The sequence below is a fragment of the Rubrivivax sp. JA1026 genome (genome assembly GCF_011065555.1).
In the GTDB taxonomy this organism is placed as follows: domain Bacteria; phylum Pseudomonadota; class Gammaproteobacteria; order Burkholderiales; family Burkholderiaceae_C; genus Rubrivivax; species Rubrivivax benzoatilyticus.
Map to the genome: position 1 here is coordinate 565,865 of NZ_JAALCQ010000002.1, position 54,126 is coordinate 619,990.

At 71.9% G+C, this 54,126-nt stretch carries 49 protein-coding genes, 1 pseudogene and 1 riboswitch (1 of these 51 running past the window's edge); of the genes and pseudogenes, 27 read left to right on the forward strand and 23 right to left on the reverse strand.

Annotated elements, in window-relative coordinates; translation table 11 throughout:
• The 5 genes from G5B56_RS06220 to G5B56_RS06240 form a co-directional block, all read left to right on the forward strand.
• Positions 1–928, forward strand: partial view of a 5-(carboxyamino)imidazole ribonucleotide synthase gene (locus G5B56_RS06220; RefSeq protein WP_164962650.1) — the 3' portion only. The gene continues 233 nt to the left of window position 1, outside the view; 928 of the gene's 1,161 nt are visible here — the last part of the coding sequence; its start codon lies off the left edge, out of view; the stop codon is at positions 926–928.
• Positions 929–936: 8 nt separating this feature from the next.
• Positions 937–1,908, forward strand: a complete 972-nt coding sequence (locus G5B56_RS06225) for an L-threonylcarbamoyladenylate synthase (protein ID WP_009856482.1) — start codon at positions 937–939, stop codon at positions 1,906–1,908.
• Positions 1,909–1,943: 35 nt separating this feature from the next.
• Complete coding sequence (locus tag G5B56_RS06230; protein WP_164962651.1) at positions 1,944–2,909, forward strand: SGNH/GDSL hydrolase family protein; 966 nt, start codon at positions 1,944–1,946, stop codon at positions 2,907–2,909.
• A gap of 136 nt (positions 2,910–3,045) precedes the next feature.
• Positions 3,046–4,206: an SGNH/GDSL hydrolase family protein gene (locus G5B56_RS06235; RefSeq protein WP_230765830.1), complete on the forward strand. Its 1,161-nt coding sequence runs from the start codon at positions 3,046–3,048 to the stop codon at positions 4,204–4,206.
• A 34-nt stretch (positions 4,207–4,240) separates the two neighbouring features.
• Positions 4,241–4,888, forward strand: coding sequence for an OmpW family protein (locus G5B56_RS06240; protein ID WP_009856485.1), 648 nt, complete (start codon positions 4,241–4,243; stop codon positions 4,886–4,888).
• A gap of 71 nt (positions 4,889–4,959) precedes the next feature.
• Here the strand turns inward: G5B56_RS06240 and G5B56_RS06245 are convergent, their stop codons facing one another.
• Together G5B56_RS06245 and dacB are read right to left on the reverse strand one after the other, a co-directional pair.
• The gene (locus G5B56_RS06245) at positions 4,960–5,250 is read right to left on the reverse strand and encodes a SemiSWEET transporter (protein WP_037290234.1); all 291 of its coding nucleotides are present in this window, start codon (positions 5,248–5,250) and stop codon (positions 4,960–4,962) included.
• A complete protein-coding gene (gene dacB, locus G5B56_RS06250; protein WP_009856487.1) occupies positions 5,247–6,668 on the reverse strand; it encodes a D-alanyl-D-alanine carboxypeptidase/D-alanyl-D-alanine-endopeptidase in 1,422 nt (473 codons plus the stop codon). The genes G5B56_RS06245 and dacB overlap by 4 nt, the downstream gene beginning before the upstream one ends.
• Positions 6,669–6,699: 31 nt before the next feature.
• On the opposite strand from dacB, the gene tsaB reads away from it, so the two are divergent.
• From tsaB to G5B56_RS06265, 3 genes are read left to right on the forward strand one after another with little or no spacing between them, the layout of a single operon-like run.
• Complete coding sequence (gene tsaB / locus G5B56_RS06255; protein ID WP_164962653.1) at positions 6,700–7,485, forward strand: tRNA (adenosine(37)-N6)-threonylcarbamoyltransferase complex dimerization subunit type 1 TsaB; 786 nt, start codon at positions 6,700–6,702, stop codon at positions 7,483–7,485.
• 20 nt (positions 7,486–7,505) lie between these two features.
• Entirely contained in the window at positions 7,506–7,952 is a 447-nt protein-coding gene (gene rimI / locus G5B56_RS06260; RefSeq protein ID WP_029718604.1) for a ribosomal protein S18-alanine N-acetyltransferase, read from the forward strand.
• Positions 7,942–8,847 carry a uracil-DNA glycosylase family protein gene (locus tag G5B56_RS06265; protein WP_164962654.1) on the forward strand — a complete coding sequence of 302 codons (906 nt, stop codon included), beginning with the start codon at positions 7,942–7,944 and terminating at the stop codon, positions 8,845–8,847. Before rimI ends, G5B56_RS06265 begins: the two co-directional genes overlap by 11 nt.
• A 163-nt stretch (positions 8,848–9,010) precedes the next feature.
• On the opposite strand, the gene glmU is transcribed toward G5B56_RS06265, so the two are convergent.
• Positions 9,011–10,384, reverse strand: coding sequence for a bifunctional UDP-N-acetylglucosamine diphosphorylase/glucosamine-1-phosphate N-acetyltransferase GlmU (gene glmU, locus G5B56_RS06270; protein ID WP_164962655.1), 1,374 nt, complete (start codon positions 10,382–10,384; stop codon positions 9,011–9,013).
• Positions 10,385–10,397: 13 nt separating this feature from the next.
• On the opposite strand from glmU, the gene G5B56_RS06275 reads away from it, so the two are divergent.
• Positions 10,398–11,270: a DUF6279 family lipoprotein gene (locus tag G5B56_RS06275; RefSeq protein WP_164962656.1), complete on the forward strand. Its 873-nt coding sequence runs from the start codon at positions 10,398–10,400 to the stop codon at positions 11,268–11,270.
• An 81-nt stretch (positions 11,271–11,351) separates the two neighbouring features.
• Here G5B56_RS06275 and G5B56_RS06280 read toward each other — a convergent pair whose 3' ends face one another.
• Genes G5B56_RS06280 through G5B56_RS06295 form a run of 4 tightly spaced genes read right to left on the reverse strand, consistent with a single transcriptional unit; the run spans position 11,352 to position 14,097 of the window.
• Positions 11,352–11,963, reverse strand: a complete 612-nt coding sequence (locus G5B56_RS06280) for a DUF4136 domain-containing protein (protein ID WP_009858779.1) — start codon at positions 11,961–11,963, stop codon at positions 11,352–11,354.
• Positions 11,960–12,895 (reverse strand): tRNA 2-thiocytidine(32) synthetase TtcA, encoded by a 936-nt coding sequence (ttcA, locus tag G5B56_RS06285; RefSeq protein ID WP_029718607.1) that lies wholly within the window; start codon positions 12,893–12,895, stop codon positions 11,960–11,962. The genes G5B56_RS06280 and ttcA overlap by 4 nt, the downstream gene beginning before the upstream one ends.
• Entirely contained in the window at positions 12,892–13,284 is a 393-nt protein-coding gene (locus tag G5B56_RS06290) for a dihydroneopterin aldolase (protein ID WP_009858777.1), read from the reverse strand. Before G5B56_RS06290 ends, ttcA begins: the two co-directional genes overlap by 4 nt.
• Positions 13,285–13,293: 9 nt before the next feature.
• Positions 13,294–14,097 carry an SDR family oxidoreductase gene (locus tag G5B56_RS06295; RefSeq protein ID WP_164962657.1) on the reverse strand — a complete coding sequence of 268 codons (804 nt, stop codon included), beginning with the start codon at positions 14,095–14,097 and terminating at the stop codon, positions 13,294–13,296.
• Positions 14,098–14,115: 18 nt separating this feature from the next.
• Between G5B56_RS06295 and G5B56_RS06300 the strand changes: the two genes are divergently transcribed.
• Together G5B56_RS06300 and G5B56_RS06305 are read left to right on the forward strand one after the other, a co-directional pair.
• The gene (locus G5B56_RS06300; RefSeq protein ID WP_164962658.1) at positions 14,116–15,201 is read left to right on the forward strand and encodes a class I SAM-dependent methyltransferase; all 1,086 of its coding nucleotides are present in this window, start codon (positions 14,116–14,118) and stop codon (positions 15,199–15,201) included.
• Positions 15,202–15,206: 5 nt separating this feature from the next.
• Entirely contained in the window at positions 15,207–15,398 is a 192-nt protein-coding gene (locus G5B56_RS06305; protein ID WP_009858774.1) for a DUF2905 domain-containing protein, read from the forward strand.
• 17 nt (positions 15,399–15,415) lie between these two features.
• On the opposite strand, the gene G5B56_RS06310 is transcribed toward G5B56_RS06305, so the two are convergent.
• From G5B56_RS06310 to G5B56_RS06330, 5 genes are read right to left on the reverse strand one after another with little or no spacing between them, the layout of a single operon-like run.
• The gene (locus tag G5B56_RS06310; RefSeq protein ID WP_164962659.1) at positions 15,416–16,642 is read right to left on the reverse strand and encodes a multifunctional CCA addition/repair protein; all 1,227 of its coding nucleotides are present in this window, start codon (positions 16,640–16,642) and stop codon (positions 15,416–15,418) included.
• Positions 16,639–17,322, reverse strand: a complete 684-nt coding sequence (locus tag G5B56_RS06315; RefSeq protein WP_164962660.1) for a glutathione S-transferase family protein — start codon at positions 17,320–17,322, stop codon at positions 16,639–16,641. The genes G5B56_RS06310 and G5B56_RS06315 overlap by 4 nt, the downstream gene beginning before the upstream one ends.
• A gap of 26 nt (positions 17,323–17,348) precedes the next feature.
• Positions 17,349–18,305, reverse strand: a complete 957-nt coding sequence (locus G5B56_RS06320; RefSeq protein ID WP_009858771.1) for a complex I NDUFA9 subunit family protein — start codon at positions 18,303–18,305, stop codon at positions 17,349–17,351.
• Positions 18,306–18,308: 3 nt separating this feature from the next.
• Positions 18,309–20,336, reverse strand: coding sequence for a transglycosylase SLT domain-containing protein (locus G5B56_RS06325; RefSeq protein WP_164962661.1), 2,028 nt, complete (start codon positions 20,334–20,336; stop codon positions 18,309–18,311).
• Between the two features lie 47 nt (positions 20,337–20,383).
• Entirely contained in the window at positions 20,384–21,313 is a 930-nt protein-coding gene (locus tag G5B56_RS06330; protein WP_009858769.1) for a LysR substrate-binding domain-containing protein, read from the reverse strand.
• Between the two features lie 96 nt (positions 21,314–21,409).
• Here G5B56_RS06330 and G5B56_RS06335 point away from each other — a divergent pair, with 96 nt between their 5' ends.
• The 3 genes from G5B56_RS06335 to G5B56_RS06345 all read left to right on the forward strand — a co-directional run bounded on the left by G5B56_RS06335 (position 21,410) and on the right by G5B56_RS06345 (position 25,192).
• Entirely contained in the window at positions 21,410–21,751 is a 342-nt protein-coding gene (locus G5B56_RS06335) for a DUF2917 domain-containing protein (protein ID WP_164962662.1), read from the forward strand.
• Positions 21,752–21,849: 98 nt separating this feature from the next.
• Positions 21,850–22,449, forward strand: coding sequence for a 5-formyltetrahydrofolate cyclo-ligase (locus G5B56_RS06340; RefSeq protein WP_164962663.1), 600 nt, complete (start codon positions 21,850–21,852; stop codon positions 22,447–22,449).
• Between the two features lie 73 nt (positions 22,450–22,522).
• The gene (locus G5B56_RS06345) at positions 22,523–25,192 is read left to right on the forward strand and encodes a S8 family serine peptidase (protein WP_164962664.1); all 2,670 of its coding nucleotides are present in this window, start codon (positions 22,523–22,525) and stop codon (positions 25,190–25,192) included.
• A 43-nt stretch (positions 25,193–25,235) separates the two neighbouring features.
• Here G5B56_RS06345 and G5B56_RS06350 read toward each other — a convergent pair whose 3' ends face one another.
• The 4 genes from G5B56_RS06350 to ppk2 all read right to left on the reverse strand — a co-directional run bounded on the left by G5B56_RS06350 (position 25,236) and on the right by ppk2 (position 29,778).
• Positions 25,236–25,838, reverse strand: coding sequence for an OmpW family protein (locus G5B56_RS06350; RefSeq protein ID WP_009858765.1), 603 nt, complete (start codon positions 25,836–25,838; stop codon positions 25,236–25,238).
• A gap of 140 nt (positions 25,839–25,978) precedes the next feature.
• The gene (metF, locus tag G5B56_RS06355; RefSeq protein WP_009858764.1) at positions 25,979–26,821 is read right to left on the reverse strand and encodes a methylenetetrahydrofolate reductase [NAD(P)H]; all 843 of its coding nucleotides are present in this window, start codon (positions 26,819–26,821) and stop codon (positions 25,979–25,981) included.
• 130 nt (positions 26,822–26,951) lie between these two features.
• Positions 26,952–28,388, reverse strand: a complete 1,437-nt coding sequence (gene ahcY / locus G5B56_RS06360; RefSeq protein WP_009858763.1) for an adenosylhomocysteinase — start codon at positions 28,386–28,388, stop codon at positions 26,952–26,954.
• An 85-nt stretch (positions 28,389–28,473) separates the two neighbouring features.
• Positions 28,474–28,554: riboswitch (S-adenosyl-L-homocysteine riboswitch) on the reverse strand.
• Positions 28,555–28,614: 60 nt separating this feature from the next.
• Positions 28,615–29,778 (reverse strand): polyphosphate kinase 2, encoded by a 1,164-nt coding sequence (gene ppk2, locus G5B56_RS06365; RefSeq protein WP_009858762.1) that lies wholly within the window; start codon positions 29,776–29,778, stop codon positions 28,615–28,617.
• A gap of 30 nt (positions 29,779–29,808) precedes the next feature.
• On the opposite strand from ppk2, the gene G5B56_RS06370 reads away from it, so the two are divergent.
• Positions 29,809–30,633: an HAD-IIB family hydrolase gene (locus tag G5B56_RS06370; RefSeq protein WP_164962665.1), complete on the forward strand. Its 825-nt coding sequence runs from the start codon at positions 29,809–29,811 to the stop codon at positions 30,631–30,633.
• On the opposite strand, the gene G5B56_RS06375 is transcribed toward G5B56_RS06370, so the two are convergent.
• Positions 30,634–31,131: a hypothetical protein gene (locus G5B56_RS06375; protein ID WP_009858760.1), complete on the reverse strand. Its 498-nt coding sequence runs from the start codon at positions 31,129–31,131 to the stop codon at positions 30,634–30,636.
• Positions 31,132–31,269: 138 nt separating this feature from the next.
• On the opposite strand from G5B56_RS06375, the gene purT reads away from it, so the two are divergent.
• Entirely contained in the window at positions 31,270–32,475 is a 1,206-nt protein-coding gene (gene purT, locus G5B56_RS06380; RefSeq protein WP_164962666.1) for a formate-dependent phosphoribosylglycinamide formyltransferase, read from the forward strand.
• Positions 32,476–32,615: 140 nt separating this feature from the next.
• Here the strand turns inward: purT and metK are convergent, their stop codons facing one another.
• On the reverse strand, positions 32,616–33,797 hold the full coding sequence (metK, locus tag G5B56_RS06385; protein WP_009858758.1) for a methionine adenosyltransferase: 1,182 nt from the start codon (positions 33,795–33,797) through the stop codon (positions 32,616–32,618).
• Between the two features lie 213 nt (positions 33,798–34,010).
• On the opposite strand from metK, the gene G5B56_RS06390 reads away from it, so the two are divergent.
• From G5B56_RS06390 to G5B56_RS06415, 6 genes are all read left to right on the forward strand, one after another.
• Positions 34,011–34,865: a lysophospholipid acyltransferase family protein gene (locus tag G5B56_RS06390; protein WP_164962667.1), complete on the forward strand. Its 855-nt coding sequence runs from the start codon at positions 34,011–34,013 to the stop codon at positions 34,863–34,865.
• Positions 34,862–35,752 (forward strand): lysophospholipid acyltransferase family protein, encoded by an 891-nt coding sequence (locus tag G5B56_RS06395; RefSeq protein ID WP_164962668.1) that lies wholly within the window; start codon positions 34,862–34,864, stop codon positions 35,750–35,752. Before G5B56_RS06390 ends, G5B56_RS06395 begins: the two co-directional genes overlap by 4 nt.
• Positions 35,753–35,759: 7 nt before the next feature.
• Positions 35,760–36,605, forward strand: coding sequence for a diaminopimelate epimerase (gene dapF / locus G5B56_RS06400; RefSeq protein WP_164962669.1), 846 nt, complete (start codon positions 35,760–35,762; stop codon positions 36,603–36,605).
• Positions 36,602–37,267, forward strand: a complete 666-nt coding sequence (locus G5B56_RS06405; protein WP_009858754.1) for a DUF484 family protein — start codon at positions 36,602–36,604, stop codon at positions 37,265–37,267. Before dapF ends, G5B56_RS06405 begins: the two co-directional genes overlap by 4 nt.
• 8 nt (positions 37,268–37,275) lie before the next feature.
• Positions 37,276–38,217, forward strand: coding sequence for a tyrosine recombinase XerC (locus G5B56_RS06410; protein WP_164962670.1), 942 nt, complete (start codon positions 37,276–37,278; stop codon positions 38,215–38,217).
• A gap of 211 nt (positions 38,218–38,428) precedes the next feature.
• The gene (locus G5B56_RS06415) at positions 38,429–39,610 is read left to right on the forward strand and encodes a class I SAM-dependent rRNA methyltransferase (RefSeq protein WP_164962671.1); all 1,182 of its coding nucleotides are present in this window, start codon (positions 38,429–38,431) and stop codon (positions 39,608–39,610) included.
• Positions 39,611–39,779: 169 nt separating this feature from the next.
• Here the strand turns inward: G5B56_RS06415 and G5B56_RS06420 are convergent, their stop codons facing one another.
• Both G5B56_RS06420 and G5B56_RS06425 read right to left on the reverse strand, forming a co-directional pair.
• Positions 39,780–40,742, reverse strand: a complete 963-nt coding sequence (locus G5B56_RS06420; protein ID WP_164962672.1) for a YcjF family protein — start codon at positions 40,740–40,742, stop codon at positions 39,780–39,782.
• A gap of 76 nt (positions 40,743–40,818) precedes the next feature.
• Positions 40,819–41,292, reverse strand: a complete 474-nt coding sequence (locus G5B56_RS06425; RefSeq protein ID WP_009858750.1) for an Lrp/AsnC family transcriptional regulator — start codon at positions 41,290–41,292, stop codon at positions 40,819–40,821.
• Positions 41,293–41,446: 154 nt separating this feature from the next.
• Between G5B56_RS06425 and glmS the strand changes: the two genes are divergently transcribed.
• Complete coding sequence (gene glmS, locus G5B56_RS06430; protein WP_164962673.1) at positions 41,447–43,297, forward strand: glutamine--fructose-6-phosphate transaminase (isomerizing); 1,851 nt, start codon at positions 41,447–41,449, stop codon at positions 43,295–43,297.
• A gap of 474 nt (positions 43,298–43,771) precedes the next feature.
• Here glmS and G5B56_RS06435 read toward each other — a convergent pair whose 3' ends face one another.
• The 3 genes from G5B56_RS06435 to G5B56_RS06445 all read right to left on the reverse strand — a co-directional run bounded on the left by G5B56_RS06435 (position 43,772) and on the right by G5B56_RS06445 (position 49,825).
• Positions 43,772–47,227, reverse strand: a complete 3,456-nt coding sequence (locus G5B56_RS06435; protein ID WP_164962674.1) for a response regulator — start codon at positions 47,225–47,227, stop codon at positions 43,772–43,774.
• A gap of 94 nt (positions 47,228–47,321) precedes the next feature.
• A complete protein-coding gene (locus tag G5B56_RS06440) occupies positions 47,322–48,692 on the reverse strand; it encodes a tryptophanase (RefSeq protein ID WP_164962675.1) in 1,371 nt (456 codons plus the stop codon).
• Positions 48,693–48,874: 182 nt separating this feature from the next.
• Positions 48,875–49,825 (reverse strand): LysR family transcriptional regulator, encoded by a 951-nt coding sequence (locus G5B56_RS06445; RefSeq protein ID WP_164962676.1) that lies wholly within the window; start codon positions 49,823–49,825, stop codon positions 48,875–48,877.
• A gap of 133 nt (positions 49,826–49,958) precedes the next feature.
• Between G5B56_RS06445 and G5B56_RS06450 the strand changes: the two genes are divergently transcribed.
• The 4 genes and pseudogenes from G5B56_RS06450 to G5B56_RS06465 form a co-directional block, all read left to right on the forward strand.
• A complete protein-coding gene (locus G5B56_RS06450) occupies positions 49,959–50,888 on the forward strand; it encodes a dihydrodipicolinate synthase family protein (RefSeq protein WP_009858725.1) in 930 nt (309 codons plus the stop codon).
• 188 nt (positions 50,889–51,076) lie between these two features.
• A complete protein-coding gene (locus G5B56_RS06455) occupies positions 51,077–52,210 on the forward strand; it encodes a porin (RefSeq protein ID WP_164962677.1) in 1,134 nt (377 codons plus the stop codon).
• 11 nt (positions 52,211–52,221) lie between these two features.
• Entirely contained in the window at positions 52,222–53,676 is a 1,455-nt protein-coding gene (locus tag G5B56_RS06460) for an MFS transporter (RefSeq protein WP_009858723.1), read from the forward strand.
• A 141-nt stretch (positions 53,677–53,817) separates the two neighbouring features.
• Positions 53,818–54,126: pseudogene (locus G5B56_RS06465) on the forward strand (formate acetyltransferase); the annotation flags it as partial.

A 54,126-nucleotide genomic window follows, 5' to 3' on the forward strand; every position in this document is an offset into this window, starting at 1 on the left:
GAACGTGCCGGCCGATTCGCTGCGCACGCTGGCGGCACGGGTGCCGGTCGCGCCGGCTGCCGCCGCGGTCGAGATCTGCCAGGACCGCGCCGCCGAGAAGCGCCACTTCCAGCGCTCCGGCGTGCCCTGCGCGCCGTTCGCGACGATCGAGCATGAGGCCGACCTCGCCGCCGCCGCCGCGCTGCTGCCCGGCATCCTGAAGACCGCGCGCCTGGGTTACGACGGCAAGGGCCAGGCCTCGGTCGCGACGGCCGAGGAACTGGCCGCCGCCTGGCAGCGCCTGGGCCGTGCCGCCTGCGTGCTCGAGAAGCGCCTGCCGCTGGCGCTGGAGCTCAGCGTCATCGTCGCGCGCGGGCGCGACGGCGCGCTGGTGCACCTGCCGGTGCAGCAGAACCTGCACCGCGACGGCATCCTCGCCGTCACCCAGGTGCCGGCGCCGGGCGTGTCGCCCGAACTCGCCGCCCAGGCCGTCGACTGCGCCGGCCGGCTGGCGGCGTCGATGGACTACGTCGGCGTGCTCTGCGTCGAGTTCTTCGTGCTCGCCGACGGCCGCCTGGTCGCCAACGAGATGGCGCCGCGGCCGCACAACTCGGGCCACTACAGCCTGGACGCCTGCGACGTCTCGCAGTTCGAGCTGCAGCTGCGCACGCTGGCCGGGCTGCCGCTGGCTGCGCCGCGCCTGCATTCGGCGGCGGTGATGCTGAACCTGCTCGGCGACCTGTGGTTCCCCGATGGCACGGCCGAGCCGCGCACGCCCGACTGGGCCGGCGTGCTGGCGCTGCCCGGCGTCGCGCTGCACCTGTACGGCAAGACCGACGCGCGCCGCGGCCGCAAGATGGGCCACCTGACCGTCACCGCGGCCGACGCCGAGAGCGCCCGCGCGACGGCGCTCCGGGTCTGCGAGTGCCTGGGCCTGCCGGCCTTCTGAGGACGACGATGCCGATCCTCGACGGAACCAAGCCCGCTTCGATCACCAGCGCCGCCGAACGCTTGCGCGACGGCGGTCTGGTCGCCTTCCCGACCGAGACCGTCTACGGCCTGGGGGCCCGCGCCGACCGCGACGTCGCCACCGCCGCGGTGTTCGCGGTCAAGGGCCGCCCGGACGACCACCCGCTGATCGTGCACGTCGCCGACGCGGCCGCGGTCACCGAGTTCGCCGAGCCGCCGGGGCCGGTGGCCCAGGCGCTGATGGCGCGCTTCTGGCCCGGGCCGCTGACGCTGATCCTGCGCCGCCGCGAAGGCCGCGGCGAGGCCGCCGCCGGCGGCCAGGACACGATCGGGCTGCGTCTGCCTTCGCATCCGGTGGCCCTGGCGCTGCTGCGCGAGGCCGCGCGCCTGGGCGTGCCCGGCGTCGCGGCGCCGAGTGCCAACCGCTTCGGCCGCGTCAGTCCGACGACCGCCGCGCACGTGGTCGGCGAGTTCGGCGACGGTCTGCTGATCGTCGACGGCGGGGCCTGCGAGGTCGGCATCGAGTCGGCGATCGTCGACTGCTCGGGCGAACGTCCGGCGCTGCTGCGTCCGGGCGCGCTCGACCGGCGCGAGATCGAGGCCGTGATCGGCGCGCCGCTGGCCGCGGCCGGCGCCGATTCGCCGCGCGCGTCGGGCACGCTCGAGTCGCATTACGCGCCGGCGGCCCGGATCCGGCTGCTGGACACGGCGTCACTGATGGCCGTCCTGCGGAAACCGGTGCCAGCGGGCGTCGCGGTATATTCCCGCGTCGTTCCGCCGCCGGGTTCCAGCGTGCAGCACCGGCCGATGCCGGCCGATCCCGCAGCCGCCGCGCACGAACTGTTCGCGGCCCTGCGCGGCTTCGATGCCGGTGGCGCGTCGCTCGTCTGGGTCGAGCAGCCGCCGGCGGGTCCCGAGTGGGACGGCGTGCGCGACCGTCTGACGCGCGCCGCCGCCTGACCCAAGCACCTAGCCGCTTCCGTTTCGGAGTCCTCATGTCCCTCTTCCTGAATCGCGGCCGCCTCCTGCGTCGCGTGATCGGTGGCGTCGCCATCGCGGCAGCGCTCGTGGCCTGTGGCGGCGGCACCTCGCAGTACGACGCCTTCGACCCGGGCCGGGTGATCGTCTTCGGCGACGAGAACAGCCTGCTGACCTCCGGCGGCAAGCGCTGGAGCATCAACAGCGTCACTGTCGACAGCACGACCTCGGTCGAGACCTTCTCGTGCACCGGCAACCCGATCTGGGTGCAGCGCCTGGCGGGCAACTACGGTTTCGTCTTCGAGCAGTGCGACCCCGAGAACGGCAACGTCAAGGCCTTCTTCCGCGCCACCGAGAACGCGCGTGTCGCCGACCTGCAGGCGCAGATCGACGCCCAGGTGGGCGACGGCGGCTTCCGCGACAAGGATCTGGTGGCGGTGATGGTCGGCGCCAACGACATCCTCGACCTGTACCGGGCCTATCCGACGCGCAGCATGTCCGACCTGAAGGACGACGCGGCCGCCCGCGGCAAGGCCCTGGCGCGCCAGGTCAACAAGATCGTCGACCTGGGCGGCAAGGTCATCCTGTCGAACCTGCCCGACATGGGCCTGTCGCCCTACGCGCTGGCCGAGAAGGCCGCCAACACCGACGTCGACCGCGCGGCCTTCATCTCCGCGCTCGTGCAGTCCTTCAACGTCTCGCTGGGCACCAACATCCTGATCGACGGCCGCTACATCGGCCTGGTCCAGGCCGACACCCGGATCCAGGTGATGAAGAAGTCGCCGGGCAGCTTCAACCTGAGCAACGTGAAGGATGCGGCCTGCCTGACGACCGCCGAGTTGCCGGATTGCAACAATCGGACGCTGGTCGAAGGGGCCACCAGCAGCTCCCACCTGTGGGCCGATGCCTGGCACCTGGGGCCGCGTGGCCACTACGAAATCGGCCGCATGGCGATCGATCGCGCCGAGAACAACCCGTTCTGAGCCGTCGCGGCCGCAGGCCGCTGCCCGGGTTTCCTCTTCGCAGAGTCGGCCCGAGCCCGCTTATAGTCGCCTCGCCAAAATAGAACGAACGTTCGTGACGGGCGTTCGAATACATCAGGAAAGCGGGGCAGACATGATGAAGATGCGCAGAGGCGTGCTCGCGGCCGCCGTCAGCGCGGCATTGCTGGCGGCATGCGGCGGCGGCAATCCCGATCCGGCCAGTGACGGCCCTTCCGGCGCACCGACGACGCTCGGTTCGTTCACCGCGGTCGTCTCGTTCGGCGACAGCCTGAGCGACGTCGGCACCTATGCGCCGAAGACCGGCCCGCTGGGCGGCAAGTTCACGACCAACCTGGCCGGCACCGACGGCTACATCTGGGTCGAGCATGTCGCCGACGCGCTGGGGCTGGCGGTCACGCCGGCGATGACCGGCTTCGCCGGCCTGCCGAGCACCGACTGCCCGGCCGCGAACAACACCTGCACCGGCTTCGCCCAGGGCGGCTCGCGTGTCACCAACCCGGTCGGCATCGGCCGCGACGGCGGCGCGCTGACCGTCCCCGTCGTCACGCAGATCGACAACTACCTCGCCAGCGAACGTTTCGGCCACACGTTCAAGGACACCGACCTGATCCTGATCTGGGCCGGCAACAACGACGCCTTCGTGCAGCTGAACACCTTCGCCACGACGGTGCAGGCGATCCAGGCGCAGGTCATCGCCGGCGAGATCAGCGCCGAGCGCGGCAACAAGCTGATGTACGACGCGCAGAGCGCCGCCCAGGAGGGCGTGAAGGAAGCCGCGCTCGAGCTGGCCGGCTACGTGAAGACCAAGATCCTCGCCAACGGCGGCAAGTACGTCGCGATCGGCAACCTGCCGAACTCGGCGCTGACGCCCAGGTTCCAGGCCTACCCGGCGAGCATCCAGGGCGTGCTGAAGACCATCACCGAGACCTTCAACTTCTGGCTCAAGGCCGGTCTCGACGGCCAGCCGGTGCAGATCCTCGACATGGCCGCCATCGGCGCCTCGGTCTACGCCAACCCCGGCAGCTGGAACATCACGACGCCGGCCTGCAGCGTCCAGAAGATCTCCGGCTACACCTCGGGGGCCATCACCGACGGCTCCTCGCTGTTCTGCAACGCGACGCCCGGCTTCCCGTACAACGGCCTCGTCGACGGGGCCGATCCGTCCACGTGGTTCTTCGCCGACGGCGTGCACCCGAGCACCGGGGGCCACGCGTACTACGCCCGCCAGGTCCTGGCCCAGCTGAGATCGTTCGGCTGGATCGCCGCGGACGACTGACGACGACGCGAACGCCACGACAAGGAATCACGACATGAACAAGACGATTCGCGCGCTGGCGGTGCTGGCGCTCGCGGCCGGTGCCGCGGGCCTGGCCCAGGCCCAGGACTACAAGCTCAACGTCCTCAAGGCCGGCATCACGCGCTACGACACGCATTCCCAGACCAACGGCGTGACCGGCCTGGGCGTGCCGCCCGGCGCCGACGCCAACACGACCGACGCGACGACGGCGGTCTTCATCTACGAGCGCATGGTGTCGCCGAACATCGGCGTCGAACTCGTGCTCGGCATCCCGCCGAAGATCGAGGGTTACGCCGACGGCTCGGTGGACTACCTCGGCAAGGTGGTCGAGGCGCGCTCGGTGGCGCCGACGCTGCTGTTCAACTACCACTTCGGCGCGCCGGCGGACAAGTTCCGCCCGTACGTCGGCCTGGGCATCAACTACACCCACTTCGCCAAGCGCAAGTCGCCCTACGGCTGGAAGATCCACATGGAAGACTCGTGGGGTCCGGCGGCCGAAGCCGGCTTCTCCTACAAGCTCGACCAGGACTGGGGCGTGTTCGCCAGCGTCGCGGTCATCAAGGTCAAGAGCGAGCTGGTCGGCGAAGGCGCCGCGGTCATCAAGACCACGGTGAACTACCGCCCGGTGGTCTTCACCGGCGGCGTCAGCTACAGCTTCTGATCGCCCGGCGGGGCGCGCCGCGCCCCTGCTGCACGAGGCCCGCCGGCAGCGCCCGCGGGCCTCGTGTCGTTTCAGGCGCCGCCGTCGCGGCGTGTGCGGCGCTGCCGGCGCTCGATCGTGATCTTGAGCGTCAGGATCGTCGCCGCCAGCGCCAGCGTCGCGGCGTTGGCGACGATGATCGGCCACTCGCCGAGCGCGATGCCGTAGGCCAGCCACAGCGCCACGCCGGTGGTGAACACGCCGTACATGCCCAGCGAGATGCCGCTGACGTCGCGTGTGCGCAGCGTCAGCAGCGCCTGCGGCACGAAGGCCGCGGTGGTCAGCGTGGCGGCGAGGTAGCCGATGGCGTCGGCCAGCGTCATGGTGCGGCGGCCGCGCCGGCGTCGCGTGCGGTCCATTGCAGCAGGGCCTCGAAGGCCGGGCGTGCGGCAGCGGCGTTGGGGTGCTGCAGCAGCGCGACGAAGGCGTAGCGCCGGCCGCTGTCGGCGAGCACGTAGCCGGCCAGCGCCGCGACGTCGCGCAGCGAGCCGGTCTTCAGGTGCGCGCGGCCCGGCGTCAGCGCCTTGGCGCGGCGCATCGTGCCGTCGATGCCGGCCACCGGCAGCGAGGCGACGAACTCCGGCATCGCCGGGCTGGCGTAGCCGCGCTCCAGCAGCCGCGCCAGCAGTCCGGCGCTGAGCCGGGTCGTGCGCGACAGCCCCGAGCCGTTGTCGATGACGGTGCCCGGCGGCAGCGGGCCGAGCGCCTGGTCCAGCCATTCGGCGAGGGCGCTGCGTGCGCCGGCGGCGTCGGCCGGCAGGTCGGGGCGGCGCTGCAGCGCCAGCGTGCGCGTGATCTGCTCGGCCATCGTGTTCTGGCTGAGCTTGTTCATGTCGCGCAGCAGGTCGGCCAGCGGCGGCGAGCGCAGCTCGAAGCTCGGCGCGGTGTCGCGTGGTGCGCTGCCGGCGCGTGCACGACCGGCCAGGCGACCGCCGGCCTCGGCCCACAGCGCTTCCAGCAGCCGCGCGTCGTAGCTCGCCGGGTCGGGGTCGGCGACGTACCAGGCCAACTCGCCGCAGGCCGCCGGGTAGCGGCCGGCAAAGCGCACCGCCGGGCCGAAACTCGCGCCCAGCGCCGTGCGCCAGTCGCTGCACGGGGCGGCCGACAGCGGCACCGTGGCCTGCACCGGGGTGCGGGCCAGCGGCGGGTCGGCGATGACGCGCGCGACGCCGGCGCCCGGGTCGGGCACGAAGGTGTAGCCGACGGTGCGAAAGCTCGCCAGCAGCGCCGCCGGCTGCACGTTGTACGGCCGGGTGGCGTCGCCGTCGAAGTCGCCAGGCGCCGCCTCGGGGGCGACGAAGGCCGAGCCGTCGAGCACGATGTCGCCGCGGATCTCCAGCACGCCCATCTGGCGCACGCGGCGCAGCGCGGCGCGCAGCCGGTCGGCGCTGAGCTGCGGGTCGCCGCGGCCCTGGAGGACGAGCGAGCCGTCGAGCACGCCGTCGCGGATCTCGCCCTGCAGCCAGACCGGCGTGGTCCAGGTCCAGCCGGTGCCCAGGCGTTCCAGCGCCGCCAGCGTCGTCACCAGCTTGGTCACCGAGGCCGGGTTCAGCGGCAGCTCGGGCTGCCAGGCCAGGCGCGTCGGGCCGGCCGGCAGCTCGCGCACGACGACGGCCAGCGCCGAGGCCGGCACGCCGGCGCGCTCGAGCGCCGCACGTGCCTCGGCGGGCAGCGCCTGCGCCCGCGCGGCCAGCGCGGCGACCGCGAGCGCGAGGCAGGCGAGGGCACGCGGCAGGGTCATCCGGCGATGATCGCACGGCTAAACTCGCCCGATGCCCGATCCGTCCCTCCCGCCCGGCAGCGTGGCCGCGGCGAGCCCCGAGACGGCGCGTCTGCTCGCCTTCGACACCTCCACCGAACGCATGGCCGTCGCGCTCGCCGCGCCGCACGGCGCCTGGACCGCCGACGAAGCCGGCGGCGCGCTGGCGTCCGCGGCGCTGCTGCCCACCGTGCAGGCGCTGCTCGCGCGCGCCGGGCTGGTGCTGGCCGAGGTCGACGCCATCGCCTTCGGCCGCGGCCCCGGCGCCTTCACCGGCCTGCGCACCAGCTGCGCCGTCGCCCAGGGCCTGGCGTTCGGCATCGGCTGTCCGGTGCTGCCGGTCGACAGCCTGCTGATCGTTGCCGAGGACGCGCGTGTGCAGCTTGCCCCCGAGGCGGCCGAGTTCGAGGTCGACGTCGCGATGGACGCGCGCATGGACGAGGTCTACGCCGCACGCTGGCGCTGGGCCGACGGCCGCTGGCACGAGCTCGTCGCGCCGGCGCTGTACACGCTGGAGGCATTCGCCGCGATGGCCGCCGGCAGTGGCGGCGTGGTGGCCGGCAGCGCGATCGCCGCCTTCGGCGAGCGCCTGGGCCTGGCGCCCGGGCGCGCCGTGGTCGCCGCCGAGCACGACCGTCCCGCGGCGCTGCTGCGCCTGGCGCGCGCCGCCTGGGCGGCCGGCGAGGGTGTCGACGCGGCGCTGGCGCTGCCGCTGTACCTGCGCGACAAGGTCGCGCTGACGACGCGTGAACGCGAGGCGGTGCGCGCCGCGAAGGACGCCGCGGAGGCTTCGCGTTGAGTGCCGCGACGCTGCGCGCGATGAGCTTGTCCGACCTCGACGCGGTCCTGGCCGTCGAGGCCCGGGCCTACGAGTTCCCGTGGACCCGCGGCAACTTCGTCGACTCGCTGGCCGCTGGTTACGAAGCCTGGGTGCTGGAGGCCGACGGCGTGCTCGCCGGCTACTACGTCGCGATGGTCGGCGTCGACGAGATGCACCTGCTCAACGTCACCGTCGCGCCGGCGCTGCAGCGCCGCGGGCTGGGCCGGCGGCTGCTCGACGAGCTCGACGCACGCTGCCGCGTGCTGGCGCTGCCCGTCGTCTGGCTCGAGGTGCGCGCCGGCAACGAGCGCGCGATCTCGGTCTACCTGCGCCGCGGTTTCGCGCCGGTCGGGCGCCGGCGCGGCTACTACCCGGCGGCGCAGGGGCGCGAGGACGCGATCGTGATGAACCGGCGCGTGCCGCAGGAGGCCGGCGATGTGGTCTGAACGCCAGGCCGCGATGCTGCGGGCGATGGGCCTGCGGCTGTGGCAGCCGCCGATCCTCGACGCCTCGGCCCCGCCGGCAGAAGCCGCGGCGGCCGAGGCGCCGGCACCCGTGGTCGAGGCGGTGCCGGTGGCGGGCGTGGCGCTGCGTTCCGAGCCGCGCCCGGCGGTGCCCCCCGCGGCGCCGGTGGCCCCCGCCGCGGCGCCGGCCGTGCGCCCCGCAGCCCCGTCTGCCGCCCCGGTGCCGGCCGTGCGCGCCACGGCGCCGGCAGTCGCCCCGGTGCCGGCCGCGCCGGTGGACCTGGGGGCCGTCTCGGGCCTGGACTGGCAGCCGCTGCGCGAAGCCGTCGCCGGCTGCACTGCCTGCGCGCTGTCGCAGAGCCGCACGCAGACCGTGTTCGGCGTCGGCCACCCGCAGGCGCACTGGATGATCGTCGGCGAGGCCCCCGGCGAGCAGGAGGACCTGCGCGGCGAACCCTTCGTCGGCGCGGCCGGCCAGCTGCTCGACGCGATGCTGCGTGCGCTGGCGCTGTCGCGAGCGGCCGATGGGGACCCGGCGCAGCGTGTCTACATCGCCAACACGCTGAAGTGCCGGCCGCCGCGCAACCGCAACCCGGCGCCCGACGAGCTGCAGCGCTGCGAGCCTTTCCTGGTGCGCCAGATCGAGCTGGTCAAGCCGCGCATCATCCTCGCGATGGGGCGTTTCGCGGTGCAGGCGCTGCTGCGCAGCAGCGAGCCGATCGGCAAGCTGCGTGGGCGCGTGCACCGCTACCAGGGCGTGCCGCTGGTCGTCACCTACCACCCGGCCTACCTGCTGCGCAACCTGCCCGACAAGGCGCGCGCCTGGGACGACCTGTGCCTGGCCGCGGCGGTGGCCGAACGCACCGGCGGCGGCTGAAGGGGGCAGAAGAAGGGGTCAGAAGAAGGGGTCAGGTCCTGAGGGACCTGACCCCAGTCTTTCTGGTCTTTCTGCGGCAGGTCCACCGCCGAAGGGGTCAGGTCCTGCGGGACCTGACCCCGGTCTTCTTGACCCCGGTCTTCTCCGTCTTCACGTCTCCCCGTCAGCCCTTCGGCACCTTCTTCGGCCGCTGCCAGCCCGGCAGGCTGGCTTGGCGCGCGCGTGCAACGGTGAGCTGGCCGGCCGGCGCGTCCTTGCCGATCGTCGACCCGGCGCCGATCGTCGCGCCGTCGCCGATCGTCACCGGGGCGACGAGCACGCAGTTCGAGCCGACGTGCACGTCGGCGCCGATCACCGTGCGGTGCTTGTTCGCGCCGTCGTAGTTGGCGGTGATGCTGCCGGCGCCGTAGTTGACGCGCGGGCCGACCGTCGCGTCGCCGAGGTAGGCCAGGTGGTTGGCCTTGGCGCCGTCGGCCAGCGTCGAGTTCTTCACCTCGACGAAGTTGCCGATGTGCACCTCGCGGCCGAGCGCGGCGCCCGGGCGCAGGCGCGCGAACGGGCCGACCAGCGCGCCGGCACCCACCTTGGCGCCTTCGACGTGGGTGAACGGATGCAGCACCGCGCCGGCGCCGATCTCGGCGTCGCGGATGACGCAGTTGGCGCCGATCGAGACGCCGTCGCCGAGCACGACGCGGCCTTCGAAGACGCAGTTGACGTCGATCTCGACGTCCTGGCCGCAGTCCAGCGTGCCGCGCTGGTCGAAGCGCGCCGGGTCGGCCAGGCGCACGCCGGCGGCCATCAGCGCCTCGGCGCGCTGGCGCTGCAGGCGGCGTTCCAGGTCGGCCAGCTGCGCCGGGCTGTTGACGCCCAGCACCTCGGTCTCGCCCGACGCCGCCGCGGCGACCACGGCCACGCCTTCGGCGACCGCCATGCCGACGATGTCGGTCAGGTAGTACTCGCGCTGGGCGTTGTCGTCCTTCAGCGCCATCACCCAGCGCTTCAGCAGCGCCGTCGGCGCGGCCATCATGCCGGTGTAGACCTCGCGGATCGTGCGCTGCGCCTCGCTCGCGTCCTTGTGCTCGACGATCGCCGTCACCGCGCCCGCGGCGTCACGCACGATGCGGCCGTAGCCGCTGGGGTCGGCGAGCTCGACGGTCAGCAGCGCCAGGCGTTCGCCGCCGCAGGCCGCGGCCAGCGCGGCGGCGGTCTCGGGGCGGATCAGCGGCACGTCGCCGTTGAGGATCAGCGTCGTGCCGGCGGCGTCCTCCAGTGCCGGCACCGTCTGCTGCACCGCGTGGCCGGTGCCGAGCTGCGGCTCCTGGCGCACGAAGACCGCGCCGCTGGCCGCCGCGGCGGCCTCGACCTGCTCGGCGCCGTGGCCGGTGACGACGACGGTGCGCAAGGCCCCCAGCGGCGCGGCGGCATCGAGGACATGCTGCAATAGGCTGCGACCGCCGAGCCGGTGCAGCACCTTCGCCCGCGCCGACTTCATCCGCGTGCCTTTGCCCGCGGCCATCACGACGACGTTCAATGCCATGAGACGGTCCTTGTTGAAAGCGGCGATTATCGCGGCCGCCCTGGTGCTCGCCGGCTGCAGCACGCTGCGTCTGGGCTACGACAACGGCCCCCGGCTCGTGTGGTGGTGGCTCGACGGCTACCTGGACCTCGACTCGCGCCAGGCGCCGGCGGCCAAGGCGGCGATCGCGCGCTGGTTCGACTGGCACCGCGCCAACGAACTGCCGGAGTACGCCGCGCTGCTCGCCGAGGCGCGCCAGACGGTGATGCAGCCGACCACGCCCGAGGCCGTCTGCCGCTGGACCGGGCGGCTGCGCGAGGCGGCGATGCCGGCGCTGGACCGTGCGCTGCTGGAAGGCGCGCCGCTGCTGGCCGGCTTGCGCGAGCCGCAGCTGCGCCACCTGGAGCAGCGTTATGCCAAGCGGCTGGACGAGATGCGCGAGGAGTACCTGCAGGCCGACCCGGTGGCACGGCGCGAGGCCGCGGTCGAACGCGCTGTCGGCCGCTTCGAGGACTTCTACGGCCGCCTGGACGCGGCGCAGCGGCGCGTCGTCGCCGAGGCCGTGGCCGCGTCGCCGTGGGACCCCGAGGCCTGGATCGCCGAGCGCGACCGGCGCCAGCGCGAGATCGTGCAGACGCTGCGCCGGCTGGTCGCCGACCGTGCCGACGCCGACACCGCGCTGCCGGCGCTGCGCACGCTGGCTTCGCGCGGCGAACGTTCGGCCGATGCGGCCTATCGCGAGCAGCAGGCCCGGCTGGAGCTCTACAACTGCGGTTTCGCCGCGCGTGTGCACAACACGACGACACCGGTGCAGCGCGAGCGGGCGCGCGAAAAGCTGTCGGGCTGGGAGCGCGACCTGCGCTCGCTGGCCGCCGCGGCCACCGGCACGCTGGCGGCACAGCCCTGAGCCGGGACACGCAAGGCCGGAAGGCCTCGCGTGCCAGGCTCAGGCCCGAGCGCGATTTCACGCGCTCGGGCTGAGCCGGCTTCAGCGTGCGTCGGGCGCCAGCGGCACGACGACGCGGCGCGGGTTGACGCCGGTCTTCGGGAAGTCCATCAGCGCGGCGGAGAACATCGCCGCCAGCGTCGGGTCATCGAGGCCGCGATGGCTGTCCAGGCTGGCGCGCGCCTCGAACAGCGGCTGGCCGCTGGCGCGGTCGCGCAGCAGCACCGCGACCTCGCCTTCGTAGCGCGTCACGCGGTCCATGTACCCGGGGCCCCAGAACGGCCCGGGGCCGTACCACGGCGAGTTGCGCCAGTAGCCCCAGCCACCGCGCCACCACAGCGGGTCGTCCCAGATGATCTGCTCGGCGCGGGTGACGCGGGCACCGACTTGCACCAGCACGTCGGGCGCCTGGCCGGCGGCGGCCGGCGTGAAGCCGGCCTGCTCCAGCGCCGGGCGGGCGGCCAGTTCCAGGCGCTCGGTCTCGGCGGCGCGCGCCTGCTGCGACGGCAGGCGGTCGAAGGCGTAGGTGCCGGGCGCCCGCTCGGCGGGCCAGGAGCCGTAGCTCGAGACGTCGGCGGTGACGCTGTTCAGGCCCGCACAGCCGGCGAGCAGGGCCGCGGCGGCAACGGCCGCGGCGCCGATCCAGGTCTTCATGGCGTGTCCTCGGAGTCCGGTGCGATGCGCAGCGCGCCCGGTGCCGGCGGCGGCGGCGCGCAAGGCTCCTCGTCGAAGGCCTTGTCGCCGTCCGCGTCGGCCACCCCGGTGGCGCGCAGCGTCTCGAAAGGATAGAGCTTGCGGTCCATCATGTGCGACGGGACGATGTTGCCCATCGCGGTGAACATGTTGTCGATCCGCCCCGGGTACTGGCGTTCCCACTCGCGGATCATCTTCTTGATCTGCACGCGCTGCAGGTTCTCCTGGTTGCCGCACAGCGAGCACGGGATGATCGGGAAGGCCCGGTGTTCGGCCCAGCGCTCCAGGTCGGTCTCGGCGACGTAGGCCAGCGGCCGGATGACGACGTGGCGGCCGTCGTCGCTGACCAGCTTCGGCGGCATGCCCTTCATGCGGCTGCCGAAGAACATGTTCATCAGCAGCGTGACGACCATGTCGTCGCGGTGATGGCCGAGCGCGATCTTGGTCGCGCCGATCTCGCTGGCGACGCGGTACAGCACGCCGCGGCGCAGCCGCGAGCACAGGCTGCACATCGTCTGGCCCTCGGGCACCAGGCGCTTGACGATCGAGTAGGTGTCCTGCTCCTCGATGCGGAACTCGACGCCGCGGCTCTTCAGGTAGGTCGGCAGCACCTCGGCCGGGAAGCCGGGCTGCTTCTGGTCGAGGTTGACGGCGACGATCTCGAAGTCGATCGGCGCGCGCTCGCGCATCGACAGCAGGATGTCCAGCAGCGCGTGGCTGTCCTTGCCGCCGGACATGCAGACCATCACGCGGTCGCCGGCCTCGATCATGTTGAAGTCGCCGATCGCCTGGCCGACGAGGCGGTGCAGGCGCTTGGACAGCTTGTTGGCTTCGAAGGCGGCCTTCTTCGCCGCCGCGGCGTCGGTGGTGATGACGGTGTCCATCGTGTTCATTCCTTGCAGCCGAAGACCTCGACGCCGACCGCCGCGCAGTCGGGGTAGACGTCGGGCTTCTCGGTGGAGACGCGCGCCGCGCGCACCATCGGGTGGGCCATCAGCGAGCGCAGCAGGTCGTCGGCCAGCGTCTCCTGCAGGTGGATGTGGCCGCGCGCGACACGTTCGGCGACGGTGCTGCGGATGAAGTCGTAGTCCAGCACTTCGTCGAGGCGGTCCTCGCTCGGCGTCGACAGCGCCAGCGGCACCCAGAGGTCGACGTTGATGACGATGCGCTGCTCGCCTTGCTTCTCGAAGTCGTGCACGCCGATGTTGACGTGGATCTCGTGGTCGCGCAGGAACAGGCGCCGGCAGTCGCGCAGCGTGGCGGAGAAGGGGAGGCTCTGCATGATGAGGGGTCAGCCTTGGCGGGCGAGGAACAGCACGTCGCGCGCCTGGGCCTGCAGATGCTGGCCCCCGTCGACGAGGATCGTGGTGCCGGTGATGGCCGGCGATTCGAGAACGAAACGCACCGCGCGCGCGACGTCGGCGGCGGTGGACGAGCGCCCGAGCGGCGTCATCTGGTGGGCGGCGGCGAACTCGGCCTGGTCCATGTCGCCCGAAGGCAGCGTGACGCCGGGTGCGACGCCGCAGACGCGCACCGCCGGCGCCAGCGCCTGGGCGAGCAGCGTCGTCGCCTCGCGCAGCGCGGCCTTGGACAGCGTGTACGAGAGGTGGTCGGGGTTGGGGTTCCAGAGCTTCTGGTCGAGCAGGTTGACGACGCAGCCGCCGCCGGCGCGGGCCAGCGCGCGCGCCAGCACGACGGCCGGCGCGACGTTGGCGCGCCAGGCGCGCTCCATCGCCGCGTAGCCGAAGTCCTCGGTCGTGTCGTACTCGAACAGCGAGGCGTTGTTGACGACGGCGTCGACGCGGCCGAAAGCGGCCTGCACGGCCGGCAGCAGCGCTTCGCACTCGGCCTCGACGGCGAGGTCGGCGGCGAACACCTGGCCGCGTGCGCCGACCGAGGCCAGCGCGCGCACCGCGGCCTCGGCGTCGGCAGCCGAGGCGCGGTGGTGCAGCGCCACGTCCCAGCCGTGGGCGGCGAGTTCGAGCGCGATGGCGCGGCCGATGCGGCGCGCGGCGCCGGTGACGAGGGCGACCGGGCGGCCGCTGCGGGCGGCGTCTGCGCTGCCGACGTGGGCTCCGACCTGGGCTGTTTCCATGCTTCCTACAATGCCCGCGTGACCACAGGCGAACCCGACAGTTTATCGGCGCGCATCGCCGCGCGCCTGCGTGCCGACGGTGGCTGGTGGCCGTTCGACCGCTTCATGGCTGCGGCACTCTACGAGCCGGGCCTGGGCTACTACACCCGGGGCGCCCCGGTGTTCGGCACGATGCCGGCCTCGGGCAGCGATTTCGTCACGGCGCCGGAGCTGTCGCCGCTGTTCGGCGCCGCGTTCGCGCGCCAGGTCGCGCAGGCGCTGGCCGCCGCCGGCGCGCACGAGGTCTGGGAGTTCGGTGCCGGCAGCGGCGCCTTCGCGTCGCAGCTGCTCGCCGCGCTGCCACCCGACACGCGTTACCACGTCGTCGACCTGTCGGGCACGCTGCGCGCGCGCCAGGCCGAACGCCTGGCGCCGTTCGCGCCGCGTGTGCAGTGGCACGACACGCTGCCCGAGGCGATCGAAGGTGTCGTCGTCGGCAACGAGGTGCTCGACGCGATGCCGGTGCAGTTGCTGCACTGGGACGGCGGACGCTGGTTCGAACGCGGCGTCGTCGACGACGGTGGCCGCTTCGCCTGGGCCGACCGGCCGACCGAACTCCGGCCGCCGGTCGAGACCGGCTTCCAGCCCGGCACCACGATCGAGCTGCCGGCGCAGGCTTCGGCCTTCGTCGCGACGCTGGCCACGCGGCTGGTGCGCGGCGCGGCCTTCTTCGCCGACTACGGCTTCCCCGAGCGCGAGTACTACCACCCGCAGCGCCGCGGCGGCACGCTGATGTGCCACCGCGCGCACCGCGCCGACACCGACCCGCTGGTCGAGGTCGGCGAGAAGGACATCACCGCGCACGTCGATTTCACGGCGGTCGCGCTGGCCGGCCAGGACGCCGGGCTGGACGTGATCGGCTACACCTCGCAGGCGCGGTTCCTCGCCAACTGCGGGCTGTTCGAGCTGCTCGAAGGTGCCGACGCGCGCACGATCGCCCACGCGCAGAAGCTCGTCACCGAGCACGAGATGGGCGAGCTGTTCAAGGTGATCGGCTTTGCAAGGGGGCTGCCGGATTTCGCTCCCGTCGGGTTCGCCGCCGGCGACCGGACGCACACGCTGTAGCCGCGATGCGCTGGCTGCTGGTCTTCCTCGTCGCCTTCCTGCTGTTCAACGGGCTGCAGCAGCTGCTGCGGCGCATCGGCCTGGGCCGGCTGCCGGGCGACTTCCGCGTGCGCGTCGGCGGCCGCGACTGGTACTTCCCGCTGGCCTCGTCGGCGGTGCTGAGCGTGCTCGTCGGGCTGATCTCGCTGCTGGTCTGACCGGGGCGGCCGAGCCGTTACAGCGCCGCGCCGACGGCGTCGGCCCGGGCAAGCTGGATCGCGGCGGCGATCTGCGGCCCCTTGGCGCCGCGGGCCGCGGCGGCCGCCGCCACGGCCGCGGTGTCGACACCGCGAGCGGCCTCCAGCAGCGCCGTCAGGCGTTCACGCTGCGGATAGGGTCGGTCCTCGAGCCCGCTGCGGCCGCGGGCGTCGCATTCGCAGGCCCACAGCGCCTCGGCAAAACGTTCCGGGCGGCGGAAGGCGTCGCAGCGTTCGAGCAGGCGCACGACGGCGGCGGCGCCGAACTCGTTGCTGCGGTGGAGGTTGCCGTGCTCGCGCGCGACCAGGTCGGCCAGCTCGCGGCAGGGGTGGGGCACACGCCAGCGATCGGCCACCGCCCGCGCCAGCGTGGCGCTGCGGCCTTCATGGCCCAGGTGGCGCGGCAGCACGTCGGCCGGCGTCGTGCCCTTGCCCAGGTCGTGCATCAGGCAGGCCCAGCGCACCGTCAGCGGTGCCTGCAGCCTGGCGGCCATGTCCAGCACCAGCATCGTGTGCACGCCACAGTCGACTTCCGGGTGGTGCTCCGGCGGCTGTGGCACGCCCCAGAGCCGGTCGAGTTCGGGCAGCAGCCGCGCCAGCGCGCCGCAGCGGCGCAGGATCTCGAACATGCGGCTGGGCCGCGCTTCCATCAGCCCGCGCGACAGCTCCTGCCAGACCCGCTCGGGCACCAGCGCGTCGACCTCGCCGTCGGCGACCAGGCGTTCGAGCAGCGCCTCGGTCTCCGGCGCGACCGTGAAGTCGGTGAAACGCGCCGCCAGCCGCGCCAGGCGCAGCAGGCGCACCGGGTCCTCGACGAAGGCGTCGGAGACGTGGCGGAAGATGCGCGCCTGCAGGTCGCGCTGGCCGCCGTGCGGGTCGACCAGCGTGCCGTCCTCGGCGCGCGCGATCGCGTTGATCGTCAGGTCGCGGCGCAGCAGGTCGTCTTCCAGCGTCACCGACGGGTCGGCGTGGATCGTGAAGCCGCGATAGCCCGGCGCCGACTTGCGCTCGGTGCGCGCCAGCGCGACCTCCTCGCCGGTCTCGGGGTGCAGGAAGACCGGGAAGTCGCGCCCGACGGGGCGAAAGCCCGCGGCGACCAGCTCCTGCGGCGTGCTGCCGACGACGACCCAGTCGCGGTCGCTCGCCGGCAGCCCCAGCAGCGCGTCGCGCACCGCGCCGCCGACGACGTAGAAACGTCCGCTCATCGGCTGCTGCGGTACGGTTCCTCGTCGGCGATGAAATCGGCTTCGGCCAGCGCGTCGGCGATCCAGGCGGCGACACCCGGCGCGGCGAGCACCCGCCGCACGTAGGCGCGCGTGGCGTCGGACACCGGCAGCGCGTAGCTCACGAGCCGCGTGCAGACCGGCGCGTAGAACGCGTCGGCGGCGCCAAACTCGCCGAACAGGAAGGGGCCGCCGCTGGCGTCCAGCGCCTCGGCCCACATCGCCTCGAGCCGCGCAACGTCGCGCTGCAGCGCCGGCTGCTCGGCCCACAGGCGCTCGCCGACGTCGGGCAGCGCGGCCTCGATGTTCATCGCGCAATGCCGGCGCAGCGCGCCGAAGCCGCCGTGCATCTCGGCGCACAGGCTGCGCGCCCGCGCCCGCTGCTTCGCATCGGCCGGCCAGACGCCGGCCTGCGGGAAACGTTCGGCCAGGTACTCGGTGATCGCCAGCGTGTCCCAGACGGCGAAACCGTCGTCCAGCAGCACCGGCACCAGCCCGGCCAGGCTGACGGTGGCGACCTGGCGGCGGAAGTCCGAGCCCTCGGCGAAGTCGAAGCGCAGCTTGCGTTCGTCGAAGACGATGCCGAGCTGGCGCATCAGCACCCAGGGCCGCATCGACCACGACGAGTAGTTCTTGTTGCCGATCACCAGTTGCAGGCTCATCTCGGGCGTTCTTTCGTTCAGGACGTTCAGCCGCGGCGCGCGTGCCCGCGCCAGCGGTCGTAGCGTGCACGCCCGAAGGCGCGGCCCAGGTAGGCGGGTGCGATCGCCTCCATCGCCGTCGGCGTGATGCCCAGCGCCTCCAGGCCCGGCAGCTTGCCGCTGGCGACGTTGGCCACGCGCATCGAGTCGAGGTTGTCGCGCGACATCAGCGGCGTGCCCGGCATCATCTCCATCAGCAGCGCCTGCAGCCGGCCGACGGCGTCGGGCAGCGGGAACTGCGGCCGTTCGTGGCCCGACCAGCGCCCGGCCAGGCGCACGATCTCCGACAGCGTGTAGACCTTCGGGCCGGCCAGCTCGTAGACCTGGCCGATCGTCGCCTTGTCGTCCAGGCAGCGCACGATGGCCGTCGTGACGTCCTCGATCCACACCGGCTGCATCTTCGCGCCGCCGCCGGGCAGCGGCACGAACGGCGCCATCGCCTGCAGCTCGGCGAAGACGTTGAGCACACGGTCCTCGGTGCCGAAGATCAGCGACGGCCGCACGATGGTCAGCGCGACGCCGGGCGACTGCAGCGCGGCTTCGCCCTCGGTCTTGCTGCGCAGGTAGTTCGACGGCCCGCCGGCGCCGACACCCAGCGCGCTGACATGCAGCACACGCCGGCCGCCGGCGGCGGCACAGGCATGCGCGATGCGCCGCGGCAGCTCGACGTGCACGCGCTGGAACTGCTCGCGGCTGCCGTGCAGGATGGCGATCAGGTTGATGACCGCGTCGGCCTGGGCGACCAGGCGTGCCAGCGTGCGCTCGTCGTGCACGTTGGCCTCGACGAGCTCGACGGTGGGCAGCGAGCGCAGCACGACGCCGTGCGAGAGGCGGCGCGTCGGCACGATGACGCGGCCGCCGCCGCCGCCGTTGCGCTCGACCAGCCGTTCGACGAGCGAACGGCCGACGAAACCGGTACCACCGAGGACGAGAACGTTCTTCATGGTTCAGGGGAGGTCACGATCGACGGGAGGGGCATTCGGGGCGGGCGGGCCGATCGGGCCGCCCAGCCGGGCCTTCAGCGACGGCGGGGTGCCGCCCAGCACGGCGGAATAGTAGACGGCGTTGGACAGCACCTTCTTCACGTAGTCGCGCGTCTCGCCGATCGGGATCGCCTCGACCCACGCGGCGGGCTCGACGGCCGGCGCGTCGCGCCAGCGCCGCGGCCGGTTCGGGCCGGCGTTGTAGCCGGCGGTGGCCAGCGGCTGCGAGCCGGCGAAGTCGTCGAGCACCATCTTCAGGTAGCTCGTGCCCAGCAGCAGGTTGGTGTCCGGGTCGGTGAGCATCGCCGGCTTGTAGTCCAGGCCGATGCGGCGCGCGACGATGCGTGCCGTGGCCGGCATCACCTGCATCAGCCCGCTGGCGCCGACGCTCGACTGGGCGACGGTGATGAAGCGCGACTCCTGGCGGATCAACCCGAAGGCGTAGGCCGGGTCCAGGCCGACGCGGCGCGCGGTCTGCGTCAGCGCGGCGCGGTGCGGCGTCGGGAAGCGCTGGGCGATGTCGATCTCGGCCTTGCTGCGGTCGCTGGTGAAGATGCAGCGGTCCCAGACCTCGCGCTCGCAGGCCATCTGCGCGGCGGCGAGCAGGTCGCGCTCGGCCAGGCCGCGCAGCGAGAAGTTCCACTCGCGCTGGCCTTCGCTGCGCAGGCCCAGGTCGATCAGCTGCAGCGCGCGTGCGAAGCCGGGGTTGAGGCGCGCCGCCTCGCGTTCGGCCGGCTGCAGCGTGCGCGGCGGGGGCGGCAGCACGAACGGCAGCCCCAGATCCTCGGCGGCGAGCTGGCCGTAGAAGTGCATCTGGCCGGCGATCGACTGCAGCATCGCACGCGCCGCCGTGCGGTCGGCCTCGCCGGCGGCGCCCGCCGCGGCGCTGGCGGCCATCGCGCGCGAGCGCCAGTAGACCCAGGCGGCGTCGGCGCGTTCGGCCGGGCTCATGGCGTCGATCGCGCGTGCCAGCAGCGGCCAGCGGTCGGGCGCGTCGCCGGCGCGCAGCGCCGCGCGTGCACCCCAGGCCAGCGTGTCGTCGCTCCAGCCGGGGGCCGATGCGCCGGCCAGCGTCCAGGCGCGGCGGTAGTGGTCCAGCGCCTGCGGCTGCTGCAGCACCGCCGTCCACTTGCCGGTGAAGGCCCAGGCGAAGGCGGCGTCACGCCGGCCCAGGCGCTGCTCCCAGCCGCCGGCGGCGAGCTGCGCGGCGGCGGCCGGCGGGTCGTTGGACGCCAGCTTCAGCAGCGCCAGCAGCGCCACCGCCGGCGCGGTGTCGGTGCGCGCCAGCGTGCGCGCCGGGTTGGCCACCGCGTCGTCGACCGCCTTCGTGGTCTCGGGGCCGAGCAGGGCCACCGCGGCACGCAGCGAGCGCTGCCCGCGTGCCGAGTTCTGGCGCTCGAGCTCGAAGGCCAGTCGGGCCTGCTGCCAGACGTCGTCGGCGTTGAAGCGGCCGGCGGCGAACATCGATTGCGCCAGCAGCGTGCAGCCGTCGTCGGCCTCGCGCTGGGCGTACCAGGCTTCCAGCGCGGCCTGGCGCACGTCGCGCCCGGACTGGTGCTCGATCAGCCGCGTGTAGCAGGTGACCTCGCGGTCGTCGTTCATGCGAAAGCGCGGCACGTCGCGGGCGAAGTTCGCCCAGTCGCGGCGCTTGCCGAGTTCGAGCAGCCAGTCGTTGCGCAGCCGGTCCTCGACGTACTGGCCGCTCCAGCGGCGGTAGAAGGCCTCGACCTCGGTGGCGTCGGCTTCGCGCAGCCGGCCCGACAGGTCCCAGTAGTCGACCCAGGGCGCCAGCGGGTGCGACGCGAACAGCGCCGCGGTGCGCAGCGCCGACAGCCGGGCGCGGTCGCCCTTCTGCGCCGCGGCGCGGGCGTCGAGGATCAGGTCGTCGCCGGTCTGCGCGCGGGCAGCCGGCAGCACGAAGGCCAGCGCGAGCGCGGCGACGGCGACGGTGCGCGCGGGGGCCCGGCGGATGATGCGATGCAGGGCGGTCATGGCTCGGAATCTAGCGGATCGCGAGTAACCGTCGGCCCGCGGCGCGATCAGGCCGACTCCAGCGCGGCCCGCGTGGCGAGCGCCTGCTCGAGCACCCAGTCCTCGAAGGCGGCGAGTTCGGGCCGCTCGCGCCGCGCCGGCCAGCGCACCAGCCAGTAGGCGAACGGCGAGCGCAGCCGCCCGGCCGGACCGAAGGGCTCGACGAGCTCGCCGCGCTCCAGCGACTCGCGCACCAGCGCCAGCCGGGCCAGCGCCACGCCCTGGCCGGCGGTGGCGGCCTGGATCTGCTGGTAGGTGTAGTTCAGGTACAGCCAGCCGCGCGGCTCGAGGTCGGGCACGCCCTTGGCGGCGAGCCAGTGGCGCCAGCTCAGGTACTCGACGCTGGGCAGCTGCGAGTCCTCCTCGAGCAGCGTCATCGGCGCCAGGTCCTCCGGGCGCGCGAGCGGGCCGAGCGCGGGGCTGGCCACCGGCGTCAGCACCTCGCCGAACATCGGCGTCGAGCCCGGCGGCGCGTCATCGGGGTGGCAGTAGCGCAGCGCGAGGTCGAGTTCCGGGTCGTCGAGCTCGACGATGGCGTCGGTGGCCGAGACCCGGATGTCGATGCCCGGGTGCTCGCGCTGGAACTGCTGCAGCCGCGGCAGCAGCCACATCGACGCGAACGACGGCCAGGTCGTCAGGTTCACCTGGCGCCGGCCCTGGGCGACGCGGATCTGGTGCACGGTGGCGTCCAGGCGGTCGAGCAGCGGCGCGACGGTGCGCAGCAAGGCCTCGCCGGCGCTGGTCAGCTCGACGTGGCGCGTGCCGCGCAGCAGCAGCGGCACGCCGATCTCGTCCTCCAGCGAGCGGATCTGGCGGCTGATCGCCGGCTGCGACAGGTGCAGCTCGTCGGCGGCGGCGCGAAAGCCGAGCCGGCGTGCGACCGCCTCGAAGGCGCGCAGCGGGCCGATCGACAGCGGGCGTTGGCGTGGGCGATTCATGCGCTTTGATTATCAATGCGGCGCAGATTTTCGATTGGACCCGGGGTCTTGCGCTGCCGAAAATAGCGGCCAGGCAGTCGAATTCTGGAGTCCGCGATGTCGCAAGCCGTCATGAGCAATCCGCATCAAAACGCACCGTGGGAGTGGGCCGTCGGTCCGGCCATGGCGATGCGCGTGCCGGCGGCGAACCAGCCGCGCTGGCTGGTGGTCTCCGAAGGCCGTGTCTGGCTGACGCGCAGTGGTGCCGGCCCCTACGAAGCCGACATCTGGCTGGACGCCGGCCAGCGCCACGAACTGCCCTGCGGCAGCGAGTGGGTCATCGAAGGCTGGCCCTCGGCGCAGGTCGAGCTGCTCGAGGCGCCGTGCAAGGCGCCGGCGCGTCGCCCGGCGCGTCCTGGCCGCTGGCACGCGCCCTGGGGTGCGGCGCACGCCGCCTGATTCGGCGCCGGAAGCCGCGCCGCAGCGCTCGGTGAACGGGGCCGGGCGCATCGCGCCCGTCTAGGCTGGCCGGGCGCCAGGCCTCACAATCGGAGGTCATGAACCTGCCGTTCCCGCTGCCGCTGCAGCCCTCCCGCGACAAGAAGACGCTGAGGCGCCAGCTCCAGGCCGAACGGCAGTCGCTGGTCGACCGCCACCAGCGCTCGGTGCACCTGCAGGAGGTGCTGCGCGTGTGGCTCATCGGCCGCGTCGAGAACACCATCGGTGCCTACTGGCCGATCAAGGGCGAGTTCGACGCGCTGCCGGCGCTGTACCGCTGGAGCGAGGCCGAGCCCGACCGCCGCATCGGCCTGCCGGTGATGGACCGCGAGACCAAGCAGCTGCGTTTCCATGTCTGGTATCCGGGCTGCCCGATGGAAGAGGACGCCTACGGCATCCCCAAGCCCAAGGACACCGAGCAGTTCGAGCCCGGCCTGCTGCTCGTGCCCTGCGTCGGTTTCGGCCCGGGCGGCGTGCGCCTGGGCTACGGCGGCGGTTTCTACGACCGCACGCTGGCGACGCTGCAGCCGCGGCCGCTGACCGTCGGCGTCGCCTATGCCCACGGCTTCGTGCCCTGGCTCGAGGCCGAGCCGCACGACGTGCCGCTGGACGTCGTCCTCACCGAGGACGGCGTGCACTGGCAGCATCCCGACATCTGAGCGCCGTGCGGCCGCCCGCCGCGCCGGGTGGCCCGTCCTCGAAGACGTCTTCCGGGCGTCGCAGGAGTCCACGATGAGCCAACTGGGTCGCCACCGTGCGCTGCACCCGCTGTCTGCCGCCCTGGCGACTGTCGTGCTGGCGGTCCTGTCCGCCTGCGGCGGTGGTGGCGGCGGCGGCGGGAACGCGGTGGAGGGCACGCTGTCGGTGTCGTCCAACCTCGTCGTCGACGGCGACACCAACGACCCGAACCAGCGCCGCGTCGCCAACGACGACGCCGACAGCGCGCAGCCGATCGCCGCCACCAGCCAGGTGATGGGCACCGTCAACCTGGCCGGCGCCGGGCCCGCCGGCGCCAGCCGCGCCGGCGGCGATCCGGGCGACTTCTTCCGCGTGACGCTGGCCGCCGGGCAGACGCTGCAGCTGGACTTCACCGCCGACTCCGCCACCAACGACCTCGACCTGTACGTCTTCCGCCGCAACGGCGACTCGTACCTGCTGGTCGGCGTGTCCAACGGCGTGTCGCTGTCCGAGTGCGTGCGCATCAGCGCGGCCGGCGAGTACGTCGCGCTCGTCGACGCCTACGCCGGCGGTTCGCTCTACAACCTGCGCATCGCGGCGGCGGGGGCTTCCGGCGCGTGCTTCAACTCGACGGTCACCGGCGGTGCCGGGCCGCTCGTGCCGGGGCAGCTCGTCGTCGGCCTGGACGCCGGCAGCGCGCGCGTGCACGCCGCCGGTGCGCTGTCCCGGACCCACGGGCTGGCGCTGCTGGAAGGCGGCGTGGCGCCCGGGCGGGTCGGCCTGATGGCCCTGGCCGCCGACGAGAAGACGCGCCGCCGCGGCCTGCTCGCGCTGGGCGGCGCCGACGAGGCGGCCTGGCGTGAGGCGCGCCGCCCGGCCTGGATGGACCGCCTGTCCGCCGACTCGCGGCTGCAGGTCGAGACGCTGCAGTACGCCAAGCGCCTGGCGGCGAGCGGGGCCTTCGATCACGTCACAGTCAACCGCCCGCTGCGCGCCACGGCGCTGGTCGGCCGTTTCCCGCCGGACGACCCGCGCTATTCGCTGCAGCGCTGGCACTACGAGCAGATCGCGCTGCCGTCGGCGATGGACACGCTGGTCGCCATCGAGCCGCAGCCGACGCAGCGGCCGATCGTCGCGGTGCTGGACACCGGCATCGTCGCCGAGCATCCCGACTTCGCCGGCCAGATCACCACCGGCTACGACTTCATCCAGGACCCGGCCTCGGCGGGTGACGGCGGCGGCCTCGACGCCGACCCGGACGACCTGCGCAGCGCCGCGTCGCAGCCGTCGTTCCACGGCACCCACGTTGCCGGCACCGTGGCCGCGGCCAGCTTCAACGGCGACGGTGTCGCCGGGGTTGCGCCGATGGCGCTGGTGATGCCGCTGCGTGTGCTCGGCCGGGGTGGCGAGGGCACGTTCTACGACGTCCTGCAGGGCCTGCGCTACGCGGCGCGGCTGGCCAACGACTCGGGCCGGTTGCCCGAGCGGCGCGCCGACGTCGCCAATCTCAGCCTGGGCGGCGCCGGCATCGCCTGCGACGCCGCCACCGTCGCGCTGCTCGGCCAGGTGCGGGCCCAGGGCACGCTGGTCGTCGCGGCGGCCGGCAACGACTCGGCGCGCGACGCCGGGCGGGTGGCGGCGGTGAACTACCCCGCCAACTGCGCTGGCGTGCTCGCGGTCACGGCCACCGACGCGCAGCGCGGCCTGGCCTACTACGCCAACGGCGGGGCCGAGGTGGCGCTGGCCGCGCCCGGCGGCGACATGCGCGTCGCGACCACCGGCAGCGGCCTGCCCGACGGCGTCTACGGCACGCTGGCCGGCTTCGATGCCGGCGGCGTGCGCGTGCCGACCTACGGCGCCTTCCAGGGCACCTCGATGGCGACGCCGCACGTCGCCGGCGTGCTGGCGCTGATGCGCTGGGTCCACCCGGCGCTGACGGTCGACGAGGTGGACGCGCTGCTGCAGTCCGGGCAGCTGAGCGATGACCAGGGGGCGGCCGGCCGCGACACCGCCTACGGCTGGGGCATCGTCAACGCGGCCAAGGCGGTGCGGGCCGCGCTGGCGCTGAAGAACGGCGGTGCCGTGCCCGGGGCGCAGGGCGTCCTGGAGACCCAGCCGTCGGCGCTGGACTTCGGCACCACCACCACCGGCCTGGACTTCGTCGTGCGTGCCACGGCCGCCACCGACGAGACCGTCACCGGCGTCGCGGCCGACAGCGTCGCGGTGACGGTCGCCGCCGTCGCGGTGGACGCGGCCGGCCTGGGCCGCTACCGCGTCACGGTGGACCGCAACGCCCTGGCCGCAGGCGTCTACACGCCGACGGTCACGGTGCAGACCAGCCGCCGCACGCTGAGCGTCACGCTGGCCGTGCAGAAGCTGGCCGCCACGACAGGCGTCGACATCGGCCCGATCTACGTGCTGGTATACGACACCGCGACCCGGGAGGTGGTGCGGCGAGGCCTGGTGCGCGCCAGCGGCGGCGTCTATCGCTACCGCGTCGACGGCGTGCGCTCGTCTTCGGTGGCGATCGTCGCCGGCAGCGACTACGACAACGACGGCAGCCTCTGCACCAGCGGCGAGGCCTGCGGCGCCTACCCGGTGCTGGGCGCGACCCTGACCCCGGTGGACCTGACCGGCGACCGCGGCGGGCTGGACTTCCTGCTGTCGGCGCTGGGGGCCGCAAACGCGGAGGCCGCCTCGCGGGCGGCCTCCTGGAAACGCTAGGACGTTGGACACGCGGCCCGGCATGGCCGGGCTCGCGGGGGCATCAGAAGCGCTTGCCGATGCCGATGCCGACGAGCAGCGGGTCGACCTTGAAGGTGCCGTGGTCGGTGCCGCCGATCGAGACGTCGGTGCGGATCTGGACCTTCTTCACGTCGACGTTGAACAGCCAGCCGTCGCCCAGCGGAACGTCGACGCCGACGTTCAGCGCCGCGCCGAAGCTGTTCTTGTCGATCTTCGCGCCGGGAACGTCGAGGTCGACGCTCGAGAAGCGGGTGTAGTTGATGCCGGCGCCGACGTACGGGCGGAAGCCGTTCAGGCCGGTGAAGTGGTACTGCAGCGTCAGCGTCGGCGGCAGGTGCTTCAGCGTGCCGATCTTGGCGCTGCCGGCCTTCACGTCGTGCTTCTGCGGGTAGGTCAGGATCAGCTCGGTGGCCAGGTTCGGCGTCCAGAAGTAGGTGATGTCCACTTCCGGGAACGTCTTCGAGTTGGCGTTGAGGTCCAGGTCCGTGCCCTTGTTGGCCGGATCCAGGTACAGCGCGCGGCCGCGGACGATCCAGGAGCCGGAGTCGTCGGCCTGGGCCTGGGCCAGCGGGGCGGCCAGACCGGCCGACAGGGCGACGAGGGCGAGCGCGGTGCGCTTGAACATGGAGAAACTCCTCAGCTTTTGATCTGGCCACATGGCCTGGATCAATTTGGCGCGCCTGCGCAAACGTCAACTTTGAGCTGGCGCAAAGCCCTAGGGGCAAACACCAGTTCCGCCGGCTCTTGTGTTGCTCTTGACCGACGTCAGGCGTCTTGAGCCAAGCCGAGTCTGCGGCAGATCTCCAGCGAAAGCGAGGACTGGTTCAGCGTATAGAAATGCAGCGCCGGAGCACCGCCGGCGATGAGCCGTTCGCACAGCCGCGTGACGACCTCGATGCCGAAGGCGCGCACCGACGCGGTGTCGTCCATGAAGCCTTCCATCTTCAGCGCCACCCAGCGCGGGATCTCGATGCCGTCGCGCGCGGCGAACTGGGCGATGCGCGCGTAGTTGTGGATCGGCATGATCCCCGGGACGATGGGCACACGCACGCCCAGCTTGTGCACCTCGTCGACGAAGTGGAAGTAGGCGTCGGGGTTGAAGAAGAACTGCGTGATCGCCGAGTTGGCGCCGGCGCCGACCTTGTTCGCGAAGTGCTCGAGGTCGCGGCGCGCGTAACGCTGCTGCGGGTGGTATTCGGGGTAGGCGGCGACCTCGATGAACCAGTCGTCGCCCTGGGTGCGGCGGATGAACTCGACGAGCTCGCTGGCATAGCGGAACTCGCCCGCGGTCGCGGTGCCGCTGGGCAGGTCGCCGCGCAGCGCGACGATGCGGCGGATGCCCTGCTCGCGGTAGGTGGCCAGGATCTCGGCGATGTTGGCTTCGGTGCTGCCGACGCAGGACAGGTGCGGCGCGGCCTCGTGGCCCATCGCGGCGATGGCCTTGACGGTGTCCAGCGTGCGCTCGCGCGTCGTGCCGCCGGCGCCGTAGGTGACGCTGAAGAACTCGGGGTTCACCGCCGCCAGATCCTGGACGACGGTGCGCAGCTTGTCCGCGCCGACCGGCGTGTTCGGCGGGAAGAACTCGAAGCTGACGGGCGTGGTGCTCATGGGCGAACTCGCGGGCGGGCATGAGAGAAGCGGGCCGTGTCCGCCTCTTGGCGGAACAGCGGCCCATCAAGCAAGCGCCGCGACCCGGCTCTGCCGGGCCGCGGGGGAGCGCCGAAGGCGCTGCGGGGGCTCAGTACCGGTACGTATCCGGCTTGTAGGGCCCTTGCTTGGGCACGCCGATGTAGGCCGCCTGCTCTTCGGTCAGCTCGGTCAGCTCGGCGTTGAGCGTCTTCAGCTGCAGGCGCGCGACCTTCTCGTCGAGGTGCTTGGGCAGCACGTAGACCTTGCCGACCTCGTAGTAGTCGCTGTGCGTGAACAGCTCGATCTGGGCGATCGTCTGGTTCGCGAACGACGAGCTCATCACGTAGCTCGGGTGGCCGGTGGCGCAGCCCAGGTTCACCAGGCGGCCCTTGGCCAGCATGATGATGCGCTTGCCGTCCGGGAAGATGACGTGGTCGACCTGCGGCTTGATCTCCTCCCACTGGCACTTGGCTTCGAGCGACGCGACGTCGATCTCGTTGTCGAAGTGGCCGATGTTGCAGACGATCGCGTTGTGCTTCATCTTCGCCATGTGGTCGAAGGTGATGACGCTCTTGTTGCCGGTGGCGGTGACGAAGATGTCGGCCTTGTCGGCGGCCCAGTCCATCGTCACGACGCGGTAGCCTTCCATCGCCGCCTGCAGCGCGTTGATCGGGTCGATCTCGGTCACCCAGACCTGGGCCGACAGCGCGCGCAGCGCCTGCGCGCTGCCCTTGCCGACGTCACCGTAGCCGGCGACGACGGCGATCTTGCCGGCGACCATCACGTCGGTGGCGCGCTTGATGCCGTCGACCAGCGACTCGCGGCAGCCGTAGAGGTTGTCGAACTTGCTCTTCGTGACCGAGTCGTTGACGTTGATCGCGCGGAACAGCAGCGTGCCCTTGGCCGACATCTCGTTCAGGCGGTGCACGCCGGTCGTCGTCTCTTCGGTCACGCCGATGATCTCGGCGCTCTTGCGGCTGTACCAGGTCGGGTCGACGGCGAGCTTGGCCTTGATCGCGGCGAACAGGCAGGTCTCTTCCTCGCTCGTCGGCTTGTCCAGCACCGACAGGTCCTTCTCGGCGCGCTTGCCCAGGTGCATCAGCAGCGTCGCGTCGCCGCCGTCGTCGAGGATCATGTTCGGGCCTTCGCCCGGCGTGCCGGCGGGGCCGAACTCGAAGATGCGGTGGGTGTAGTCCCAGTAGTCGGTCAGGTTCTCGCCCTTGTAGGCGAAGACCGGCGTGCCGCGCTCGACCAGCGCCGCGGCGGCGTGGTCCTGGGTCGAGAAGATGTTGCACGAGGCCCAGCGCACCTGCGCGCCCAGCGCCTGCAGCGTCTCGACGAGCACCGCGGTCTGGATGGTCATGTGCAGGCTGCCGGTGATGCGCGCGCCCTTGAGCGGCTGGCTCTCGGCGTACTCGCTGCGGATGGCCATCAGCGCGGGCATCTCGCACTCGGCGATGTTGAGTTCCTTGCGGCCCCAGGCGGCGAGCGACAGGTCGGCGATCGCGTAATCGGGGTGGTGCTGTGCTTTCAGGACGGCGTTCATCACGGGGCTCCAGTTCGGTTGGAACCCGCGCGGCAGGCGTCAGGGGAGGTTCAAGCGCATCGCCCACCACCCACGACGTCAGTCGAGCGGGTGAGCGCAGTTGCAATGGGGGTGAGATTTCCGAGCCTGGCCTCAAGCGGGTGAGGTTGCAACGCTCCTCGGAAACGGTGCGCGATTGTAGCCACGGGCCGGCCGCGCGCGAAACGGCGCCGGCCCGCGGCCGGGGTCAGGCGTCGGCGGCCGGCGTGAATTCGTCCGCGCGGAAGCTGGCGATCGCCGCGCGCCCGACGAGCAGCGTGTCGACCGTGCCCAGCGTGTGCAGGTCCTTGTTCGAGTACGGCAGGCGGTGCAGCAGGTAGCGCATCGCGTTCAGGCGCGCGCGCTTCTTGCAATCCGACTTGATGACGATCCACGGCGCGTCCGAGGTGTCGGTGTGCAGGAACATCGACTCCTTGGCGCGGGTGTAGTCGTCCCACTTGTCCAGCGAGGCGACGTCGATCGGCGACAGCTTCCACTGCTTGAGCGGGTGGGCGCGGCGCTCCTTGAAGCGGCGGCGCTGCTCGTCGCGGCTGACCGAGAACCAGAACTTGAACAGGTGCACGCCGCTGCGCACGAGATGGCGCTCGAACTCCGGCGCCTGGCGCATGAACTCGTCGTACTCGTTGTCCGAGCAGAAGCCCATCACGCGTTCGACGCCGGCGCGGTTGTACCAGCTGCGGTCGAAGAGCACGATCTCGCCGCGTGTCGGCAGGTGCTGGATGTAGCGCTGGAAGTACCACTGGCCGCGTTCGACGTCGCTGGGCTTCTCCAGCGCGACGACGCGCGCGCCGCGCGGGTTCAGGTGCTCCATGAAACGTTTGATCGTGCCGCCCTTGCCGGCGGCGTCGCGGCCCTCGAAGAGGATCACGACACGCTGGCCGGTCTCCTTGACCCAGGCCTGCAGCTTCAGCAGCTCGACCTGCAGCCGGTACTTCTGGCGCTCGTAGCTGCGCCGCGACATCAGGTTCTTGTACGGGTAGCCGCCGTCGCGCCAGCCGGGGCGCAGCTCGAGGTCGGGGTCGACGCCCTCGGGGACGACGGTCTCGCGTGCGAACAGCAGCCGGCGCAGCGCCTTGGCCTCGTCGGGCGAGGCGCCGGCGATCAGCGCCTGCATCTGGCGCAGCCACTCGCCATCGGGGCCGGCATCGCCGTTGGCGTGCGCGGCCAGCACGTCCTTCAGTGCCATCGCGGTCGCGGTCTGGTGGCGCTCGGCGGCACGCTGCACGACGCTGGCCTCGATGGCCGGCGCCGACAGCGTCGGCGCGGTGTCGCCGCTGGCGACGGCACGCGGGCGACGGGGGCGTCGCGCAGGCTTGGGGGGCGGGGGGCTTGCGGCAGAATCCTGGGCCATGAGACGCGCTCGCGACGTTTCGACCTGCCCATGATCGACCGTCCAGCCGAGCTGTCAATTATCTTGAGTCAAGCCGTCGACCTCGTCCCCGCCGCACTTCACGGCAGCCTCGGCGTCTTCACCGACATTGACGACACGCTGACCGCCGAGGGCAGGATCGATCCGCCGGCCGCCGCCGCGCTGGCCGAACTGCGGGCCGCCGGCGTGCCGGTGATCGCGATCACCGGGCGGCCGCTGGGCTGGTGCCTGCCGCTGCTGGGCGCCTGGCCGCTGGACGCGATGGTCGCCGAAAACGGCGGCGCGGCGCTGATCCCCGACGGCGACGGTGCACGCGTCGAGTTCGCCCAGCCCGCGGCCGAACGCGTGCACAACGCCGAGCGCCTGCGCGCCGCCGCGGCGCGCGTGCTGCACGAGGTGCCGGGCGCGACGCTGGCGCGCGACAGCGACGGCCGCGTCACCGACATCGCCGTCGACCATTCCGAGTTCGCCCGGCTGGACGAGGCGCAGATCGAGACCGTCGTGCGCCTGATGCGCGACGAAGGCCTCACCGCCACCGTCAGCTCGATCCACGTCAACGGCTGGATCGGCACGCACACCAAGCTGAGCGCGGCGCACTGGATGCTGCGCCGGCTGTACGGCCGCGAGCTGGCCGGCGAGATCGACCGCTGGGTCTACGTCGGCGACTCGACCAACGACCAGCTGATGTTCGGGGCCTTCGAGCGTTCGGTCGGCGTCGCCAACCTGCGGCGTTTCGCCGCCCAGCTGCACACCTGGCCGCGCTGGATCACGCGCGGCGAGCGCGGCGCCGGCTTCGCCGAGGTCGCGCAGGCGGTGATCGCCGGCTTCGGGCGCTGATCAGGCCAGCGCCAGCGGGCCCAGGCGGCGGTACGGCGCCTCGATCAGCTCGCGGTGGTGCCAGCCGCGCGCCGAGCGGATCGGGTACTCGGCGGCGTACTGGCCGTCCTCGGACGCCAGCTCGACGTAGAGCACCGGGCGGCGCTTGATCTTGCGTTCGCAGACGTAGACGAACAGCGCCTCCGGCCGCGGCTCGGCCAGCAGCTCGGCCAGCGTCGCGCGGCGCAGGCCGTTGTCGGCCAGGCGTTCCGGGTCCGACGCGGTGCCGGCCACCGGCGCGATCCAGGTCGAGCCCAGCAGCTCGCCGGGGATGCAGGGGTCCATCTCGATGCCGTACAGCTGGCCCTCGATGGTCATGCCGCGGCGCACGTTGGCCTGCAGCGGGCGGAACAGCTCGCGGAAGACGATGTTGATGTCCGCCGACTCCATGAAGCGGTGCTGGCGGTCGCCACGGTGCTCGTGCAGCGGGGCGCCGAAGAGGTCGTCGAGGTGGGCCATGCCTGACTTTCGGCTGTCCGGCGAAGTCGTTGAGCGGGAAAAGCCGGGCAAAGGTCGCGTTGTGTCGCGCGACAAGCGGCCCGCGGCATGCCTGCGGCGACAATCCGGGCCCTCCGTCCGACTTCCGCCCCATCCGTCATGAGCACCGTCATCGGCACGCCGCTGTCCCCGTCCGCCACCCGTGTCCTGCTGCTGGGCAGCGGCGAACTCGGCAAGGAGGTGCTGATCGCGCTGCAGCGCCTGGGCGTCGAGACGATCGCCGTCGACCGCTACGAGAACGCGCCCGGCCAGCAGGTCGCGCACCACGCGCGCACGATCACGATGAGCGACCCCGAGCAGCTGCGTGCGCTGCTCGAGGCCGAGAAGCCGCAGCTCGTCGTGCCCGAGATCGAGGCCATCGCGACGCCGGTGCTCGAGCAGCTGGAGGCCGAAGGCCGCATCCGCTGCATCCCGACGGCGCGCGCCGCGCGGCTGACGATGGACCGCGAAGGCATTCGCCGCCTGGCCGCCGAGACGCTGGGCCTGCCGACCAGCCCCTACCGCTTCTGCGATTCGCTGGAAGAACTGCAGGCCGCGATCGACGGCGGCATCGGCTACCCCTGTGTCGTCAAGCCGGTGATGAGCTCCAGCGGCAAGGGCCAGAGCAAGATCGACGGCCCCGACGGCGTGAAGAAGGCCTGGGATTACGCGATGGCCGGCGGCCGTGTTGCCGGCGGCCGCATCATCGTCGAGGGCTTCATCGACTTCGACTACGAGATCACCCAGCTCACCGTGCGCGCGCTGGGCGCCGACGGCCAGCCGCAGACGCATTTCTGCGACCCGATCGGCCACGTGCAGGTCAGCGGCGACTACGTCGAGAGCTGGCAGCCGCACCCGATGAGCCCGGCGGCGCTGGCCGCCTCGCGCGACATCGCCAAGAAGATCACCGACGACCTGGGCGGCTTGGGCCTTTTCGGCGTCGAGCTCTTCGTCAAGGGCGACCAGGTCTGGTTCAGCGAGGTCAGCCCGCGGCCGCATGACACCGGCATGGTGACGATGGCCACGCAGTGGCAGAACGAGTTCGAGCTGCACGCGCGCGCCATCCTCGGCCTGCCGGTCGACGCCTCGCTGAAGAGCCCGGGCGCCAGCGCCGTGGTCTACGGCGGCGTCGACGCCGCCGGCATCGTCTTCGACGGCGTCGCCGACGCGCTGGCCGTGCCGGGCAGCGAGCTGCGCCTGTTCGGCAAGCCCGAGAGCTTCAGCAAGCGCCGCATGGGCGTGGCGCTGGTGCACGCCGACGACGTCGACACGGCGCGCGAACGCGCCAAGCTCGCAGCGTCGAAGGTCCGGCCGCGGGTGGCCTGAGTCGGGAAGACCGGGGTCAGAACGCCGGGGTCAGGTCTTGTGAGACCTGACCCCTCCTGCCGCGAGGTCTCGTGGAGGTCTGGGGTCAGGTCTCGTGAGACCTGACCCCTCTTACCTGACCTCTCTTGCCGCGGCGGGGCTTACAGCCCGGCGGCTGCGCGAAGCGCCGCAGCCTTATCCGTGCGCTCCCACGTGAATTCCGGCTCTTCACGGCCGAAGTGGCCGTAGGCGGCGGTCTTCTCGTAGATCGGGCGCAGCAGGTCGAGCATTTGGATGATGCCCTTGGGGCGCAGGTCGAAGTGGGTCTCGACCAGCTTGGCGATCTCGGCGTCGGAGATGACGCCGGTGCCTTCGGTGTAGACCGTGATGTTCATCGGCTTGGCGACGCCGATCGCGTAAGCGACCTGCACCTGGCACTGGCGCGCCAGGCCGGCGGCGACGACGTTCTTGGCGACGTAGCGCGCGGCGTAGGCGGCCGAGCGGTCGACCTTGGACGGGTCCTTGCCCGAGAACGCGCCACCGCCGTGCGGGCAGGCGCCGCCGTAGGTGTCGACGATGATCTTGCGGCCGGTCAGGCCGCAGTCGCCTTGCGGGCCGCCGATGACGAAGCGGCCGGTCGGGTTGACCAGGTAGCGCGTGTCCTGCAGCCATTCCTTGGGCAGCACCGGCTTGATGATCTCCTCGATGACGGCCTCGTAGAAGCTGGCCTTCAGCTTGGTGGCGGTCTCGCTCTGGTCGGGGTGGTGCTGGGTCGACAGCACGACGGTGTCGATCGAGTGCGGCTTGCCGTCGACGTAGCGCATCGTCACCTGGCTCTTGGCGTCGGGGCGCAGGAAGGGCAGCTTGCCGTTCTTGCGCAGCTCGGCCTGGCGCTCGACGAGGCGGTGCGCGTAGTAGATCGGCGCCGGCATCAGCTCGGGCGTCTCGTCGCAGGCGTAGCCGAACATCAGGCCCTGGTCGCCGGCGCCGGTGTTCAGGTGGTCGTCGGACGCGTGGTCCACGCCCTGGGCGATGTCGTTGCTCTGCTTGTCGTAGGCGACGAGCACCGCACAGCCCTTGTAGTCGATGCCGTAGTCGGTGTTGTCGTAGCCGATGCGCTTGATCGTGTCGCGCGCGACCTGGATGTAGTCGACGTGCGCGTTGGTCGTGATCTCGCCGGCCAGCACCACGAGGCCGGTGTTGGTCAGCGTCTCGGCGGCCACGCGGCTGCGCGGGTCCTGCTTGAAGATCGCATCGAGGATCGCGTCCGAGATCTGGTCGGCCACCTTGTCGGGATGGCCTTCGGAGACGGATTCGGAGGTGAAGAGGAAATCGTTCGCCACTGCTGAAAAGCTCCTGTCTGTCTGTCTATCGAACCCTGACTTCGCGATCGTCGGGGTCAGATGCATCTGGAGCCGCGGCGAACGCTTTAGCGGATTTGTTGAGCCAACACCACCCGAAGCGGCGTCTCGCCCGGCGGGGCCTCGGTATCCTTCGGCTCCCGCGTCGCCCCGCAAGTTGTCCTGTTAACTCGGCGACGGCCGGATCATACAAGCATGTTTTTCCTGGTTCGCTGGCTGTCTCGCCGTTCCTTGCGTTTTCTCCACGTCCTGGGCGCTTTCCTTGGCTGGCTGGTCTACTGGGCTTCGCCGTCCTACCGCCGCCGCCTGGACGCCAATGCTGCGCTGGCCGGGCTGACCGCGGCCGAGCGCCGCGAGGCGGTGGCCGATGCCGGCCGCCTGGTGATGGAGGTGCCGCGCCTGTGGCTGCGCCCGCGCGAGCAGCCGATCGCCGACCCGGTGCTCTGGGAAGGCGCCGAGCTGATGGAGTCGCTGCTGGGCCGCGGCAAGGGCCTGGTGCTGCTGACGCCGCACATGGGCAGCTTCGAGATCGCCGCCCAGGCCTACGCCGAACGTTTCGGCGCGCGCCAGCCGCTGACCGTGCTCTACCGCCCGGCGCGCAAGCAGCTGCTGCGCGAGCTGGAGGAGACCGCACGCGCGCGCCCGGCGCTGGCCACCGCACCGGCCACGCTGGCCGGCGTGCGCCAGATGCTGCGGGCGCTGAAGAAGGGCGAGACCGTGGGCCTGCTGCCCGACCAGGTGCCGCCCGAAGGCCAGGGGGTCTGGGCGCCGTTCTTCGGCCAGCCCGCCTACACGATGACGCTGGCCGCGCGCCTGGTGCAGCAGACCGGCGCCGCGGTGGCCATCCTCTGGGCCGAACGCCTGCCGCGTGGTGCCGGTTACGTGGTGCGCCTGATGCCGATGCCGGTGCCGCTGCCCGAGGACGGCGGCGACGAAGCGGGTGCGATCGCCGTCAACCGCTCGATGGAAGCCGTCATCCGCCTCAAGCCCACGCAGTACCTGTGGGGCTACCACCGCTACAAGGCGCCGCGCAGCGGCGCGTCCTCATGACTCTGCTGTCCCGCGCCGTGCTGGCGCTCGTCTGGCTGCTGCATTGGCTGCCGCTGGGGGTGCAGGCCGCGCTCGGCCGCGGCCTCGGCGCCCTGTTCTTCCGCCTCGCCGGCTCGCGCCGGCGCATCGCGCTGCGCAACCTGGAGCTGTGTTTTCCCGACAAGCCCGCCGCCGAGCGCGAGCGCATCGCGCGCGAGCACTTCGGCTGGCTCGGCCGCAGCCTCATCGAACGCGGCCTGCTCTGGTACGCCAGCCCCGAGCGCCTGAAGCGCCTGATCCACGTCGAAGGCCAGGTCCACCTGGCCGACGAGAGCGAGCGCCCGGTGATGTGGCTGGTGCCGCACTTCCTGGCGCTGGACGTCGCCGGCGCCGCCACGCAGCTGTTCCAGCAGCGCTGGGTGGCCTCGATCTACCAGCGCCAGAGCAATGCGGTGATGGACGCGGCGATGCGCGCCGGGCGGCTGCGCTTCGGGCGCGGCGAGGTGTTCTCGCGCCAGGAGAGCGCGCTGCCGCTGGTGCGTGCCGTCAAACGCGGCGCGGCCTTCTTCAACCTGCCCGACATGGACTTCGGCCGCCGCGAGGCGGTGTTCGTGCCGTTCTTCGGCGTGCCGGCGGCGACGCTGACGGCGCCGTCGAAGATGGCGCGCGGGCTGAAGATGACGGTGCAGCCGGTGGTCGCCGAGTTCCTGCCCGGCGGTGCCGGCTACCGCGTGCGTTTCCTGCCCCCGTTCACCGACTGGCCCAGCGACGACGCCGAGGCCGACGCCCGGCGCATGAACGAGTGGATCGAGAGCGAGGTCGTGCGCAACCCGTCGCAGTACCTCTGGGTGCACAAGCGGTTCAAGACCCGCCCCGAGGGCGAGCCCGGGCTGTACACGAAGCGATAATCCGCCGATGCGACTGCGCTTCACCAAGATGCACGGCGCCGGCAACGACTTCGTCGTGCTCGACGCCACCGGCGCGCCGCTGGCGCTGTCGCGCGAGCAGATCCGCCGGCTGGGTGACCGGCGCTTGGGCGTCGGCGCCGACCAGATCCTCGTCATCGAGCGCAGCACGACGCCCGGCGTCGACTTCCGCTACCGCATCTTCAACAACACCGGCGACGAGGTCGAGCAGTGCGGCAACGGCTCGCGCTGCTTCGTGCGCTACGTCGTCGACCACGGCCTGACCGACAAGAAGACGATCCGCGTCGAGACCGTCAACAACCTGCTCGAGCTGTCGCTGGCCGCCGACGGCCGCGTGCGTGTCGACATGAACCGCCCCGTCTTCGACCTGGCGCGTGTGCCCTTCGACGCCAGCGGGCTGACGCCGCGCCTCGTCAACGGCTTCGAGCTCTGGCCGCTGGCCGACGCCGGTGTCGAGGTCGCCGTGCTGTCGATGGGCAACCCGCACGCGGTGATGCGTGTAGCCGACGTCGACGCCGCGCCGGTGGCCGCCGTCGGCCCGCGGGTCGAAAGCCATGCGCGCTTCCCGCGCCGTGTCAACGCCGGCTTCCTGCAGGTCTTGTCGCGCGGCGAGGTGAAGCTGCGTGTCTACGAGCGCGATGCCGGCGAGACGCTGGCCTGCGGCACCGGCGCCTGCGCCGCGGTCGTCGCCGGCATCCGCCTGGGCTGGCTGGACCGCCGTGTCGAGGTGCACGCGCGCGGCGGCGACCTGCTGATCGAGTGGCCCGACGACAGCGCCTCGGTGCTGATGACCGGCCCTGCCGTGACCGTCTTCGAAGGAGAAATCGAGCTGTGAACCTCCAGGGCATCACCGAGAACGACATCGCCGAGTACCTGGCCAACACGCCCGGCTTCTTCGAGCGCCACGCCGAGCTGCTGTCCAGCGTGCAGCTCACCAGCCCGCACGGCCAGCGCGCCGTCTCGCTGCAGGAGCGGCAGATGGAAATGCTGCGCGACCGCATCAAGGGCCTGGAGATGCGCATCGTCGAGATGATCCGGCACAGCCAGGAGAACGTCGGCATCGCCGAACGCCTGCACCGCTGGACACGCGCGCTGCTCGTCACCGCCGACGCCGCCGCGCTGCCCGCGGTGCTGGTCGACGAGCTGCAGCACCAGTTCATGATCCCGCAGGCCGCGCTGCGGCTTTGGAACGTCGCCCCGGCGCACGAAGGCCAGCGCTTCAGCGAGCCGGTCAGCGACGACGTGAAGAGCTTCGCCGACAGCCTGTCGCAGCCGTACTGCGGCGTGAACGCCGGTTTCGAGGCCGTGAGCTGGCTGCCCGAGCCGGGCGCCATCGCCTCGGTGGCGCTGATCCCGCTGCGCGGCGCGGCCGGCAGCTTCGGCCTGCTGATCCTGGGCTCGCCCGACCCGACGCGCTACAGCGCCGACATGGGCACCGAGTTCCTGGTGCGCATCGGCGACACCGCGGGAGCGGCTCTCTCGCGTCTGACGGCCTGAGCCCGACGATGGGCGCCACGCTGCCCGACGACGTGCAGCGCTGGCTGGACCACCTGGGCGTCGAGCGCCGGCTGGCGCCGCGCACGCTGGCGCTGTACCGCGACGCCCTCGGCCGGCTGGCGGCCTCGGCCGCAGCCGACGGTGTCGAACTGCGCGCCGCCCAGCCGCACCACGTGCGCCGCTGGATGGCGCAGCTGCGCACCGCCGGCCTCGCGCCGCGCAGCATCGCGCTGGTGCTGTCGGCCTGGCGCGGGCTGTACCGCTGGTGGGGCCGCGAAGGCCTGGTGCCGGCGAATCCGGTCGACGGCCTGAAGGCGCCCAAGACCGGCAAGCCGCTGCCCAAGGCGCTGCCGGTCGACCAGGCCGTCGCGCTGGCCGAACACGAGAACGAAGACGGCGACGCCCGCCTGGCGGCGCGCGACCACGCGATCGTCGAGCTGCTCTACGGCTGCGGACTGCGCATCGGCGAGCTGCTGGCGCTGGACCTCGCACCGTCGGCCGGTGCCGCCGGCTGGATCGACGCCGAAGACGCCAGCGCCCACGTGCTCGGCAAGGGCCGCAAGCGCCGCAGCGTGCCGGTGGGCGCCAAGGCGCTGGAGGCGCTGGCCGCCTGGCTGGCGGTGCGCGGGCAACTGGCCGCGGCCGGCGAGCCGGCGCTCTTCGTCAGCCGGCGTGGCGAACGCCTGTCGCAAGGCGCGCTGCGCGCACGCTTGAAGCAGATCGCACTGCAAGCCGGGCTGCCGACGCACGTGCACCCGCACATGCTGCGCCACAGCTATGCCAGCCATCTGCTGCAGAGCAGCGGCGACCTGCGTGCGGTGCAGGAGCTGCTGGGCCACGCCAGCATCTCGACGACCCAGGTCTACACCCAGCTCGACTTCCAGCACCTGGCACGCGCCTACGACGCCGCGCATCCGCGGGCCAAACGCAAGACGCCCGAAGGCGGCTGAGGCCGCGCCGGCGGTCTGGGGTCGGCGGTCTGGGGTCAGGTCTCGCAAGACCTGACCCCGTTCTTCCGCTCTTCAGCGGCCGTCAGGGGTCAGGTCTCACGGGCCGTCAGGGGTCAGGTCTCACGAGACCTGACCCCGTTCCTCCCGTTCCTCCGAGACCTGACCCCGTTCTTCTGAACCCGTTCTTCAGGGCGCGGCGACAATCGCGCCCATGAAAACGATCCGACTGCGCGAAGGCAAGGAGCGCTCGCTGCAGCGCCGCCACCCCTGGGTGTTCCAGGGCAGCATCGAAAAAGGCAAGGCCGACGCCGGCGAGACCGTTCGGGTGGACGCCGCCGACGGCAGCTTCCTCGCCTGGGGTGCTTACAGCCCGAACTCGACGATCCGCGTGCGCGCCTGGAGCTTCGAGGCCAGCGAACGCATCGACGCCGACTTCTTCCAGCGCCGCATCGCACGTGCGCTGGCGCTGCGCGCTCGCCTGCCGGTGGCCAGCGACGGCGTGCGCCTGATCCACGGCGAAGCCGACGGCCTGCCGGGCCTCGTCGTCGACCGCTACGGCGACCTGCTGTCGGTGCAGTTCCTGTCGGTGGGCAGCGTGCGCTGGAAGGACGTGATCGCCGACGCGCTGATGGTGCAGACCGGCGCGCGCGGCCTGTACGAACGCTCCGACGCCAGCGTGCGTTCGCTCGAAGGCCTGGAGCCGGTGACCGGCTGGCTGCGCGGCGGCGGCGGCACCGAGGTCACGATCCGCGAACACGGCTGGAAGCTGACGCTGGACGTGGCCACCGGCCACAAGACCGGCTTCTACCTCGACCAGCGCGACAACCGCGCGCGTTTTGCCGAGCTGGTGCGCCAGCAGGGCGCCCAGCGTGTGCTGAACTGCTTCTGCTACACCGGCGGCTTCAGCGTCGCGGCGCTGGCCGGCGGTGCGCGCCACGTCACCAGCATCGACTCGTCGGCGCCGGCGCTGGAGCGGGTGCAGGCCCACGTCGAGCTGAACGGCTTCGACGCCGCGCGCAGCCGCACGCAGGACGCCGACGTCAACCAGTTCCTGCGCGACGAGCTGAAGGCGGGGCAGCGTTACGACGCCATCGTGCTCGACCCGCCGAAGTTCGCGCCGACCGCGGCGCACGCCGAACGTGCGTCGCGCGCCTACAAGGACATCAACCGCCTGGCGCTGAAGCTGCTGGAGCCGGGTGGCCTGCTGCTGACCTTCAGCTGCTCGGGCGGCATCAGCGCCGACCTGTTCCACAAGATCGTCGCCGGCGCGGCGATGGACGCCGGTGTCGATGGCGCGATCCTGGCCCGGCTGGAAGGCGCGCCCGACCACCCGACGACGCTGTTCTTCCCCGAGGGCGAGTACCTGAAGGGGCTGGCGATCGTCAGGCAGTAGCGCCGGCGTTCAGCGGCCGCTCGGGGTCAGGTCCCGCAGGACCTGACCCCAGACTTCATGAGGGACCTGACCCCAGGCTTCCAGGCTTCCCCAGGCTTCCAGGCTTCCCCAGGCTTCCAGGCTTCCAGGCTTCCAGGCTTCCAGGCTTCTGACCCCAGCCTTCCTGGCCTCACCGCCCCCCGCGCACCATCGCCATCACCTTCTGCACGTCCAGCGTGCGCGCCTGCTGCTGGATCTGCGGCGCGTACTGGCTCTGCAGGCCGCGCGCCTGCTGCAGCAGCTCGGTGTAGGTGCTGCGCAGCATCTCGGTGGAGAAGGTGCGCCCGCCGGCGTAGTAACGCTTGGCGACCTGGCCCAGCGCCCAGGTCGTCGCGAAGCTCAGCCCTGAGCTGACGGCCTGCTTGCCCAGGCCGCCGAGCAGCCCGCCGCCGACGCGCCCGAGCAGGCCGCCCAGCAGCTTGCGCCCGGCCTGTTCCAGGTACTGCGAGGTGAGGCCGACGCCGGCGGTGGCCAGGAAGTCCTTCACGTGGCCGCTGTCCAGCGGGTAGCCGTAGGCCAGGCCGACGCGGTGCACCAGCTTCATCTGCAGCGGGATGATGGCCAGCGTCGACAGCGACTCCGGCAGCAGCTCCAGCGCGCCGTTCAGGATCGCGGCGTTGAGGATCGCGCGGTCCAGCTCGGCCTCGTCGACCGCGGGCCGGGCCGGGCGCGCCACGGTGTCCGCCGGGGCCGTCTCCACCACCTCGCCGGCGACGTCCGCCGACGCCAGCGTCTCGGCCTGCGCCGCGTAGGCGCCGGCCTCGCCGTCGTCGAGGCCGAGACGACGCGCCAGGTCGGCGAGGAAGGCGCGCTCGGCGTCGCTCTGCGTGCCGTCGGCGTCGCAGACGCCCACCGCCATCTCGTAGGCCAGCTGGCGTGCCTCGGCGCTGCCCAGCGCGGCGGCGGCGCTGGCGACGTCCACGCGCTTGAGCAACACGTCCTGCACCAGCGACGGCAGGTCGACAGCCGCGTCCTGCGCCAGGCCTTCGGCGATGCGGCGGATCTGTTCACGCTCGCGTTCGTGCTTGCGGCCGTCGGCGAAGGCGGCGAGCAGGGCGATCGTCAGGACGGCGCGGGTGTCGGCGGTGTTCATCGGGCGGTGGCGGCAGGTGGTGACGCGCGCACTCTAGCGAGCGCGCTTTGTCCGCTGCGCCGCGGGTGCTTGGCGCTCAGCGCGCCGGCGCCGGCAGCGGCAGCCGCGGGTCGAACTTGGCGCGCTTGACGCTAAAGAAAGCCTTCACGTTGCGCACGTTGGCGTCCTGCGTGAACAGGCGCTGCACCAGCGCGTGGTAGCCGGCCATGTCGGCGGCGTGCACGACGAGCACGAAGTCCGGCCCCGGCGACACGCGGTAGCACTGCTGCACCGCGGCGTCGCCGGCGACACGGGCCTCGAAGGCGTCCAGGTGCTCGGCGCCCTGGCGGTCCAGCGTGATCTCCACCAGCGCCGTCAGCCCGGCGCCCAGGCGTTCGGGCGAGAGCAGGGCGACTCGGCGCTCGATGACGCCGCCGTCGACCAGCCGCCGCACGCGCCGCAGCGCCGTCGCTGGCGAGGTGTGGGCGCGTTCGGCCAGTGCCTGGTTGGACAGCGAGGCGTCGTCCTGCAGCAGCTCGAGCAGGCGGTAGTCGGTGGCGTCGAGATCCATGACGAAAGGATATGCCATCCGATGTGAAGTAACGAAAGAAAATACCGATGCCTCATTCGTGTGGGTGAATCGTTCACGATCACGACATCAATGAACGAAAACTTCATCCGTCCCGGCCTAGCATCCCGCCACCGAAGTACGAAAGGTTGAACCCATGTGCGGCATCGTCGGCGCGGTCAGCACGCGCAACATCGTCCCGATCCTGATCGAAGGCCTGAAGCGGCTGGAGTACCGCGGCTACGACTCCTGCGGCGTGGCCGTGCACCAGGACGGCGAGCTGCGCCGCGCGCGCAGCACCTCGCGCGTGGCCGAGCTGGAGACCAACGTCGCGCATGACGGCATCGCCGCCACCACCGGCATCGCCCACACACGCTGGGCGACGCACGGCGCGCCGCTGGTGCACAACGCCCACCCGCACTTCTCGGCCGGCCCCGGCGCCGAGGGCCCGGGCCGGATCGCGCTGGTGCACAACGGCATCATCGAGAACCACGACGAGCTGCGTGCCGAGCTGCAGCAGCGCGGCTACGTCTTCGCCAGCCAGACCGACACCGAGGTCATCGCCCACCTGGTGCACCGCTATTACGAAGGCGACCTGCTCGAAGCCGTGCAGCGCGCGCTGCCGCGGCTGCGCGGCGCCTACGCGATCGCCGTCTTCTGCCGCGACGAGCCGCACCGCGTGGTCGGCGCGCGCCAGGGTTCGCCGCTGGTGCTGGGGGTCGGCGAAGGCGAGAACTTCGTCGCCTCCGACGCGATGGCGCTGGCCGGCGTCACCGAACGCATCGTCTACCTGGAAGAAGGCGACGTCGTCGACCTGCAGCTGGGCCGGGTGTGGATCAGCGCCGCCGACGAGCAGGGCCGCTACCGCGCCGTCGAGCGCGAGGTGCGCACCGTCGCCGCCTACAGCGGCGCCGCCGAGCTGGGGCCGTACCGGCACTACATGCAGAAGGAGATCTTCGAGCAGCCCAAGGCGATTGCCGACACGCTGGACGCGGTGCCCGGCATCAGCCCCGAGCTGTTCGGCGACGGCGCCTACCGCATCTTCAAGGAAGTCGACCGCGTGCTGATCCTGGCCTGCGGCACCAGCTACTACGCCGGCAGCACCGCGCGCTACTGGCTGGAGTCGGTGGCCGGCATCCCGACGACGGTGGAGATCGCCAGCGAGTACCGCTACCGCGACAGCGTGCCCGACCCGCGCACGCTGGTCGTCACGATCAGCCAGAGCGGCGAGACCGCCGACACGCTGGCCGCGCTGAAGCACGCGCGCAGCCTGGGCATGAAGCACACGCTGACGATCTGCAACGTCGCCACCAGCGCGATGGTGCGCGAGTGCGAGCTGGCCTACGTCACGCGAGCCGGCGTCGAGATCGGCGTCGCCAGCACCAAGGCCTTCACGACCCAGCTCGTCGCGCTGTACCTGCTGACGCTGGCGCTGGCGCAGGTGAAGGGCCGGCTGACCGACGAGCAGGAAGCCGCGGAGCTGAAGGCGCTGCGCCACCTGCCGCTGGCGCTGCAGGCCGTGCTGGCGCTGGAGCCGCAGGTCATCGCCTGGAGCGAGGACTTCTCGCGCAAGGAGAACGCGCTGTTCCTGGGCCGCGGGCTGCACTACCCGATCGCGCTGGAAGGCGCGCTGAAGCTCAAGGAGATCAGCTACATCCACGCCGAGGCCTACCCCGCCGGCGAGCTGAAGCACGGCCCGCTGGCGCTGGTGACCGAGCAGATGCCGGTGGTGACGGTGGCGCCGAACGACGCGCTGCTGGAGAAGCTGAAGAGCAACATGCAGGAAGTGCGCGCCCGCGCCGGCCAGCTCTACGTCTTCGCCGACGCCGACAGCCACATCGCCAGCGACAGCGGCGTGCACGTCATCCGCATGCCCGAGCACTACGGGCGGCTGTCGCCCATCCTGCACGTGGTGCCGCTGCAGCTGCTGGCGTACCACGCGGCTTGTGCGCGGGGGACGGATGTGGACAAGCCGAGGAACCTCGCGAAGTCCGTGACGGTCGAGTGACCGGCGCGGGCTTCGGGCGCCCGCGTCAAGCGGGCGCCGGGCCGAAGGCGTTCGAGGTTCTCGGCAGGGGCCTGCTCGCATCGCGCAGCGATGTGAAGGCGCATGGCGCCGGGCAGGCGCCAAGCCGCGGAATCTGGCGATGTCGGTGACGGTGGAGTGAGGGGCGGGGGGGCTGGCACCGCCAGCCGTCAGCCAGGCGACCAGCGCTGAAGTCGCTCCAACACTTCGGCCTTCGGCAGCCGCCGGCGTGGGTGAGCCCATATGCGCGAGAGCCCTTCATGCAGCGTCGCGGCCCCGACCTTGCCTGATGCTTCCATCTGATCCAGCACCCACAGCAAGCCGTAGACGACGCAGTGGCGCGCCTGGGCCTCGGCCCGCAGCAGCTTGTCGCCCGAAACCAGGGCGTGGCCCTGGCGTCTGGCACAGCTGAGGGCAAAGCAGTCCGGGAAGGACAGGCCGGCGCGCGAGCGCCGCCTACCGGCCGGCCTCGCCGGCGCAGGCGTCGGCGTCCGCCGGCGGCAGCCAGCGCAGCAGGGTCTCGTAAAGCGTCATCGCCTCGACGGGCTTGGCGATGTGGTCGTTCATGCCGGCGGCCAGGCAGGCGGCACGGTCTTCGTCGAAGGCGTTGGCCGTCATCGCGACGATGGGCACGGGGTCGCCGAGTTGCGCGCGGATGCGGCGGGTCGCCTCCAGGCCGTCGGTGCCCGGCATCTGCATGTCCATCAGGATGATGTCGAAGCCGCCGCGCAGCGCCAGCTCGACCGCCTGCTCGCCGTCCGCCGCGACCTCGACGACGATGCCCGCATCCTCCAGCAGCGCGCAGGCCACCTCCTGGTTCACCAGGTTGTCCTCGGCCAGCAGCAGGCGCGGGCGGGTCGGCCGGCACTGCAGCCGCGTCAGCGCTTCCGACGGGGCTGCCGTGGCCTGCGCGCCGGACGGCAGGCTCAGCAGCGCCTGCGACACCGCGTCGTTGAGCGACGACGGCGTCACCGGCTTGGCGAGCACGGCGACGAAACGCGCCTGCCGGGCGCCGTCTCGCAGCGTGTCGGCGTCGTGCGCGGTGACCAGGATGCACGGCGGCAGCTCGCCTTCGCGGCGGCGCAGTTCGAGCACGGTGGTGATGCCGTCCAGCCCCGGCATGCGCCAGTCGACGACGAGCAGGTCGGGCGGGCGCCCGGAGGCGCGGCCGGCAGCGAAACGCTCGATCGCCTGCGTGCCGTCGCTCGCCTCGTCGACCTCCAGGCCGATCCTGCGCAGCATCTCGGCGAGCACCTCGCGTGACTCGGGCAGGTCGTCGACCAGCAGCGCGCGCAGGCCGAACGGCGTCTGCACCACGGCCGGCCGCTCGGTGGCGGGCGTGTCGCCCAGGCCCAGCCAGCAGCTGAACCAGAAGCTGCTGCCCTGCCCGGGCACGCTGTCGACGCCGGCGTCGCCGCCCATCAGCCGCGCCAGGTGGCGGGTCAGCGCCAGGCCCAGGCCGGTGCCGCCGTAGCGGCGTGTCGTCGAGGTGTCGGCCTGCTCGAAAGCCTCGAACAGCCGCGCCTGGCGCTCCGCGGTGATGCCGATGCCGGTGTCGCGCACCTCGAAGCGCACCAGCACGCGGCTGTCCTCGGCCGCCACACGCTCGCCGCGCAGCCGGACCCAGCCGTGGTCGGTGAACTTGACGGCATTGACCAGCAGGTTGATCAGCGCCTGCGCCAGGTGCTGGGCGTCGCCGCGCAGGCGCTCGGGCAGCCGCCCGGTGTCCAGCACGAGTTCCAGGCCTTTGCGTGCCGCCGCGTCGGTCACCATGCCCAGCACGCGGTGCATCAGCTCGTCGCGCGAGAACTCGACGCTCTCCAGCGCCAGCCGGCCGGCCTCGATCTTGGACAGGTCCAGGATGTCGTTGATGACCTGCAGCAGGTGGCGCGCCGCGTCGTCCACCTTGTGCAGGCGCTCGCGCAGCGTCGTGTCGGCGGCGTCGCGGGCCATCAGATGCGTCAGGCCGATGATCGCGTTCATCGGCGTGCGGATCTCGTGGCTCATGTTGGCCAGGAAGGCGCTCTTGGCGCGGGTCGCGGCTTCGGCCTGGTCGACGCGCCGGGCGAGTTCCTCGTTGAGCAGTTCCAGTTTCTGCTCGGCCTGCTTCAGCGCGGTGATGTCGGTGCCCACCGACAGGTAGCGCACGATGCGGCCGTCCAGGCCCGTCACCGGGACGATGACGCAGTCCACCCAGAACCGGCTGCCGTCCTTCGCGCGGTTGCAGATCTCGCCCTGCCAGATGCTGCCGGCGGCGATGGTCGCCCACAGGTCGCTCCAGAACTCGCGCGCATGGCTGCCAGAACTCACGACACGGTGGGTGTGACCCCGCAGCTCTTCGCGCGTTCGCCCGCTGACGCGGCAGAAGTGCTCGTTGGCGTCGAGGATCATGCCCTCGGGGTCGGTCACCGAGTACAGCGACTGCGCGGTGATCGCGGTCGACAGCGTCAGGTAGTCGCGCTGCGCGGCGCCGAGCGTGGCCTCGGCGATCTCGGCGCGTTCGGCCGCGACGGCACGCTGCTGCTCGGCGCTGCGCAGCCGCGCCGCGCGCTGGCCGGAGTCGCGCACGATGGCCGCCACGCCGACGACACGGCCGGTCTCGTCGGCGATGGGGCCGAGGGCGATCGAGACGTCCAGCAGTCGCCCGTCGCGCCGCCGCCGCTGCGTGTCCAGCGGCTCGACGGCTTCGCCGGCGGCGGCGCGGCGCAGCAGCTCGGCGTCCTCCGCCTCGTGCCCCGGCGGCTGGATCAGCGCGGCCAGCGGCCGGCCCAGCGCTTCGGCGGCCGGATAGCCGAACAGGTTCTCGGCGCCGCGGTTCCAGTCGGTGACGACGCCGTCCAGCGACAGGCCGACGATCGCGTCGGCCGAACGTTCGACGATGGCCGCACGGCGCGAACGTTCGATGGCCGTCTGGCGCCGCTGCGCCGCCGCCCCGGCCAGCAGCGCCGCGGCGAAGGCGGCCAGCGCGCTGGCCGCGGCACCGGCGAGCAGCAGCGTGCGCGGCTCGGTGCCCACCGGCCGGGCCATGAAGGCCGGCGTGGCGCTCATCTGCAGCCGCCAGCGGCGGCCGAGCACCTCGCGCTCGACCACGGTGCGCACCGTCGCGTCGCCGGCCTGCAGGCCGCTGTCGTAGAAGCGGTCGGCGCCGGCTTCGGTCACGTCCTCGGCGGCGAGTTCGAAGAGGTCGGTCGCCAGGCCGGTGGCGGCGATCAGCTCGGGCGCGATGATGGGCGCATAGGTCCAGCCCCAGACCTCGCCGCCGGCGGGCGTGCCGGCCAGCCGCACCGGCAGCAGCATCAGAAAACCCTGGGACGGCGCGGAGGTGGCCTGCACCAGCGTGATCGGCGCGGTGATCGCGCTCGTGCCGCTGCGCATCGCCAGCGCCGCGGCGGCCCGGCGCCGGGGCTCGGACGCGATGTCCAGACCGGATGCCCCCACGTTGCGCGCGCCAGGCGCGACGTCGACGATCACCCAGTGTTCGCCGTCGTGCGGTGCCAGATGGCGGATCTCGAAGTCCGTCCATCCGCGGCGGCGGATGTCCGCCGTGAAGGCGGCCTCGTCGCCCGGTGCCACACGCTGGATGTAGCCGATGCCGCGGGCGCCGGGGAATTCGCGGTCCAGTGAGCGTGTCCCGCTGTAGGCCACGAAGGCCGCCCGGTCCAGCCGCTGCGGCCCCAGCGCGACGATGGCGCCGCGCAGGCCGCGCAGGCCGCGTTCGTAGCTGAGAACGTTGGCCTTCAGCTGGTCGGCCGCGCCGGTGGCGAGATGCTCGAACTGCGCCTGGCGCTGCTCGGTGATCGAGCGCTGCTGGTGCCAGGCCAGCGCCGCGCTGATGCCCAGGCCCGCCAGCAGCACGGCTGCGGCCGTCAGGGCCTTGGTGGTGGAGACCTGCGACACCGGGGCGAGGTTCATCGCCGTCGATGGTACGGTGCAAGCGGCCGTCAGCGCATGCGGGCTGTCTCGCAGCGAGGCCCCTCCCGCCGAGCCGGGGGAGGGGCCTGCCCGATCACGCGCCCAGCTTCTCGAACCGGCAGGTGAAGTGCCGCATCAGCCTGGGCTCGCTGACGATGCGGTAGCCGGCGAGTCGGTCCTTGGCGGCCGCGACCTCCTCGAAGGCCTCGACGACGTAGTCGGCGTGGCTCTGGGTGTAGGTGCGGCGCGGGAAGGCCAGCCGCACCAGGTCCATCGCCGCGGGCTTTTCGCTGCCGTCGGGCTGGCGGCCGAACATCACCGTGCCGATCTCGCAGCTGCGGATGCCGGCCGTCTCGTACAGCGCCACGGCCAGCGCCTGGCCCGGGTACTGCAGCGGCGCGATGTGCGACAGCCAGGCGCGTGCGTCGACGAACACCGCGTGGCCGCCGGCCGGCTTGACGACCGGGATGCCCATCGCGTCCAGGCGCTCGACGATGTAGGCGTTGGTGCGGATGCGGTAGCGCAGGTAGTCCTCGTCGACGATCTCGCGCAGCCCCTGCGCCAGCGCGTCCAGGTCGCGCCCGGCCAGGCCGCCGTAGGTCGGGAAACCTTCGGTGCGGATCAGGTGCTGGCGCGCCTGCTCGGCGAGTCCGTCGTCGTTCAGCGCCAGCCAGCCGCCGATGTTGCCGAAGGCGTCCTTCTTGGCGCTCATCGTCATGCCGTCGGCCACCGAGAAGCAGTCGCGAACGATGTCCTCGATCGAGCGCTCTCCCTGGCCCGGCTCGCGCGACTTGATGAACCAGGCGTTCTCGGCAAAGCGGCAGCCGTCGATGACGAAGGGCTTGCCGTGGCGGTGCGCCAGCTCGGCGACGGCGCGGATGTTGGCCAGGCTCACCGGCTGGCCGCCGCCGGCGTTGTTGGTGATCGTGATCATCACCAGCGGCACCTCGGCGCCGTGCTGCTGCAGGTAGGCCTCCAGCCGCTCCAGGTCCATGTTGCCCTTGAACGGGTGCTCGCTGCGCGGGTCACGGCCTTCGGCGATGACGAGGTCGTCGCCGATCGCGCCCGAGGCCTCGATGTTGCCGCGCGTCGTGTCGAAGTGCGTGTTCGACGGGATGCGCCGGCCGGCGCCGCCGAAGATCGAGAACAGGATCGCCTCGGCCGCTCGGCCCTGGTGCGTCGGGATGACGTGCCTGAACGGCATCAGGTGTTTCACCGCCGCTTCGAAGCGGTAGAAGCTGGGGCTGCCGGCGTAGCTCTCGTCGCCGCGCATCACCGCGGCCCACTGCAGCGAGGACATCGCCCCGGTGCCGGAATCGGTCAGCAGGTCGATCAGCACCGCCTCCGAGGGCAGGCCGAAGAGGTTGTAGCCGGTGGCGGCGAGGTGTTGCTGGCGCTCTTCGCGGGTCGTCAGGCGGATCGGTTCGACCGACTTGATGCGGAAGGGCTCGATGATGGTTTTCATCCAAGGGGCTCCAGTACGGCCCCGTACTCCCGCGGCAACCGTTGCGCGATGGGGCCGATGCGCTGCGGTTGCCCGGATGTTCCGGACCGCGCTCAGCGCCCAAAGGGGTTGCGGGGGCGGATTCTGCTCGGCTTTGCCCGCCGGTCAAGAGCCGCGGCGCGCCGCGCGCGGCGGCCGGCCGTTCAGCGAGCGCCCAGCAGATCGTCGTTGAGCGGCTCGTCGGTGATGTGCCCGCCCCAGGAGGCGACCAGCTCCTGGATGGTCTGGGCCACCACCCGGCACGGCGGCGACAGCTTGCCGTGCCGCGGCAGCGCCAGCGCCAGGTGGCGGCGCAGGTCGGGCTGCACCAGGCGGCTGGCCTGCAGGCGGCCGATCTTCAGGTCGTTGGTGATGGAGTAGGGGCCCAGCACCGAGTACAGCCGGCGGCCGCTGCCGCGCGCCACCAGTTCGCGCTGCACCGTCAGCGAGTCGGCCTCGAGCACCGCACGCAGCTGGAATCCCAGGCCGCGCGCGGCGTCGTCCAGCGCGCTGCGCCAGTGGCTGGGCCGGCGCGGCAGCACCAGCGGCAGCCCGTCCAGACGCGAGAACGGCACCGTCGGCTGGCGCGTCAGCTCGTCGCCGGGTGCGCTGACGAGATAGGTCTGGGCCACGCACAGCGGGATCTCCTCGCCGCCGGCCGGTTTGCGGAAGCGGATCAGGATCGCCAGGTCGACGGCGCCGCTGTCCAGCATCGCGTCCAGCTCGGTGCCCTGGGCTTCGGCGATGTCGAGCTGGATGCCCGGCTGGGCCACTTCCAGGCGCTCGTGCAGCCGCGTCAGCAGCGGGTGCGCGGCCGACGGGATGATGCCCAGCCGCACCTGGCCCAGCAGCTGGCCGGCGTCGGCGCGCAGGTCCTGCGCCAGCTGCTCGGTCTCGTGCAGCCAGGCGCGCAGCCGCACCGCGGCGCGTGCGCCCAGCTCGGTGAGCACCACGCCGCGGCCGGTGCGGCGGAACAGCGGCCCGCCGCACACCGCCTCGAACTCGGTGATCTGGCGGCTGATGTGCGACTGCACGGTCTGCCGCCGCGCGGCCACCTTGCTGATGCCGCCGGCCTCGGCCACCTCCAGGAACAAACGCACCATCGCGACGTTCATGACCCTGTCTCCGACCCAGTCTTAGGTTTGCCTGTAGCGGCAACTCTGAAAGCTCGGAATTGTATCTATGAAGATATCGCGACAATTCCTACAGTGGCCTCCATCGCAACCCCTTAGCTGAAAGGAAACAGACATGAATGCGATCGATCTGCGAGGCCTGAACCCCGCCCCCGTCACCCCCTTCACCCAGGACGGCGCGGTGGATTACGCCGCGATCCAGCGCCTGGGCAGCTGGCTGGCCAGCGTGCCGGGCGTCAAGAGCCTGACCGTGCTGGGCCACGCCGGCGAAGGCACCTTCCTGGAACGCGACGAGCAGTGCCGCGTCATCGAAGCCTTCCGCGAGTCGGTCGGTGACAAGCTCCCGATCATTGCCGGCATCACGCTCGAAGGCACGCAGGTCGCTGCCGAGGAAGCCAAGCGCGCCGTCAAGGCCGGCGCTTCGGCCGGTCTGCTCTACCCCTCGCACGGCTGGCTGCGTTTCGGCTACCAGAAGGGCGCGCCGCAGGACAAGTACAAGGCCGTCTACGAGGCCAGCGGCCTGCCGCTGATCCTGTTCCAGTACCCGGACGTCACCAAGTGCACGTACGACCTGGAAACCCAGCTCGAGATCGCCGCGCTGCCGGGCGTCTTCGCGATGAAGAACGGCGTGCGCAACATGAAGCGCTGGGACCGTGAGATCCCCGTCATCCGCAAGGAACGTCCGGACCTGCAGATCCTGACCTGCCACGACGAATACCTGCTGCACACGATGTTCGACGTCGACGGCGCGCTGGTCGGCTACGGCTGCATCGCCCCGGAACTGCTGGTCGAGATGATCGCCGCCGGCAAGGCCAAGGACTACAAGAAGGCGCGTGAACTGCACGACCGCCTGCTGCCGGTCACGGCCAACGTCTACCACCGCGGTTCGCACATGGAAGGCTCGGTCGCGCTGAAGTGGGCGCTGGTCGCGCGCGGCATCCTCGAGCACGCCGCCGTGCGTTCGCCGCTGCTGCCGCTGGCCCCGGGCGCCGAGCACGAGATCGCCGCTGCGATGGCCGCCGCCGGCCTCGGCCGGGTGCGCTAAGCCCCTGGCAGGCGGGGCTGCCGGCTCGCGCCGCCCCGCCTGCCCGCCACCGCGAGCCTGCATCGCCCACGATCGTCACGATCGGCCAGAACCAGAACGAGACCCATACGGCGGAGACTGGCGCATCGCAGTAAGCCCGCGCGCACAGCGGGTGGCGCTATCTCGCCGAGCCATGAGAGAGATAGACCATGACAAGCTTCCCGCTCCCCGCCTGGCGCTCGCCGCCAGCGGCGGCCCGGGCCGCCGGCACGCTGTGCGTGCTCGCGCTGGCCGCCGGTGCCGCAGATGCCCAGGTCACCCTGGGCGGCACGCTCGACCTCGCCACCCGCCACGTGCGCAACGGTGACCTCGGTTCGATGAACTCGGTCGTCAGCGGTGCCAACACCACCAGCAAGCTCGTCATCCGCGGCCAGGAAGACCTGGGCGGCGGCTTGAGCGCCGGCTTCTTCCTGGACGGCACCATCCTTTCCGACAGCGGCGCGGCGAACTCGCCGTTCTGGGACCGCCGCGCCACCGTCGGCCTGACGCACCAACGCTACGGTGAGATGCGCATGGGCCGCGACTGGGTGCCGACGCAGCTGGTCTGGAACTCGATGGACCCGTTCGCGACGCTGGGCATCGCCGGCGCCAACACCTTCCGCTCGGTCTACGGCTCGCGGGCTCTGGGCCAGGCCTTCGGCAGCAATGCCGCCGGCGCATCGCAGAACCCGACGCTGCGCGTGGCCAATGCCGTCGAATACATCCTGCCGGGCGGTCTCGGCGGCTTCAACGGTGCGCTGATCGCCACCGCAGGCGAGGGCGGCTCGGCCGGTGCCGGACAAACCAAGGGTGACGGTTTCCGCTTCGGCTGGGCGCAGGGCGCCTGGCAGCTCGGCGCCTCGCAGTTCACGGTGCGCAACGCCGCCGCCGACGAGCGCTTCACCGACCGCGTCTGGGGTGTCGGCTACGACGCCGGCTTCGCCCGCTTCAGCCTCGCGCAGCGCCGTTGGGCCTACGGCAGCGACACCACCGTCAACAGCCTGTTCGGGGTCTCGGTTCCGATGGGGGCCGGGCAGCTGAAGCTGACCGTGCTGCGCGCCGACCAGACCGGCGCCACCGACGCGCTGAGCGCCAACGACGCGACGCTGCTCGGCGTCGGCTATGTCTACGCGCTGTCCAAGCGCACCGCGCTGTACGCTCACGCAGCGCGCCTCAGCAACCAGGGCGGAGCCAGCTTCGCCATCGCCGGCGGTCCCGCCACCAGCGGCGTCGCCACCGCGGCCAACTACTTCGGCGGCCAGCGCTCCACGGGCTTCGAGCTCGGCATGCGCCAGGACTTCTAGGAGCCGTCGACATGAATGACTCTTCCACGCTGCCCATTCCGGGCGGCATCGCCGACGCCGCGCCGGCGGCGAGCTCCCCCGCCGCGACGCCTTCGGCGCGCGCCCGTGCGCAACTGCTGTTCCGGCTGGAGAACGTGCCGTTCTGCCGCTGGCACACCAAGGCCCGTGTGATCATGGGCAGCGCCACCTTCTTCGACGCCTTCGACGCGCTGTCGCTGGCCTTCGTGCTGCCGGTACTGGTGGGCTTGTGGCACCTCTCGCCCGGCCAGGTCGGCCTGCTGATCGCGGCCGGCTACATCGGCCAGGTGGTCGGTGCGCTGCTCTTCGGCTGGGTCGGTGAACGCTACGGCCGCGTGCCGGCGATCTCCACCGCGGTCGGCGTGATGTCGGTGATGAGCATCGCCTGCGCCTTCGCCGGCAACTACGAGGTGCTGTTCCTGCTGCGCCTGCTGCAGGGCATCGGCGTCGGCGGCGAGGTGCCGGTGGCGGCGACCTACATCAACGAGCTGTCGCAGGCCAAGGGCCGCGGGCGTTTCTTCGTGCTCTACGAGCTGATCTTCCCGCTGGGCCTGCTGGCGGCGGCACAGGTGGGCGCCTTCGTCGTGCCGCGTTTCGGCTGGGAATACCTGTTCCTCGTCGGCGGCATCCCGGGCGTCGTCATCCTGATGTTCATGATGCGTCTGCCGGAGTCGCCGCGCTGGCTGGTCGGCAAGGGCCGGCTGCAGGACGCCGAGCGTGTGATCCGGCAGGTCGAGGCCGCGACGCCCAAGCGCAGTCTGGACGAGAAGCACGACGCTGCGCAGATCGAGCAGCGCGTGGCTGGCCTCGCCGACGGCATCGGCAAGCAGAACAAGGCCTCCTGGAAGGAACTGTTCTCGGTGGTCTACCGGCCGCGCACGCTGGTCGTCTGGGTGTTGTGGGCCTCGTCGTACTTCGTCGCCAACGGCATCAACAACTGGCTGCCGACGCTCTACAAGACGGTCTACCACCTGCCGCTGCAGGAAGCGCTGCGCATGGCTTCGCTGAGCAACGTGCTGAGCGTCTGCGCGGTGCTGGTCTGCGCGCTGTTCGTCGACCGCATCGGCCGCCGCCGCTGGGCCATCGGCAGCTTCATCGTCTGCGGCGTGCTGCTCGCCACGCTGGCCTTCCTCGGCGCCAAGAGCGCCTGGTCGGTGATGCTGCTCGGCTCGACGGCCTACGCGGTGATGGGCACGACCACCGTGCTGCTGTACCTGTACACGCCGGAGATCTATCCGACGCGCATGCGGGCCATCGGTACCGGCCTGGCCACCTCGTGGCTGCGGGCGGCCTCGGCCACGGCGCCGGCGGTGGTGGGTTTCGTGCTCACCGGCTACGGCATCGCGACGGTGTTCGGCATGTTCGCGGCGATGACCGTCATCGGTCTGATCGCGGCGCGCCAGATGATCGAGACGGCCAACCGCTCGCTCGAAGAGATCTCGCCCTGATCCCGGGCTGAGATCAGCCGGCGCGGGGGAACCCGCGCCGGTACCCCTGATTCCCGAATAAGAACAACAATGGTCTGCGGCCCACCCGGCCGGGACCTGACGGAGACGGCCACCCGCCCAATTCGTTTTCAAGGAACCCAGATGAACACCATGACCATCGTCAGCAGCCGTGCCAACCCTTGGGAGGGCTTCGCCGGCGGTCGTTGGGAAACCGCCGTCGACGTCCGCGACTTCATCCAGAAGAACTACACCCCGTACGCCGGCACGAGCGCCTTCCTCGAAGGCCCGACGACGCGCACGCTGGCGCTGTGGAAGAAGCTCTCCGAACTGCTCAAGCAGGAGCAGGCCAAGGGCGTGCTGGACGTGTCGACCGACCGTCCGTCGACGATCGTGGCGCACGACGCCGGCTACATCGACCAGGGTCTGGAACTCATCGTCGGCCTGCAGACC

Excerpts from the sequence above, each read along its gene's own strand:
- G5B56_RS06225 (WP_009856482.1), top strand. The coding sequence starts at position 937 with ATGCCGATCCTCGACGGAACCAAGCCCGCTTCGATCACCAGCGCCGCC.
- G5B56_RS06230 (WP_164962651.1), top strand. The coding sequence starts at position 1,944 with ATGTCCCTCTTCCTGAATCGCGGCCGCCTCCTGCGTCGCGTGATCGGT.
- G5B56_RS06235 (WP_230765830.1), top strand. The coding sequence starts at position 3,046 with ATGAAGATGCGCAGAGGCGTGCTCGCGGCCGCCGTCAGCGCGGCATTG.
- G5B56_RS06240 (WP_009856485.1), top strand. The coding sequence starts at position 4,241 with ATGAACAAGACGATTCGCGCGCTGGCGGTGCTGGCGCTCGCGGCCGGT.
- G5B56_RS06245 (WP_037290234.1), bottom strand. The coding sequence starts at position 5,250 with ATGACGCTGGCCGACGCCATCGGCTACCTCGCCGCCACGCTGACCACC.
- dacB (WP_009856487.1), bottom strand. The coding sequence starts at position 6,668 with ATGACCCTGCCGCGTGCCCTCGCCTGCCTCGCGCTCGCGGTCGCCGCG.
- tsaB (WP_164962653.1), top strand. The coding sequence starts at position 6,700 with ATGCCCGATCCGTCCCTCCCGCCCGGCAGCGTGGCCGCGGCGAGCCCC.
- rimI (WP_029718604.1), top strand. The coding sequence starts at position 7,506 with ATGAGCTTGTCCGACCTCGACGCGGTCCTGGCCGTCGAGGCCCGGGCC.
- G5B56_RS06265 (WP_164962654.1), top strand. The coding sequence starts at position 7,942 with ATGTGGTCTGAACGCCAGGCCGCGATGCTGCGGGCGATGGGCCTGCGG.
- glmU (WP_164962655.1), bottom strand. The coding sequence starts at position 10,384 with ATGGCATTGAACGTCGTCGTGATGGCCGCGGGCAAAGGCACGCGGATG.
- G5B56_RS06280 (WP_009858779.1), bottom strand. The coding sequence starts at position 11,963 with ATGAAGACCTGGATCGGCGCCGCGGCCGTTGCCGCCGCGGCCCTGCTC.
- ttcA (WP_029718607.1), bottom strand. The coding sequence starts at position 12,895 with ATGAACACGATGGACACCGTCATCACCACCGACGCCGCGGCGGCGAAG.
- G5B56_RS06290 (WP_009858777.1), bottom strand. The coding sequence starts at position 13,284 with ATGCAGAGCCTCCCCTTCTCCGCCACGCTGCGCGACTGCCGGCGCCTG.
- G5B56_RS06295 (WP_164962657.1), bottom strand. The coding sequence starts at position 14,097 with ATGGAAACAGCCCAGGTCGGAGCCCACGTCGGCAGCGCAGACGCCGCC.
- G5B56_RS06305 (WP_009858774.1), top strand. The coding sequence starts at position 15,207 with ATGCGCTGGCTGCTGGTCTTCCTCGTCGCCTTCCTGCTGTTCAACGGG.
- G5B56_RS06310 (WP_164962659.1), bottom strand. The coding sequence starts at position 16,642 with ATGAGCGGACGTTTCTACGTCGTCGGCGGCGCGGTGCGCGACGCGCTG.
- G5B56_RS06315 (WP_164962660.1), bottom strand. The coding sequence starts at position 17,322 with ATGAGCCTGCAACTGGTGATCGGCAACAAGAACTACTCGTCGTGGTCG.
- G5B56_RS06320 (WP_009858771.1), bottom strand. The coding sequence starts at position 18,305 with ATGAAGAACGTTCTCGTCCTCGGTGGTACCGGTTTCGTCGGCCGTTCG.
- G5B56_RS06325 (WP_164962661.1), bottom strand. The coding sequence starts at position 20,336 with ATGACCGCCCTGCATCGCATCATCCGCCGGGCCCCCGCGCGCACCGTC.
- G5B56_RS06330 (WP_009858769.1), bottom strand. The coding sequence starts at position 21,313 with ATGAATCGCCCACGCCAACGCCCGCTGTCGATCGGCCCGCTGCGCGCC.
- G5B56_RS06335 (WP_164962662.1), top strand. The coding sequence starts at position 21,410 with ATGTCGCAAGCCGTCATGAGCAATCCGCATCAAAACGCACCGTGGGAG.
- G5B56_RS06340 (WP_164962663.1), top strand. The coding sequence starts at position 21,850 with ATGAACCTGCCGTTCCCGCTGCCGCTGCAGCCCTCCCGCGACAAGAAG.
- G5B56_RS06345 (WP_164962664.1), top strand. The coding sequence starts at position 22,523 with ATGAGCCAACTGGGTCGCCACCGTGCGCTGCACCCGCTGTCTGCCGCC.
- G5B56_RS06350 (WP_009858765.1), bottom strand. The coding sequence starts at position 25,838 with ATGTTCAAGCGCACCGCGCTCGCCCTCGTCGCCCTGTCGGCCGGTCTG.
- metF (WP_009858764.1), bottom strand. The coding sequence starts at position 26,821 with ATGAGCACCACGCCCGTCAGCTTCGAGTTCTTCCCGCCGAACACGCCG.
- ahcY (WP_009858763.1), bottom strand. The coding sequence starts at position 28,388 with ATGAACGCCGTCCTGAAAGCACAGCACCACCCCGATTACGCGATCGCC.
- ppk2 (WP_009858762.1), bottom strand. The coding sequence starts at position 29,778 with ATGGCCCAGGATTCTGCCGCAAGCCCCCCGCCCCCCAAGCCTGCGCGA.
- G5B56_RS06370 (WP_164962665.1), top strand. The coding sequence starts at position 29,809 with ATGATCGACCGTCCAGCCGAGCTGTCAATTATCTTGAGTCAAGCCGTC.
- G5B56_RS06375 (WP_009858760.1), bottom strand. The coding sequence starts at position 31,131 with ATGGCCCACCTCGACGACCTCTTCGGCGCCCCGCTGCACGAGCACCGT.
- purT (WP_164962666.1), top strand. The coding sequence starts at position 31,270 with ATGAGCACCGTCATCGGCACGCCGCTGTCCCCGTCCGCCACCCGTGTC.
- G5B56_RS06390 (WP_164962667.1), top strand. The coding sequence starts at position 34,011 with ATGTTTTTCCTGGTTCGCTGGCTGTCTCGCCGTTCCTTGCGTTTTCTC.
- G5B56_RS06395 (WP_164962668.1), top strand. The coding sequence starts at position 34,862 with ATGACTCTGCTGTCCCGCGCCGTGCTGGCGCTCGTCTGGCTGCTGCAT.
- dapF (WP_164962669.1), top strand. The coding sequence starts at position 35,760 with ATGCGACTGCGCTTCACCAAGATGCACGGCGCCGGCAACGACTTCGTC.
- G5B56_RS06410 (WP_164962670.1), top strand. The coding sequence starts at position 37,276 with ATGGGCGCCACGCTGCCCGACGACGTGCAGCGCTGGCTGGACCACCTG.
- G5B56_RS06415 (WP_164962671.1), top strand. The coding sequence starts at position 38,429 with ATGAAAACGATCCGACTGCGCGAAGGCAAGGAGCGCTCGCTGCAGCGC.
- G5B56_RS06420 (WP_164962672.1), bottom strand. The coding sequence starts at position 40,742 with ATGAACACCGCCGACACCCGCGCCGTCCTGACGATCGCCCTGCTCGCC.
- G5B56_RS06425 (WP_009858750.1), bottom strand. The coding sequence starts at position 41,292 with ATGGATCTCGACGCCACCGACTACCGCCTGCTCGAGCTGCTGCAGGAC.
- glmS (WP_164962673.1), top strand. The coding sequence starts at position 41,447 with ATGTGCGGCATCGTCGGCGCGGTCAGCACGCGCAACATCGTCCCGATC.
- G5B56_RS06435 (WP_164962674.1), bottom strand. The coding sequence starts at position 47,227 with ATGAACCTCGCCCCGGTGTCGCAGGTCTCCACCACCAAGGCCCTGACG.
- G5B56_RS06440 (WP_164962675.1), bottom strand. The coding sequence starts at position 48,692 with ATGAAAACCATCATCGAGCCCTTCCGCATCAAGTCGGTCGAACCGATC.
- G5B56_RS06445 (WP_164962676.1), bottom strand. The coding sequence starts at position 49,825 with ATGAACGTCGCGATGGTGCGTTTGTTCCTGGAGGTGGCCGAGGCCGGC.
- G5B56_RS06450 (WP_009858725.1), top strand. The coding sequence starts at position 49,959 with ATGAATGCGATCGATCTGCGAGGCCTGAACCCCGCCCCCGTCACCCCC.
- G5B56_RS06455 (WP_164962677.1), top strand. The coding sequence starts at position 51,077 with ATGACAAGCTTCCCGCTCCCCGCCTGGCGCTCGCCGCCAGCGGCGGCC.
- G5B56_RS06460 (WP_009858723.1), top strand. The coding sequence starts at position 52,222 with ATGAATGACTCTTCCACGCTGCCCATTCCGGGCGGCATCGCCGACGCC.